Source organism: Xanthobacter luteus (genome assembly GCF_040049235.1).
GTDB lineage: Bacteria > Pseudomonadota > Alphaproteobacteria > Rhizobiales > Xanthobacteraceae > Xanthobacter.
Window position 1 is genome coordinate 55537 of the sequence record NZ_JBDZDO010000009.1, and the last position, 57671, is coordinate 113207.

Here is a 57671-nt window from a genome sequence, read left to right on the forward strand (position 1 = left end):
CCCGGCGATCTCGTGCGGCTTGCCCCAGCGCCCGAGCGAGGTGCGGCGCGAGAGCCATTCGCCCACCGCCTGGTCGCGGGCGAGCTCCGCATTGGGCTCGGTGAGGAAGTAGCCCGGCGCCACCGCGTTCACGGTGATGCCGTGCGGGCCGAGATCGGCCGCGAGCGCCCGCGTCAGCGCCTCGAGCCCGCCTTTGGCCGTGGTGTAGGCGGCGTCCCCCGCCCGCGAGAGCGGTCCGGCGATGGAGGTGATGTTGATGATGCGCCCGCCATGGCCCCGCTTGGCCATGGCGCGCGCCACCTCGCGCGTGAGGTGCGCGGGAGCGATCAGATCGAGCTCGATCAAGGCGCGGAAATCGTCCGTCTCCATGTCGAGGAAGCCGCGCCGGTCGCGCGCCCCCGCATTGTTCACGAGGATATGGATCGCCGGCGCCTGCGCCATGCGGGCCGTCACCGCCGCGCCATCGAACACGTCGAGGAGGAAGGGCTCGGCATGGCCGCCCTTGCGGATGATGGCGGTGACCGCGGTATCGAGCCGGCTTTGATCACGCCCGTTGACCAGCACGTGGGCGCCGGCGAGCGCCAGAGCGGTGGCGATCTCGAAGCCGAGCCCCGCCGCCGAGCCGGTGACGAGGGCGGTCTGCCCCGCCAGGGAAAAAGGATTGGACATGGCGCGCCTTTATCCGGACGGCGGCGTGAGCCGCCGGGAATCGCCTGCACCATAAAGCCGGAACCGCCGCCGGTGAATCGCCGCCCCTAGCGTGCGCGCTCCCCCGGCCCGTCCCGGCCGGCCGCCTCAGGCCAGGACGGCGCCGGCGAGCGCGCCGAGAATGGCCGCCAGGAACAGCCCGCCGTCGTGCAGCGCCAAAGCGAGGCGGCTCGGCGGCCCGGCGCTGTAGATGGCGGACGTCGCCCCCACCGTCGCCACCGACCAGCCGGCCCCTACCAGAAGCAGCGCGGCGGTGATCGCCTCCGGCGTCCTCAGGAGATCGAGCGGCACGGCGAGCCCCACCAGCGCCACGCCGAGGCCGGCGAGCGCGAACGGCGGCACCTTGTCGCCGATCAGCGCCAGCGGCACGGCGGGCGCATACATGGCGGCCACGTGCAGCGCGATGAAGCCGAATACCGCCGCCTCGCCGATGCCGCAGCCGACAAGGCCGAGCGGGGCGCCGGACATCACCGCGTTCATGCCGAACCAGGCGAGGGCGCCGAGCGCGGTCGGCAGGACGATGGCCGAGAGCGGCGCGGCCTGCTTGACGCGGAACACCGGCAGCGGATCGGGCGCGAGGCTGACCGCGACGCCGAGCGAGGCGGTGTGGGCGAGCGCCGCGAGCCCCGCCGCGCCGACCAGGAAGAAGGGGGCGACGAGATCCTCGGCGAGCCCGGCGAGCGTCGGCCCGGCGAGGGCGGCGAGCAGCCCGCCCGCCAGCACCCCGGCGGTGGCGGCGGCCGGCCGGCCGGACGCGGCGGCCGCCTCGTGCCGGTAGAAGAAGGAGAAGCCCTGCGCCATGCCGAGCCACAGCGCGCCGAGGCAGGCCCAGGCGAACTGGCGCTGCATCAGCGCCACCGCCAGGAGCACGCCGCCGGCGATGCCGAGCGAGGCGCCGAGCGCGAAGCCGGTGCGCCGGCCGAACGCGTCGCGCAGGAACGAGGCGGGAAACGAGGCCAGCGCGGCGCCGAGCAGCATGGCGGCGAACGGCAGCGTCGCCAGCGCCGCGCGCGGCGCCAGCTGGGCGCCGGCGAGCGGCAGCGCGGCGGAGGCCACGGTCTGCGCCAGCACCGCGAAGGCGAAGCCGAGCGCCAGCGGCAGGGTGCCCGCCGGGCCGCGGGCATTGTCGTTGGCCGGCGCGTCGAGCAGCGGGTCGCACACGCAGACCAGCATGCCCGCGCGGGGCTCGGCGGCGCCGGCGGCCGGTCTCATTGGGCGAGATCGTCGTCGGACAGCACGCGGACCGCCGCCCCGTCCAGGTCCTCGTACTGGCCGCTCTTCAGGCTCCACAGGAAGGCCAGGAGGCCGCCGAGGCCGAGCAGCAGCGCGAGCGGGACGAGATAGACGAGCACGTTCAAGCGGGCACCTCCTCGAGGGCGGTGGTTGCGGCGGCCTCATCCTTGCGGGACGGACGCGCGGCGCGCAAGGCGTTCAGCGTGACGAGGATGGACGAGCCGGACATGGCGAGCGCCGCGATCAGCGGCGTCACGAAGCCGGCGATGGCGAGCGGCACCGCGATCACGTTGTAGAGAACGGCGAGCGCGAGGTTCTGGCGCATGAGCCGCGAGGCGACGCGCGCCCCGTCCAGCGCCGTGAGCACCGGGGAGAGGCGCCGGCCGAGGAACACCGCGTCCGCGTGCGCCTGCGTCACCGCCGCGCCGGTGACGGGCGAGAGCGAAACCGCGGCGGCGGCGAGCGCCGGGGCATCGTTGAGGCCGTCGCCCACCATCAGCACGCTGCGGCCCTCGGCCTTGAGCGCGTCGAGGGCGGCGATCTTGTCGGCGGGCTTCATGCCCGCCACCCAGTGCGCGATGCCGAGCGCGATGGCCACCGGCGCCACCGCCGCCGGCCGGTCGCCGGAAAAGATCCGCACGTCGAGCCCGCGCGCCACCAGCGCCGCCACCACCGGGCCAGCGTCGGGGCGCAGCTCCTGCTCGACGCCCATGACCATGACACGCCCCCCATGCCGCACGGCGATGAGCGAACAGGTGGGCGGCAGATCGTCGGGCGCCGTGGCGCGGCAGAAAGCCAGGCTGCCGAGCCGCGCCTCCACGCCGTCCACCATGGCGCTCACGCCCTCCCCGCTGTCCTCGCGCACCTCGGCCAGAGGCGGGCCGTCCGCGTGGGCCGCCACCACCCGGGCGAGCGGATGGCGGCTCGCGCTCGCGAGCCGGCCGGCGAGGCCCAGCAGCGCCACGTCCGCGCCGGCGGGAAGGCGCAAAGCGGGATCGGGCAAGGTCAGCGTGCCGGTCTTGTCGAACACCACGGTGTCGACCCCGGCGAGGCGCTCCAGCATGTCGCCGGCATTCACCAGCAGGCCGGCGCGGAACAGGCGCCCCGTGGCGGTCACCTGCACCGCGGGCACGGCGAGCGCGAGCGCGCAGGGGCAGGTGATGATGAGCACCGCCACCGCGATCAGCACCGCCTGGTGCGCCCCGGCGCCGAACGCCAGCCAGCCGAGCGCCGCGAGAAGCGCGGTGAGGTGGACCACCGGCGCATAGAGGCGCGAGACCCGGTCGGCGAGGCGCACATAGCGGTTCCTGGCGGCGAGCGCGCCGTCGAGCAGGCGCTGCACGTCGTCCACCAGCGTGTTCTCGCCGCCGGCGGTGACCCGCACGGTGACGGCGCCGGCGCCGTTGAGGCTGCCGGCATAGACCTGATCGCCGTAGGCGAGCGCCCGCGGCAGCGTCTCGCCCGTCACCAGCGCCTCGTCGACGGCGGACCGGCCGGCCACCACCGCGCCGTCGGCGCCGACCCGCTCGCCGGGGGCGACGAGGATCAGGTCGCCCGGCTGGAGCGCCTGGACCGGCACCAGAACCTGGCTGCCGTCGGCCTCCAGGCGGTGGGCCATGTCGCCGCGCAGCGCCGCCACGTTGCCCGCCACCGCGCGGGTGCGCCGGCGCGCCTCGTGGTCGAGATAGCGGCCCGCCAGCAGGAAGAACAGCAGCATGATGGCGCTGTCGAAATAGGCGTGCTCCTGGCTGAGCGCGGTCTCCACCACGCTCATGCCGAGCGCCAGGACGACGCCGATGGAGATCGGCACGTCCATGTTGAGCGTGCGCGTGCGCAGCGCCCTGAGCGCGCTCTGGAAGAAGGGCTGGCCGGCATAGGCCGCGGCCGGCAGCGCGATGAGCGCCGAGAGCCAGTGGAAGAAGTCGCGCGTCTCGGGGGTGATGTCGGTGACGTTGCCCGACCACACCGAGACCGAGAGCAGCATGATGTTCATGGCCGCGAAGCCCGCCACGCCGAGGCAGCGCAGCAGCCATTGGGCGTGGCGCGCCTCGCTCTCCTCGGCGCGGCCGGCGAACGGATGGGCGCGGTAGCCGAGCGCCTCGAGCCGGCCCACCACCGCTGCGGGGGAGGCGCCCTCCTCGAAGGCGACGGTGAGGCGGTGGGTGGAATAATTGAGGCGGGCGCGCAGCACGCCGGGCAAGGCCGTGACGCCCTTCTCGATGTCGCCGATGCAGGCGGCGCAGTCGATACCGTCGACGGCAAGGCTCATCTGGGGAAGGCCATCCTCCCCTTTGGCCACGAACATCGAATAATCGACGGCCTGCGCCATGCCTGCTCCGGCTGTCCCACCCCGCGCGGCGGGCGGACGTCTCAGGGGGCCGGTCGCGCGCCGGCCGCCCTGGAAATAGAGGAGGAGTACGATAGCGGGCCGGCGCGACGAACCGTCCGTTCTATCGTACTCCAAGGCTCAGGCGGCCGGTGACTGGACGAACCGCCCGACAGTCTCGACGCCCCTTCGGGATCCCGGCGCGAGGCCGGCTCGCCTTCAAGGGCTTACGGAAGCTGCACCCGATTCTTGGACCGGAACACGCGGGCGCCGCCTTGCGAGAAATCAATCACGAGATCCCACTGGCCGGCGCCCGCCTCGGCCTCGGCGCGGTAGCGCCCGCCGCCCAGCGGCTCGAGGTCGAGCGCCACGTCGCGGCGCGAGTCGGTGGGATGGGCGAGGCGCCCGTCGGCCACGAGGCCGGTCAGCGGGCGGCCGGCGGCATCGGTGGCGCGCACCAGGACGATGCGGTCCGCGCCGGACGATTCGAGGCCGACATCCACCGCCCAGTGCCGCGCCTCCTGCTGCGCCGCGGCCGCCAGCTCGCCCTTGAAGGCGAGGCCGGCCTTGTAGGAGCTTTCGGTCTCGACGCCGCCGAAGGTGGAGACCGCGAACCGGGCCATCACCACGTTCACGCCGACCACCACGCCGAAGAAGGCGAGAAGGGCGAACAGGACCATCCGCCCGGTGATTTCGCGGGGGCGCCCGCCGTCTGCCGCCATGGCATGCTCCTTCACCAGCGCCCCCTCAAGGTCCCATGAAATGGTCGGCCACCCGGGCGGTCAAGCCTCCATCGCGGTCGCGCAGAACGAACGTCACGGGCAGCGAGGCGCCGGCCGGCAGCTTGTCGTGGGTGGTCACGAGCACCCGCAGTTCGCGCGTCTGGTCGGGTCCCACCACCAGCGCGTCCGCCTCGTCGCCGACCACTTCGAGCCTGGCGCCCGGCACGCCGTCCACCGTGAGCGCGAAGGTGCGCTCGGCGAGCTGCTTGTTGGTGAGGCGCACCGTGTAGGCATTGCGGATCGCGCCGTCGGAGAGGCGCACGAACAGCGGGTTGCGGTCGTGGATCGCGGCCACGCCCTCGGTGGAGCGGCCGAGGAGCGAGACCAGCATCAGCCCGCACACCACGGCGATGAGCGCCGCATAAAGCAGCGTGCGGGGCCGGAGAATGCGCTGGACGAACGGCTTGCCGGCGATGCGCGCCTCGAGGTTCGCCTCGCTCTCATAGGTGATGAGGTTGCCGGGGCGGCCGACCTTCGCCATCACATTGTTGCAGGCGTCGATGCACAGGCCGCACTGGATGCAGGCAAGCTGCATGCCGCCCCGGATGTCGACGCCGGTGGGGCAGACCGCCACGCACTGGTCGCAGTCGATGCAGTCGCCCGCCTTCTCGCCATGGGCGCGCGCCGCCGCCGCCTTCTTCACCGACGCGCGCGGCTCGCCGCGGTCGTAGAGATAGGTGACGTTGAGCGCGTATTCGTCCGTCAACGCCGCCTGGATGCGCGGCCAGGGGCACATATAGGTGCACACCTGCTCGCGCATGTGGCCGGCAAGCGCGTAGGTGGTGAAGGTAAGCACGGCGATGGACATGTAGGCCACGGCCGGCGCCTGGAAGGTGGCGAGCTGGACCACCAGGGTCGGCGCATCGGCGAAATAGAGCACCCACGCGCCGCCGGTCCACCAGGCGATGAGCAGCCAGACCGAGTGCTTCAGCGTCTTGTGGGCCACCTTGTCCAGGGTCCAGGGCGCGGCGTCGGCGCGGATGCGCTCGCGCCGGTCGCCCTCGATCAGGCGCTCCACCGCCATGAACAGGTCGGTCCACACCGTCTGCGGGCACATATAGCCGCACCACACCCGCCCGGCGACCGCGTTCATCAGGAACAAAATCAAGGCAGCGAGGATGAGCAGGCCGGCGACGTAATAGAATTCCTGCGGCCAGATCTCGAGGAAGAAGAAGTAGAAACGCCGGCTGGGGAAGTCGATCAGCACCGCCTGGCTGGGCGCGTCCGGCCCGCGGTCCCAGCGCACGAAGGGCAGCAGATAATAGATCGCCAGGGTGACGACGAGGACGATCCACTTGATGGTGCGGAACCGCCCGTGCACGCTCTGGGGATAGATCTGCTTGCGCGCCTCATAGAGTGGGATGTCGTCCGGGTCGGTGGCGGCATGCGGCTTGAGCACGGCGGCGTCGGCCGCGCTCGTGTGCTGGGGCTTCGTGGACAAGGCCGTCATTTCATCGATCGCCGCGTTGGCCCCGGCCGCCCAACGGCAGGAGCAGTGCCATGGTCTGAAGCCCCCCTCCCGCGGGAGCGCCCGGGAATCCAGCCCGCCCCGCCGGTTCCTTCGGGCACCGGCGGCCCCTGATCGGAACCGGCCGGGAGAGCCTGGAGGCCTTCGAACATTCATGAACCAGAATGTTCTCTTGGTCAGGCCGCCATGTGGTCGCGCCGCGATTGGTCGCGCGACCTTTTGACAGTGCGGGCAAGGCGGCCGCGCGGCGCGCAAAGCGCCGCGCCGCCCCGTCCCGAAAGCGCCTGCCGGGCTCCGCGGCCCGGCCCGGCACCCATCCGTCCGCTCAGCGGCCGCCGCCCAGCGAATGGACGTAGACCGTAAGCGCCTTGATGGTGGTCGAATCGAGGCGCGCATGCCAAGCCGGCATCACGTTGCCCCGCCCGTTGATGATCCCCGCCTCGATGGTGGCCTTGTCCGAGCCGTAGAGCCAGATGCCGTCGGTGAGGTTGGGGGCGCCCAGCTCCTGGTTGCCCTTGCCGTCCTCGCCATGGCAGGCGGCGCAGTTTGCCTCGAACACCTCCTTGCCCTTGGCCTGGTCGGCGCCGGGCTGCTGGAGGCCGGCGAGCACGCGCACATAGTTCGCCACCGCCGAGATCTCCGGCTTCTGGAGGATGCCGTCGCGGCCGAACGCGGGCATGTTGCCCTGGTGCGCGTCCGGATCGCCGGAGCGGATGCCATGCTCGATGGTCTGTTGGATCTGCGGCAGCGAGCCGCCCCACAGCCAGTCGTCGTCGTTGAGGTTGGGATAGCCGGTGGTGCCGCCGCCGCCCGCCCCGTGGCAGGGCGCGCAATTGTCGGCGAAGGCGACACGGCCCTGCGCCCGGGCCAGGTTCAAGAGCGCCGGGGTCTGCTCGATCTGTTCGAGCGAGGCATTGGCCAGCTTGGCGGCGCTCTCGGCGCGCAGCGCATTGAGGTCGGCGATCTGCATCGCCACCGAGTTGCGCGAGTTCCAGCCGAGCAGACCGGGGGTCGCACCGGAGATCAGCGGCCAGGCCGGGAACAGCAGCCAATAGCCGATCGACCAGACGATGGTCGCGTACCAGACCCACAGCCACCAGCGCGGCAGCGGATTGTTCAGTTCGGAGATGCCGTCCCACTCGTGGCCGGTGGTGGAAATGCCCGTGGCGGGGTCGACCGAGCCGTGGTGATCGTGTGTCGTGCTCACCGGATCAATCCTCCTTGAGAGGAATTTGGGCGGCCTCGTCGAAGTCCTTCTTCTTGGACGGCCAGAAGACGTAGGCCACCACCGCCACGAAGGCGGCGACGAACAGGACGAGGCCCCAGGTCTGGGCGAAGGTGGCGAGTGAATTATAGGTATCGCTCATGGCTCACCTCACGTTCGCCTTGTTGTCGTAGAGCTTGAAGTCCACGAGCGTGCCGAGCATCTGCAGGTAGGCGATCAGCGCGTCCGCCTCCGTCAGGGTGTCGGGGTTGCCATCGAAATCGCGCACCTGCGCCTTGGGGTAGCGCTTGTCGAGGCCGTCGGCGTCGTCGGCATCGGTGGTGCCCTGGGTCTTGAGGTCCTGCGGGGCCTTCTCGATCATCTCGTCGGTGTAGGGCACGCCGAGGATCTGCTGGACCCGCATCTCGTCGGCGATGTGCTTGCCGTTCAGCCGGGTCTGCGCGAGCCAGGGGTAGGACGGCATGATGGAGGCCGGCACCACGGCGCGCGGATTGTCGAGATGCTCCCGGTGCCAGAGGTCGGAATACTTGCCGCCGACGCGGGCGAGGTCCGGACCCGTGCGCTTGGAGCCCCACTGGAACGGGCGGTCGTACATGCTCTCGGCCGCCAGCGAGTAATGGCCGTACCGCTCCACCTCGTCGCGCAGCGGGCGGATCATCTGCGAGTGGCAGTTGTAGCAGCCCTCCCGCACGTAGATGTTGCGCCCCGCGAGCTCCAGCGGGGAGTAGGGCCGCATGCCCTCCACCTTCTCGATGGTGCTCTTCAGGTAGAACAGCGGCGCGATCTCGACCAGGCCGCCGACGGAGATCATCACCAGGATGCCGAGCATCAGCCAGTAGGAGTGCTTCTCGAAGATCTGATGCTTGGTCCAGATCGACGTGCTGGTGGAGGTTCCTTGGGACGCCATTTTCCCCTCCCTCATTCCGCGGGCGCGAGCGCGAGCTTGGGCTCGGCGGCGGCCTCGGGCATGGTGATGGTCTTCCAGACGTTCCAGGCCATGATGAGCGCCCCCGCGAGGAACAGGATGCCGCCCACCGCCCGGATCACGTACAGCGGATGCATCGCCTCCACGGTCTCGATGAACGAGTATTCGAGGAAGCCGAGCTGGGTATAGGCGCGCCACATGAGGCCCTGCAGGATGCCCGCCACCCACATGGAGGAGATGTAGAGCACGATGCCGAGGGTGGAGACCCAGAAGTGCCAGGAGACGGCCTTCATGGAATACATCTCCTTCTTTTGCCAGAGCCACGGCACCAGGCAGTAGATGGCGCCGAACGAGATGTAGGCGACCCAGCCGAGCGCGCCCGAATGCACGTGGCCGATGGTCCACTCAGTGTAGTGGCTGAGCGAGTTGACGGCCTTCACCGACATCATCGGCCCCTCGAAGGTGGACATGCCGTAGAACGCCACCGAGACCACCATCATGCGGATGACCGGGTCGGTCCTCAGCTTGTCCCAGGCGCCCGAGAGCGTCATGAGGCCGTTGATCATGCCGCCCCAGGAGGGCATCCACAGCATGATCGAGAAGGTCATGCCCAGCGTCTGCGCCCAGTCCGGCAGCGCCGTGTAGTGCAGATGGTGCGGGCCGGCCCAGATGTAGATGAAGATCAGCGCCCAGAAGTGGACGATGGAGAGCCGGTAGGAATAGACCGGCCGGTCCGCCCGCTTGGGGATGAAGTAGTACATCAAGGCGAGGAAGCCGGCGGTGAGGAAGAAGCCCACCGCGTTGTGCCCATACCACCACTGGAACATGGCGTCCTGCACGCCGGACCACAGGATGTAGGACTTGGACGAGAACAGAGAGATCGGGATGGTCGCGTTGTTGCCCAGATGCAGGACCGCGATGGTGATGATGAAGGCGAGGTAGAACCAGTTCGCCACATAGATGTGCGGCTCGGTCCGCTTCAGCACCGTCACCAGGAACACCAGCAGGTAGGTGACCCAGATCACCGTCAGAAACAGGTCGGAGTACCATTCCGGCTCGGCGTACTCCTTGCCCTGGGTCACGCCGAGAAGGTAGCCCGTACCGGCGATGACGATGAAGAAGTTGTAGCCGAGGATCACGAACCACGGCGCGAGATCGCCGGCGAGCCGGGCGCGCGAGGTGCGCTGCACCACGTAGAATGAGGTGGCCAGCAGCACGTTGCCGCCGAACGCGAAGATCACCGCCGAGGTGTGCAGCGGCCTGAGCCGGCCGAACGAAATCCAGGGCAAATCGAAGTTGAACATCGGGAAGGCGAGCTGCAGCGCGGCGATCACGCCCACCAGGAAGCCGGCGATGCCCCACACCACGGCAAAGATGGTGCCCACCTTCACCACGTCGAAATTGTAGTTCGGCTTGCCGTCGATGAATTGCGGCACCGGACCCGCGGGCCGGCTCATGTAGCGGTTGCCCACGGCGAACACGCTGGCGATGCTCGCCGCCGCGAACAGGTAGGCGTGGAAGGCGTATTCCGGCGTGTACGCCTTGGCCGCGATGATGATCGCGAGGAAGGCGAAGGCGGAGAACCCCACCAGCGCGGCGATCTCGCCGAACCTCATCGACTTGGCCGGGGCCTGGATTGGATCTTGTATCGTCGACATTTGCAGAACCCCTCGCTCCGCAGCAATGGAATCTCGGCCGCTGGACCCTGCGCGCACCATGGGCGGCGGCCCTGCTTTCACCTTGATACAGGTCAAAGGTACGCGAGGCCGCGCGGCGCTTGCGCGCTGCGGCGGCGCGTCGCGCTTTCGCGCCGATTTCGGGAATGTTGTTCTTGGGCGATACTTTCTGGATCGCCGGTCCGCCATCCGTCTGATCAGGAAAGTCGTTCCCGCGGCCGGGTGTTGCATCGTCCCGTGCGGAGATTTCGAGGGGTCAGCTTGGCGGCATCTTGTCGCGCGGCAAATGTGCGCCGGCCGGCGTCAATCCAGGGTCTGGCGGAAGCGGGCGACGGCAATGGCCATGGCGAGCAGCATGAGCGCGAACAGCGCCGCCCCGTCGCGCGCCAGATCGGAGACCCCCGAGCCCTTCAGCAGGATGCCCCGCACCATGCGCAGATAATGGGTGAGGGGCAGCCCCTCGCCGATCCACTGCGCCCAGGTCGGCATGCCCGAGAACGGAAACATGAAGCCGGACAGCAGGATCGAGGGCAGGAAGAACATGAACGACATCTGCACCGCCTGGAGCTGGTTCTGCGCCAGGGTGGAGAAGGTGTAGCCGATGGCGAGATTGGCGGTGATGAACAGCAGCGTCGCCAGGGCGAGCAGCGCGGCGCTGCCCTCCACCGGGACACCGAACAGGATGATCCCCGCCCCGAGAATCAGCACCGCCTGGAAGATGCCCACCATCACGTAGGGGATGATCTTGCCCAGCATGATCTCCACCGGATGGATGGGCATGGCGAGCAGGCTCTCCATGGTGCCACGCTCGATCTCGCGCGTCACCGAGAGCGCGGTGAAGATCAGCATGGTCATGGTGAGAATGGTGCCGAGCAGGCCCGGCACGATGTTGAGCTGGCTGGTGCCGGCGGGATTGTAGCGCCGGTGCTGGACGATCTCGAACGCGTCCTGGCTCGTGGCGTCCCGCCCCTGCGCCTCCTGCGGGCTGGCGCCGACGAAGCGCTCGCGCACCAGCGCCGAGGCCACCACGCCCGACAGCGCGGCAAGCGCGTTGGCCGAGCCCACCGGGTCGGTGGCGTCCGCCGCCACCAGAAGCTGCGGCCGGTCGCCGCGCCTGAGGCTGCGCTCGAAGCCGGCCGGGATCTCGACGAAGAACAGCACCTCGCCCGCGCGCACCATGTGCTCGGCGTCTTCGGCGCTCCTCGCCTCGCGCACGAAGGCGAAGAAGGCGGTGTTCCTGAGCGCCGCGAGGATCGCGCGCGAAACGTCGGTGTTCTCGTGGGCGAACACCGCGGTGGGCAGATGGCGCGGGGTGGTGTTGATGGCGTAGCCGAACAGGACCAGCTGCAGCAGCGGGATCATGATCATGGTGGCGAACGTCACCCGGTCCCGGGTGAGCTGGATGTATTCCTTCACGATCATGGCCGTGACCCGGCCGAAGAAGCCGGCGAGCCCCGCGCGCGCCGTCATCGCCGCCCGTCCTTGCCGCGCATGAGGTCGATGAACACGTCCTCGAGCGTCGGCTGATCCTTGCGCCACACCAGATGCGGCTCGGCCCGGAACGGCGCGATGGCGGCATCGAGCGCCGCTTCGTCGCGGCCGGAAATGTGCAGCGCGGTGCCGAACGGCGCCACCATGTCGACGCCGAGCGCCGCCGTGAGCTTGTGCGACAGATCGGTGATGCGCCGGCTCGCCTCGCGCGTATCGGCGCCGCTCACGTCCACCGTATAGGTGTGGAGGCCCGAGGCGGCGATGACGCTCTGCACCGTGCCCTGGGCCAGAAGCCTGCCATAAGCGAGGTAGGCGATCTCGTGGCAGCGCTCCGCCTCGTCCATATAGTGGGTGGACACCAGCACCGTCAGGCCGTCGGCGGCGAGCGCGTGGATCTGCGCCCAGAACTCCCGCCGCGCCTGGGGGTCGACGCCGGCGGTCGGCTCGTCGAGCAGCAGCAGATCGGGCTCGGGCAGGATGCAGGCGCCGAGCGCGAGGCGCTGTTTCCAGCCCCCCGAGAGCTCGCCGGCGAGCTGGTGCCCGCGCCCTTTGAGGCCGAGCCGCTCCAGCGCCGCCTGGGCCGCCGCTTCCGGCTTCGGCACGCCGTAGAGGCGGGCGACGAATTCCAGGTTCTCGCGCACCGAGAGATCCTGGTAGAGCGAGAAGCGCTGCGTCATGTAGCCCACATGGGCGCGGATCTCGCGGCCCTGGGTCAGGATGTCGAGCCCGAGGCAGGTGCCGCGCCCGGCGTCGGGGGTCAGCAGGCCGCACAGCATGCGGATGGTGGTGGTCTTGCCCGAGCCGTTGGGGCCCAGGAAGCCGTAGATCTGCCCCCGCATCACCCGCATGGAGAGGTTGTCCACCACCAGCGTGGACCCGAACCGCTTGCTGAGGCCCTCCACCTCGATGGCGACGTCGGACGTCGGCGCGTCCCCCTCCCCCGACGGCGCCGCGGCCGGCGCGCTCACGGCTTCGGCCCCAGCGTCACCGTGACCGGCTGGCCCGGCCGCGTGGCAGCGGGATCGGTGGGCCGCGCCTCCACCAGATAGACCAGCTTGGCGCGCTCCTCGCGGCTGTAGATGACCGGCGGGGTGTATTCCGCCGCGTCCGAGATGAAGGACACCTTGGCCGTAAGCTGCGGACAGCCGTCGCAGGAAACGGCGATCTCCTGGCCGAGCGCCACCCGGGGCAGCGCCGCCTCGGGCACGAAGAAGCGCACCTTCACCAGCCCCGGCGGCAGCACCGAGACCACCGGCCGCCCCGCGGGCACCAGCTCGCCGACGCGGAAATAGAGCGTCTGCACGGTACCGGCGCGGGGCGCCTTCAATGCGCGCCGGGCGAGACGGATCCGGGCCGCCTCCACTTGCGCCCGGGCGGCCGCGGCGGCCTGCGCGGCGGCGTCGATCTCCTGCGCGCGGGCCGCGATCCGGGCGGCGGAGATGCGCCGGCGCGCCTCGTCGAGCGCGGCCTGCTTGGCGTCGTAGTCGTGCTGGGCGGCATCGAGATTGGCCTGGGACGAGGCGCCCTTGGGCACCAGCTGCTTCTGCCGGCCGAGCTCGATGCGCGAGAGGTCGAGCTGCGCGGCGGCGCGCGTCTCGGCGGCCTCCAGGATGGCGATCTCCTCGGGCCGCTGGAGCGGCGAGCGGGCGTTCTCCAGCTGGGCCTGCGCCTGCTTCAGCTGCGCCTCGGCGGCGCGCAGATCGGCCTCCTGGAGATCGTCCTCCACCCGGGCGATCTCCTGGCCGGCCGCCACCTTGTCGCCCTCGGCGACGGCGAGCGCGGTGACGCGGCCGGCCTCTTCCGGGCCGATGAAGAGCAGGTCGCCTTCCAGGTAGCCGGAGAAGCTCTGCGCGCCGTCCTGGCCGCAGCCGACGAGCGCCAGCGGCGCCGCCGCCACGAGGGCGCCGAAGAGGAGGCGAAGCGGGCGGCAGGACCGGCTCATGGGCGCGCCTCGCAGGGGTCCTTCCAGCCGAGGCCGGCGAGCAGCAGGTCCCGGTGGGCGCGCAGCAGGGCGCGCGGATCGAGCGGATCGATGGCGCCGAACAAGGCGTTCCACACCACGGCGAGAATCGCCGGCGCGATGATCAGCTGGGGAAAGCGCTCCGCCGCGTCGCTGGTGATCTCGCCGCGTTCGCGGGCCCGGCGCGCCACCTGGCGCAGCAGAGCGATGGCCCGGGCCACCACCTCGCGGTGATAGTAAGCTGCAAGCTCTGGAAAGCGCGGGCCCTCCGAAATCATCAGGCGGATGATGGCCTGCGCCGGTCGGTCGAGGATGCGCTCGATCAGCATCTCGAGGAGCGCGTCCAGAAGCTCCCGCGTGGTGCCGGCGAACAGCGGGACAAAGGCGTCGGCGTCCAAGAGGACCGGCGTGATCATCTCCTCCACCAGCCCGCGGAACAGCGCCTCCTTGTCCGCGAAGTAGAGATAGAGCGTGCCCTTGGCGACACCCGCGCCCCGCGCCACGTCGTCGAGCCGCGCGGCGGCGAAGCCCTGGGCCGAGAAGGCGGCCAGCGCGGCATCGAGAATCGCCCGGCGCCGCGCTTCCTTGTCCATGGCCCTCGTGCGGCGGGGCGGAGGTGCGGTCCGCAGCGATTCGGGGCGCGCGCCGACGACGACGGCGCCCGCGCGGCCGCCGGGCGAGGCCGGCGGCACGGGAGGGTCCTGCGGACCGGCTGCGGCGCGGCGCCCGGCGGCGCGGCCCGGCACCGCAGCGGGTGCGGCCGCAGCGGGCGGCTTGCCCGCGGCGTTGGCTCCCTTGCCGCCGTTGCGTCCGCCCATCGCTTGGCCCCGGTGATATGACTGACCGGTCAGTCATATCACCGGTCACGCAACCGGTCCACCCCCGCCCGGGGCAGCGATCGAGGCATGGCCGGTGGTCCGCGCGGGCGCCCCTTTGAGCCGCATGGGCCGCGATTGGCGCGCCTCGGGCGATCCGTCCGCCAAGCGGGGAACCGCAGGCGCGCGAGCGCCCGAGGCGGGCCGGAGACGGGCGAGGCGCCGCCTCGCCCGCGCCGGCTCAGGGCTTCTGCTTGGCGCTCTTGAAGTAAGTGGCGATGGCGAGCAGCTCGCCGACCACGCCGCGCCGGAACAGCGAGACCGCGGCGACGAAGATGATGCCCTGGATCACCAGCACCCATTCGCCGAGCCCGGCCAGATAGTTCTGCATGGTGACAATGACGGCGGCGCCGACGATCGGGCCGAGCATGGTGCCCATGCCGCCCACCAGTGTCATCAGGATCACCTCGCCCGACATCTGCCAGGCCACGTCGGTGAGAGAGGCGAGCTGGAACACCAGCACCTTGGTGGAGCCGGCGAGGCCCGTCAGGGCGGCCGACAGCACGAAGGCGAGCAGCTTGTACTGGTTCGCCCGGTAGCCGAGCGAGATGGCGCGCGGCTCGTTCTCCCGGATCGCCTTGAGCACCTGCCCGAACGGCGAGTGGACGGTGCGGTAGATCACCAGGAAGCCGAACACGAAGATTGCCAGCACCACGTAATAGAGGGTGAGGTCGTTGCTGATGTCGATGAAACCGAACAGCGCCCGGCGCGGCACCCCCTGCAGGCCGTCCTCGCCCCCGGTGAAGGGCGCCTGGAGGCAGAAGAAGAAGAACATCTGCGCCAGCGCCAGCGTCACCATGGCGAAGTAGATGCCCTGGCGGCGGATGGCGAGCAGGCCGGCGAGCAGGCCGAGGAACGCGGCGAAGAGGACGCCGGCGAGGATGCCGATCTCCGGCGGGAAGCCGAGCACCTTGATGGTGTGGGCGCAGATATAGGCCGAGCCCCCGAAGAACATGGCGTGGCCGAAGGACAGCAGGCCGGTATAGCCGAGCAGCAGGTTGAAGGCGCACGCGAACAGCGCGAAACACATGACCTTCATCAGGAACACGGGATAGACGCCGAACGGCGCCACCAGCATCACCGCGACGGCGGCGACGCCGAACAGCGCGAGCAACGGGGCGCGGGTCGCCCCCGAGGCTCCCGCGGGCGCGGCGGTGGTGGGGGATGTGCTCATCTGCGCGCCCTCACTTGTCTGTTCACGTGTCTGGTCATTTGGCCGTGCCGAACAGCCCGGCGGGCTTCACCATGAGCACGATGGCCATGATGACGAAGATCACCGTGGAGGAGGCCTCGGGGTAGAACACCTTGGTCAGGCCCTCGACGATGCCGAGGCCGAAACCGGTGACGATGGCGCCCAAGATCGAGCCCATGCCGCCGATCACCACCACCGCGAACACCACGATGATGAGGTTCGACCCCATGGTGGGGCTCACCTGATAAGCGGGCGCGGCCAGAACGCCGGCGAGCGCCGCGAGGCCGACGCCAAAGCCGTAGGTGAGCGTGATCATGCGCGGCACGTCGATGCCGAAGGCCTGCACCAGGTCCGGGCGCTCGGTGGCGGCGCGCAGATAGGAGCCGAGCTTGGTGCGCTCGATCACGTACCAGGTGGCAAGGCACACCACCAGCGAGGCCACCACCACGAAGCCGCGATAGTTCGGCAGGAACATGAAGCCGAGATTGGTGCCGCCCGGCAGCGGGTTGTCGTAGGGAAGGCCGGACGAGCCGTACTGCCGCCGGAACAGGCCCTCGATGATGAGCGCAAGACCGAAGGTGAGCAGCAGGCCGTAGAGATGGTCGAGATGATAGAGGCGCCGCAGCAGCGTGCGTTCTATCGCCATGCCGACGATCGCCACCGCGATCGGCGAGAGCACCAGTGCCCCCCAGAACGGGATGCCGAGATAGTTCAGGAGCATCCACGCCCCGAACGCGCCCATCATATATTGCGCGCCGTGGGTGAAATTGATGACGTTGAGCAGGCCGAAGATCACCGCCAGCCCGAGACTCAGCATGGCGTAGAACGCGCCGTTGATGAGGCCCAGCAGAAGCTGGCCGAACAGCGCCTGAGGCGGAATGCCGAGGAGTTCGAACATCGCGAGCGTCTCTTCAGGAGGGACGGGCCGGCCCCGGAAGGCCGGCCCGGAACACGGGGATCAGCCCTTCTTGACGAGCGGGCAGTCGCCCTCGCCAATGGGGCGGAAGGCCTCGTTGGCGGGAATGGTCGCCTTGAGCATGTAATAGTCGTAGGGGCCCTTGGACTCCGACGGCTTCTTCACCTCGAACAGGTACATGGGGTGAATGTTGCGGCCGTCGGCGCGCACCTCGCTCTTGCCGAACAGCGGGTCCTCAGCCGGCAGTTCCTTCATCTTGGCCACCACGGCGGCGCCGTCCTTGGCGCTCTTCAGCGCCGCGACGGCCTTCAGATAATGCGTCACGCCGGAATAGACGCCGGCTTGAACCATGGTCGGATACTTGCCGCCGTTGGCCGCCGCAAATTCCTTCGCGAACTTGCGGTTGGCATCGGTCATGTCCCAGTACCAGGCGGCGGTCAGGTTCAGGCCCTGGGCCACCTTGAGGCCGAGCGAGTGCACGTCGGTGAGGAAGATGAGCAGACCGGCGAGCTTCTGGCCGCCGTCGACGATGCCGTATTCGGCCGCCTGCTTGATGGAGTTGATGGTGTCGCCGCCGGCATTGGCGAGGCCGATGATCTTCGCCTTCGAGGACTGCGCCTGCAGCAGGAACGAGGAGAAGTCGGAATTGTTGAGCGGCACGCGCACCTTGCCGAGCACCTTGCCGCCATTGGCGAGGACGACCGCCTCGGTGTCGCGCTCGAGCGCATGGCCGAAGGCGTAGTCGGCGGTGAGGAAGAACCAGGTGTTGCCGCCGGTCTTCACGATCGCCTTGCCGGTGCCGTTGGCGAGCGCCCAGGTGTCGTAGGTCCAGTGGACCGTGTTGGGCGAGCAGGACTTGCCGGTGAGGTCGGAGGTCGCCGCGCCGGAATTGATGAAGACCTTGTTCTTCTCCCGGGTCACGCCGTTGACCGCGAGCGCGACGCCGGAGTTCGGGGTGTCAAGAATGGCATCGACACCGTCCACGTCGTACCACTGGCGGGCGACCGAGGTGCCCACGTCCGCCTTGTTCTGGTGGTCGGCGAAGATCACATCGACCTTCAGGCCCTTGGCGGCGGCGCCGAAGTCCTCGACCGCCTTCTTGGCGGCCCAGACCGAGCCCTGGCCGCCGAGGTCGGCGTAAAGGCTCGACTGGTCGTTGAGAACGCCGATCTTCACCGGGATCGGATCGGCGGCGTAGGCGACGCCGGCGCCCGCAAGGCAGCTGGCCGCCAGGAAAATGGCTGCTAGACGCATCTTATCTCCTCCCGCCGGCTCTCACCGGCATGATTGTGCAAGGAAGCTCGGCTCAGACGCCGAGGAATGCTTCGAGACGCGCCGCGTTCTCCGCGATCTTGTCGTTTTCCACCATGTCCACCACCCGCCCGTGCTCGACCACGTAATGGCGGTCGGCGACGGTCGAGGCGAAATGGAAGTTCTGCTCGACGAGCAGCACGGTGAAACCCTTTTGCTTCAAGGTGCGGATGATGTCGCCGATATGCTGGACGATCACCGGCGCGAGCCCTTCGGTGGGCTCATCGAGCAGCAGCAGCTTGGCGCCCGTGCGCAGGATGCGCGCGATCGCCAGCATCTGCTGCTCGCCGCCCGAGAGCTTGGTGCCCTGGCTGTTGCGCCGCTCCTCGAGGCGCGGGAAGAGATCATGGATCTCCTCGACGCTGAGCCCGCCGGGCAGCACCACCGGAGGCAGCAGCAGGTTCTCGCGCACCGAAAGGGAGGCGAAGATGCCTCGCTCCTCGGGACAGATGGCGATGCCGAGGCGGGCGATCTTGTTGGGCAGCAGCCCGACCGTCTCGGTTCCTTCGTAGCGGATGGATCCTGAGCGCTTGCGCAGGAGCCCCATGATGGCCCGCATGGTGGTCGTCTTGCCCGCGCCGTTGCGGCCGAGCAGCGTCACCACCTCGCCGGGCTGGACCTCGAAGGTCATGCCGTGCAGCACGTGGCTCTCGCCATAGTGGCCGTGCAGATCCTTCACGTCGAGGAGGGGAGTTCCGTTCGCGGCGGCCATGTCAGTGCGCTCCGTGCCCGGTGCCCATGTAGGCCTCGATCACCTGCGGGTTCCTGGAGACCTCCGCATAGGGCCCCTCGGTGAGGATCTCGCCGCGGGCCAGGACGGTGATCGTGTCGGACAGGTCCGCCACCACCGAGAGGTTGTGCTCCACCATCAGGATGGTGCGGTTCTTGGAGACCCGCTTGATGAGGTCCGCGGTGCGCGCGATGTCCTCGCGGCCCATGCCCGAGGTCGGCTCGTCGAGCAGCAGCATCTCCGGGTCGAGCGCCAGCGTGGTGGCGATCTCCAGCGCCCGCTTGCGACCATAGGGCAGCTCCACTGCCATATGGTCGGCGTAGGACGTGAGGTCGACGTCCGCGAGCAGCGCCAGGGCGCGCTCGTTCAGCCCGTCCAGCGTGCTTTCAGACTTCCAGAAATGGAACGAGTTGCCCATGGGCCGCTGCAGGGCGATGCGCACGTTGTCGAGCACCGTCAGATGCGGGAAGGTGGCCGAGATCTGGAACGAGCGCACCATGCCGAGCCGCGCCACGTCCGCCGGCGACGTGCGCGTGATGTCGCGGCCGTTCAGGCGGATGGTCCCGCGCGTCGGCTCCAGGAACTTGGTGATGAGGTTGAAGCACGTGGTCTTGCCGGCTCCGTTCGGCCCGATCAGGGCGTGAACGGTGTGCCGGCGAATCCGAAGGTCGACGTTCTTGACCGCCGCGAATCCTTTGAATTCTTTGGTGAGACCAGTTGCTTCAACGATATAGGGCACGTCTGAGACGGTGTCCATGATCGCGGTGCGCCCTCGCTGTTCAGGCCGACGGCGCCCCGGCGCGTCAGCACTCTTCCCTGGATCGGCGCCTTGAGCGGCGCGCTTCGTATTGCGGGCACCGTAGCACGGTGCGCCGTGGCGCCGTCAATAGGCGGTACGCGCGGCGAAATCAATTCAGGAAATCGTGCTGCCTTAGTCTAAAGTCCCATGGCCGAGCGGGGGCATTCCATGACTCCCGCGCGGCTTTATCTTGGGAGCCAAGGTATAGCCGTCCTCAATTCCTCTTCGTCACTGCCGCCGGGCGCCGGCGCCGGAGCCTCGCGCGCCCCTTGCGGCGCGCGAGGCTCCCCTCACGCCGCCGGGGTGCGGGCCTGGGCGTGATAGGCCTCGTTCGGCCGCATGTCGGTGGCCGCGGCGATGCGGTTCGACATGTTGAAGAACGCGGTCACCGCCGCGACGTCCCAGATGTCGCGCTCGGAAAGGCCGACGCGCCGGAGCGCCGCGCGGTCCTCCTCCTCCACCTCGTGCGGGCGCTCGGTGAGCTTGACCGCGAAGTCGAGCATCGCCCGCTGGCGCGCGTCGAGCCGCGCCGCGCGGTAATTCATGACCATCTGCTCGCCCAGCACCGGGTCGCCGGAGAGCTGACGCACCGCCGCGCCGTGGGCGGTGAGGCAGTAATAGCAGCGGTTCACGCTCGAGACCGCCACCGCGATCATCTCGCGCTCGAGCTTGGAGAGGCCCGAGGGCGCGAGCATCAGGTCGTTGTACATGGCGGTGAACGCGCCGAGCTTCGCCATGTCGAACGCGTAGGCGGCCAGCACGTTCGGCACGAAGCCGATCTTCTCCAGGCACTTGTCGAAATAGGCCTGGGTCGGGGCATCGAGCGGGGCGGGCGACAGGCCGAGCGCGATGGCCGGCAGGTCGTCGCGCCCGCGCGCCGGAGCAGCTGCAACCGTCGCCTTGGGGGCGGACGCCTTCGCGGACGGCGCCCGGGAAGCCCCGCCCCGGGACGCAGGGGCCTTGGGCTTGGCGGCGGCCTTCCCCGCCGCGGCGGCTGAGGCCTTCGCCGGCGCCGCGCGCGGCGCCTTGTTTTCGGGCGTGCGCGTTTTTTCGGCGCTGCGCTTGTTTCCCTGGCCCTTGCCCTCGGATGCACGCATTTTCGTAGCCATTCGCCTTACCTCGTCATCTTCGCGTCGCGGTGGCGCACCACATGCTGAACGCCTTCGGCACGTCCGAAGGATGGTCGACCACGCCGCCCCTCCCCAAGGGCGGCGACAGCCTGGGGGGAATGGCCATGAACATCCGTGAATTTCAAGCCGCAGATGCCGGCCTCGAGGCCGCCGCGCGCAACGCGCGGGTGCAGGAGCTGCTCGGCGGCGCCGAGCCGGCGGTGCCGGATGCCTTCGCGACACTGTTCCTCGGCGCCCCCGCGCCGGAGGACATCGCCCTCATTCCCGCCTCCGCCCTCGCCGCCCTCGCGCGGGACGCCTGGGCCCATGTATTGGACCATGTCGCCGCCGCCCCCGGGACGCAGGACGTGCGGGTGTTCAACCCGGAGGCCCTGGGCGGCGCCGTCACGGTGATCGAAACCGTGAACGACGACATGGCCTTCCTGTTCGATTCGGTCGCCGGCGAACTGGCCGACCGGGGCCTGGAGCTGAAGCTGGTCGCCCATCCCATCCTGCATCTGGAACGCGGCAAGAATGGCGCCGTCACCCTCCCAACCGGCAAGAGCCGCAAGGACGAGGAGGCGCGTCACGAGAGCCTGATCCATCTGCACGTGACCGCCATCGGCGAGGCCGCGCGGGCGGAGCTGAAGGGCGCCCTCGAGCAGACGCTGGCGGACGTGCGCGCCATCAACGAGGACTTCCAGCCGATGCGCAAGCAGGTGCGCGCGCTCGGCAAGAGCCTCAAGAAGGAGAAGCGCAGCTACGACGAGGACGAGCGGGACGAGGCCGCCGATCTGGTGGATTGGCTGACCGAGGACAATTTCATCTTCCTCGGCGTGCGCCAATACGACCTCACCGAGGACGGCGGGCTGGTGGCGCGCCCGGAGAGCGGGCTCGGCGTGCTGCGCGACCCCTCGGTCCACGAGCTGCGCCTCGGCGCCGACCCGGTGGTGACCACGCCCGAGGTGCGCACCTTCCTGGAAGGACCGCGGCCGCTGCTGTTCACCAAAGCGAGCCTGCGCTCGCGCGTGCACCGCCGCGCCTTCATGGATTATGTGGGCATCAAGATCCTCGACGAGAAAGGCCGCCTCACCGGCGAGCTGCGCGTCATCGGCCTGCTCACCTCCACCGCCTACACCCATTCGGTGCGCGAGATCCCCTATCTGCGCCTGAAGGCCGATGCGGTGCTCAAGCGCGCCGGGCTCGACCCGCAGAGCCATTCCGGCAAGTCGCTCTCCACGGTGCTCGAGACCTATCCGCGCGACGATCTGTTCCAGATCGACGCCGACACGCTGCTGACCTACGCCAGCGACATCCTCTCGCTCTACGACCGTCCCCGGGTGCGCGTGCTGCCGCGCCTCGACCCGTTCGACCGCTTCGTCTCCGCGCTCGTCTTCCTGCCGCGCGACCGCTACGATTCCGGCGTGCGCGAGGCGGTGGGCGCCCTGCTCGCGGCGTCCTATGACGGCCACGTCTCCACCTTCACTCCGGTGTTCCTGCCGGACGTGCCGCTGACCCGCGTGCACTTCATCATCGGCCGGCGCGGCGGACGCATCCCGCAGGCCGACCGCGGCGAGCTGGAGGCACAGGTCTCCGCTCTCGTCATGTCCTGGGGCGAGAAGCTCGGCGCGGCGCTCACCGCGCGCCACCCGCCGGAGATCGCCGGCGCGCTCACCGCGCGCTATGCCGACGCCTTCGGCCCCGGCTATGTGGCGGCCTACGACATCGACACGGCGCTCTCCCACATCGAGCTCTTGGAGCGGATGTCGCACGAGCGGCCCATCGCCATCGACTTCTACCGCCGCCCCGAAGATGCCGACACCCGCATCTCGCTGCGCCTGCTCTCGTTCGGGCAGCCGCTGCCGCTGTCCACCCGGGTGCCGATGCTGGAGAACATGGGCCTCAAGGCCATCAACGAGCGCACCTACCGCATCGAGCCCGCCGGCGAGGGCATGACGCGCTCCTGGCTCCACGACATGTCGCTGGAGCGCGCCGACGGCGGCGCCATCTCCATGGCCGCCTCGCCCGCCCGGCTCGAGGACTGCCTCAACGCGGTGCTGCGCGGCGCGGCGGAGAATGACGGCTTCAACGCTCTGGTGCTCGACGCCGAGCTCGACTGGCGCGAGGCGGCGCTGGTGCGCACCCTCGGGCGCTATCTGCGCCAGGCCGGCATCCCGTTCTCCCAGGACTATCTGTGGACCGCGCTCGCCGCGCACGAGCAGCTCGCCCGGCACATCGTGGCGCTGTTCCACGCCCGCTTCGACCCGGCGCTCGACCCGGCCGCCGAGGCCCGGACGGCGCGCGAGGCGCCGCTGCGCGCGGCCATCGACGCCGAGCTCGCCAAGGTCTCCAGCCTCGACGACGACCGCATCCTGCGCCGCTTCGTGAACCTCGTGGACGCGGCGATCCGCACCACCTTCTACCAGCGCGACGCCGAAGGCCGGGAGAAGGAGGCGATCGCCATCAAGTTCCGCAGCGCCGCCGTGGAGGGGCTGCCGCTGCCGCGTCCGCTGTTCGAGGTGTTCGTCTACGCCCCCCGCGTCGAGGGCGTGCATCTGCGCTTCGGGCCGGTGGCGCGCGGCGGGCTCAGATGGTCCGACCGCCCGCAGGACTTCCGCACCGAGGTGCTGGGCCTCGTGAAGGCGCAGCAGGTGAAGAACGCCGTCATCGTGCCGGTGGGCGCCAAAGGCGGCTTCGTGCCGAAGCGCCTGCCCTCCGGCCCGCGCGACGCGGTGCTCGCCGAAGGCACGGCGGCCTACGAGGTGTTCGTCTCCAGCCTGCTCGACATCACCGACAACCTGAAGGGCGGCGAAGTGGTCCATCCGCGCAGCGTGGTGCGGCTCGACGGCGACGACCCCTATCTCGTGGTGGCCGCCGACAAGGGCACGGCCACCTTCTCCGACACCGCCAACGCGATCTCGGCGCGCCACGGCTTCTGGCTCGACGACGCCTTCGCCTCCGGCGGCTCGGTGGGCTACGACCACAAGGCGATGGGGATCACCGCCCGCGGCGCCTGGGAGGCGGTGAAGCGCCATTTCCGCGAGATGGACATCGACATCCAGACCACCCCGGTCACGGTGGCCGGTGTCGGTGACATGTCGGGCGACGTGTTCGGCAACGGCATGCTTTTGTCTTCCGCGCTCAAGCTCGTGGCGGCCTTCGACCATCGCCACATCTTCCTCGACCCGGACCCGCAGGACCCGGCCCGCTGCCACGCCGAGCGCCAGCGGCTGTTCAACCTGCCCCGCTCCTCCTGGGCCGATTACGACGCCAGCCTGATCTCCCCCGGCGGCGGCGTGTTCGCCCGCTCCGCCAAGAGCATCCCGCTCTCGCCCGAGGTCCGCGCGCTGCTGCGCACCGAGCGGGCGGACATGGCGCCGGCCGAGCTCATCAACGCCATCCTGAAGGCGAAGGTGGACCTGCTGTTCTTCGGCGGCATCGGCACCTATGTGCGCGCCTCCACCGAGACCGACGCCCAGGCGGGCGACCGCGCCAACGACCCGGTGCGCATCGCCGCCGCCGACCTCGGCGCCCGCGTGATCGGCGAGGGCGCCAATCTCGGCATGACCCAGCGCGCGCGCATCGAGGCGGCGCGGCGCGGCGTCAAGCTCAACACCGACGCGATCGACAATTCGGCGGGCGTGAACACCTCGGACGTGGAGGTGAACATCAAGATCGCGCTCGCTCTGCCGCTGGAGCAAGGCGTCCTCACCCGGCCCGACCGCGCCGCGCTGCTGAAGGAGATGACCGACGACGTCGCCCGCCTGGTCCTGGTCAACAACTACCAGCAGACGCTGGCGCTCTCCCTCGCCGAGCGCCGCGGCGTCGGCGAGCTCGCCTTCGACCAGCGCCTGATGCAGATGCTGGAGCTGCGCGGCGACCTCGACCGGGCGGTGGAGTTCCTGCCGTCCGACATGGAGATGTCGGACCGCCGCTCGCGCGGCGAGAGCCTGACCCGGCCGGAACTCGCGGTGCTGCTGGCCTATGCCAAGCTCACGCTGCACGAGGACCTGCTCGCCTGTCCGGCGCTGGACGATCCCTATTTCGCCCGCGAGCTCTCCGCCTATTTTCCGGACGCGGTCGAGGCGCGGTTCCCCGAGGCCGTCGCCTCCCACCGACTGCGGCGGGACATCATCGCCACGCGCCTCGCCAACGGGCTGATCAACGAGGGCGGCCCCACCGTGTTCGCGCGCATCGCCGACCAGACCGGCGCCGACGCCGGCGCGGTGGCGCGGGCCTATGTGACCGTGCGCGACGTCTACCGCCTGCCGGACCTCGTCGCCGCCATCGACGCGCTCGACAACAGAATGGACGGCGAGGGCCAGCTCGCGCTCTATGCCGCGGTGCAGGACCTGCTCGTGGGCCGCATCGTCTGGTTCCTGCGCAACACCTCCTTCGCCGACGGCGCCGAGGCGGTGGTGGCGCGCTTCGCGAGCGGCATCGCCACGGTGACCGACACGATCCAGGACAGCCTGCCGGAGGCCTGGCGCGAGCGCAGCGCGGTCCGCTCGGGCGAGCTCGAGGCCAAGCGCGTGCCGGCCGAGCTGGCGCAGCGTCTCTCGGTCCTGCCGGCGCTGGCCGCCGCCACCGACATCGCGCTGGTGGCGGAGACCACCGGCCGGTCGATCGCCGACGCCGCGTCGACCTTCTTCGCGGCGGGGCGCTATTTCGCCGTGGACGACCTCGTCACCCAGGCGCGCATCATCTCCACCACCGATTATTACGACCGCCTCGCCCTCGACCGCGCCTTGGGCGAGATCGAGACCTTCCTGCGCCGGGCGACCGTGGAGATGCTCGCCACCGGCGCGGTCGGCGAAGCCGCGGTGGAGGCCTATGTGGCGGCCCGCCGCACCGAGGTGGAGCGCATGCGGGCGACGGTGAAGGACATCGCCGCCACCGGCCTCAGCCTCTCCAAGCTCACCTTGGCGGCGAGCCTGCTCTCCGACCTCGCGCGGTAGGGCTTGCGGGCCCCGAGGCGGAAACGCGGGCCTCGCGGCAGCGGCTCGGGGCTCAGGCCCGGGGCGGCGGCCGGGGCCACAGCAGCGCAGCGGCGGGCGCCAGCGCCGCCGCGGCGAAGGGGACGAAGGCCTGCGCCGTGCCGAGCGTCCACAGGGTCGCGGCGGAAAACAGGCACCACAGCACCGGGATCGGCCACAGCGCGATCCCGGCGCCGGCCATGACGAGCACCCCCAGCGTGCCGATGGCGGTCGGGTCCGGCGCCAGGCCGAACACCTCCGCCGAAGCGAGCGGGCGCCCCGACAGCGGCGCGAGCAGCGGATAGGCGAAGGCGACGGCGAGCAGGGCCGCGCCCGCGATCATCCGCCGTGCCGGCGGACGCCCGGCGGCCGCGCCGTCCGCCGCCGCGAGCGCCAGCAGCATCGCCTGGAGCGCGAACAACGGCGCCACATAAGACATCGCCCAATTGACGACGCCGTAGCGATTCCACAGGAACGCCCATCCCACGAACGCCCACAGCACGGCGAGGATGGCCGTCGCGATCCGGGCGCCCGTGCGCAGGCACGCCAGACCGGCGGCGACCGCGAGCACCTGCCCCGCGAGCGGCAGCGGCCAGAGCGCGCCATTGCCGAGCTCGAACATGCGCCAATAGACCCGCGGCGAGAACATCAGGAAGTCCTCGGGGGAGTAGGTCCACCACTCCGGCATCACACAGCCCGCACGTCCGCGGCCATGCGCTCGCGCAGCGCCCGGTCCGGAAGCGGCGGCGCGGCGGCGGCCAGATTCTCCCGCACATGATCCGCGCGCGTGGTTGCCGGGATGGCGGCGGTCACCGCCGGGTGGGAGAGGATGAACTTCAGGATCGCCTGCGCCCAGCTTGTCGCGCCGATCTCCCCGGCCCAGCCCGGCAGGGGCGCCTGGGCGAGGCGTCTCGTGAGCGCGCCTTGCCGGAACGGCCGGTTGACGAGCACCGCGATCCCCCGGTCGGCGGCGAGCGGCAGGAGCCGGGCTTCCGCCTCCCGGTCGAGGATGTTGTAGGTGAGCTGCACGAAGTCCAGCCGCTCATCGCGCATGACGCGCTCGAACTCCGCCTGGCGCCGGCCCTCGGAGGTGGTGATCCCCACATAGCGCACCTGCCCCGCCGCCTTCATGGCCGTAAGCCGCGGCAGGTGGGCCTTCCAGTCCAGCAGATTGTGCACCTGGAGCAGGTCGAAGCGCGGCACGCCCCAGAATTCGCGCGAGCGCTCGATCTGCGCCGCACCGGCCGCACCCTGCGCGGTCCAGACCTTCTCGGCCGAGAACAGACGCTGCGGCTTCACTTGGGCAAGGCCATGGCCGACCACCGCCCGGGACGAGCCGTACATGGGCGAGGAATCGATCACGCTGCCGCCCGCGGCGAAGAACGCCGCCATCACCGCCGCGCACTCCGCGCGCAGGGCCGGGTCATCGCCGACATTGAAGGTGATCCAGGTGCCGAGGCCGACCGCGGGGATCGCCTCCCCGCTGGAGGGGATCACCCGGGCGAGCACGGATGGCGGCCCGGCGGCGGCGCGCTTTGGCTGGGCGGCGAGCGCCGCGAGCGGGGCGAGCTCGAGAAGGCGGCGGCGGGTGATCGGCATGGCGGCGGCTGGGGTCCTTTCGCGCACGGGAAGTAAACCCCGCCAGCCGTCCCAAGGTCACCCGCACGCATGTCACGCTTTGGTGTGGCCCGCCGCGGCGCCGTCGACCGGCCCGGCAGCCGGCGGCCCCCGGCGCGGCCGGCACCGGCGCAGTTCGTGGCTGGCCGGCGCCCGCGCATTTCGGCTGGTCCCCGAGGCCCCGGGGCCGGCCCGCTGCGGCCCCGGCCGCGCCTCAGAGCCCTTCGAACAGGGCCGTCGAGAGATAGCGTTCGGCGAAGGACGGCACGATGGCGACGATGGTCTTGCCCGCCATGTCGTCGCGCACCGCCACCTCCAGCGCCGCGGCGATGGCCGCGCCGGAGGAGATGCCGCCGGGAATGCCCTCGTAGCGGGCGAGCGCGCGGGCAGTGTCGAACGCGGTCTGGTTGCCGACCGTGACCACCTCGTCGATCACCGCGCGGTCCAGCACCTCGGGCACGAAGCCGGCGCCGATGCCCTGGATCTTGTGCGGGCCGGGCTGGCCGCCGGAGAGCACCGGGCTGTCCTCCGGCTCCACCGCGATCATGCGCAGCGACGGCTTGCGGGCCTTCAGCACCTGGCCGATGCCGGTGATGGTGCCGCCGGTGCCGACGCCGGCCACCACCGCGTCCACCTTGCCGTCGGTGTCGTTCCAGATCTCCTCCGCCGTGGTGCGGCGGTGAACCTCCGGATTGGCCTTGTTCTTGAACTGCTGCGGCATCGCCGCCTTGGGCAGCTCGCGCAGCATCTGCTCGGCGCGCGAGACCGCGCCCTTCATGCCGAGGCTCGCCGGCGTCAGCACCAGCTCGGCGCCGAGCAGCGCCAGCATCTTGCGCCGCTCCACCGACATGCTCTCCGGCATCACCAGGATCAGCCGATAGCCGCGCGCGGCGGCGACGAAGGCGAGCGCGATGCCGGTATTGCCCGAGGTGGGCTCCACCAGCACCGTGTCCTGATCGATCGCGCCGGCTGCCTCCATGGCGTCGATCATGGCGACGCCGATGCGGTCCTTGACCGAGGCGATGGGGTTGAAGAACTCGAGCTTGGCGAGGATGTCCGCCTTGGCGCCGCGCAGCTGCGGCAGGCGCTTCAGGCGCACCAGGGGGGTGTTGCCGATGGTCTCGGTGATGGATTCATAGACCCGGCCCCGCCCGGGGCGCGGCCCCGCATGGGGGACGACTTTCACGGCGGCATCAGCCATGGCGATCTCCTGCTTCTTGTTGGTTCGGACGCCCGTTCGCGCCCGTCCTCAGATGGCGAAGTCTATGCGCTCGTTCTCGGATCCGTGGCCGTTGCGGTCGGCGGCGCGGCAGAGGTCCTCGAGCGTCACCCCGTCGAGCGCGGTGTCGAAGGTCTCCTCGGCGGCGGCGACCGCCGGCTGCACCACCTCGGTGACGAGGGGCGGCAGCACGATCTCGCGCTCCTCCTCGGCGCCCTCCACCACCCGCACGATCTCGGCCACCGAGACGCGCCGGCGCTCGCGGGCGAGCTCGTAGCCGCCGCGCGGTCCGCGCACGCCCTTCAGGACGCCGGCATGGACCAAAGCCTGGAGCACCGGCTCCAGCCGGCGGGGCGGCAGGCCGTGGCGGGCGGCCAGCGCCTTGGCCGCCACAGGCGTTCCGCGCGCATGGACGGCGACGTCCACCACGGCGGCGATGGCGAGAAGGCTCTTGTCGGATAAACGCGGCATGGGACTGTGGCTTGTTTCGAATTCAGGCGCCGCCGAGTCCTGTCGAACCAAAACCACCGACGCCGCGTGCAGTTTGCCCCAAATCCCCGGTTTCCTCCAGCATTATTTGCGAGACCGGCGCCACCACCAACTGGGCGATGCGCATGCCGCGCGTGATGACGAACGGCGCGGGGCCGTGATTGATGAGGATCGCCATCACCTCGCCGCGATAGTCCGCATCCACCGTGCCGGGGGCGTTGAGCACCGTGACGCCGAACTTCAGCGCCAGCCCGGAGCGCGGCCGCACCTGGCCCTCGAAGCCGGAGGGCAGCGCCATGGCGAGGCCCGTGGGCACCGCCGCGAAGGCGCCGGGCGCGAGCACCATCGGCGCCTCCGCCGGAACGGCGGCGACGAGGTCGAGCCCGGCGGCATCGGCGCTGGCATAATGGGGCAAGGGCAGGTCCGCCCCGTGCGGCAGGCGCAGGAGGCGCAGGACGGGCACGCTCCCCCGGCCGCTCATCGGCCCGCCTCGCCGAGCGCCGCGGCGATGCGCGCCACGAGGCGCCGGGCCACCTCGGCCTTGGAGGCGGACGGCCAGTCCTCCACCCCCTCGGCGCTGACCAGATGCACGGTGTTGAGGTCGCCGCCCATGATGCCGGTGGCGGGCGAGACGTCGTTGGCGACGATCCAGTCGCAGCCCTTCTTCTCGCGCTTGGCCTTGGCGTGGGCGACCACCTGCTCGGTCTCGGCGGCAAAGCCCACCACCAGACGCGGGCGCAGCGTGTGGTGCCCGGCGATGGCGGCGAGGATGTCGGGGTTCTCCACCAGATGCAGCGTCGGCGCGCCGCCCACCGTCTTCTTGATCTTCTGGTCGGAGGCGTCCGCCACCCGCCAGTCGGCCACTGCCGCGGCGAACACCGCGCAGTCCACCGGCAGGTTCTCCTCCACCGCCGCCATCATCTGCCGGGCGCTCTCCACATGCACCGTGCGCACCCCCTGGGGATCGGCGACCTCCGCCGGCCCCGAGACCAGCACCACCTCCGCCCCGGCCGCGCGGGCGGCGGCGGCGATGGCGTGGCCCTGCTTGCCCGAGGAGCGGTTGGCGATGAAGCGCACCGGGTCGATCGGCTCATGGGTCGGCCCGGAGGTGACGAGCACCCGCCGGCCCTTCAGGATCTGCTGCTGCGGGCTCAGCGTCTCCTCGATGGCGCCGAGGATCTCCATCGGCTCGGCCATGCGGCCGGCGCCGAACTCGTCGCGCTCGGCCATGGCGCCGGCGTTCGGGCCGATGGAGAGCACGCCGTCTTCCTTCAGCCGCGCGAAATTGCGCCGCGTCGCCGGGTGGCCCCACATGCGCGGGTTCATGGCGGGGGCGATCAGCACCGGCTTGTCGGTGGCGATCAGGGCGGTCGAAGCGAGGTCGTCGGCAAAGCCGTTCGCCATCTTGGCGATCAAATCGGCCGTGGCGGGCGCCACCACCACCACATCCGCTTCGCGTGACAGGCGGATGTGGCCGATGTCGTGCTCCGAGGTGAGGTCGAACAGATCGGTGAACACCCGCTCGCCGGTGATGGCGCCCACCGAGAGCGGCGTCACGAACTCCTGCGCCGCCTTGGTGAGGATCGCGCGCACCGAGGCGCCGCGCTCCTTCAGCCGGCGGATCAGCTCCAGGCACTTATAGGCGGCGATGCCGCCGCCGATGACGAGGAGGATGCGTTTTTCGGCGAGCATCAGAGCGTGTCCTGCCAGGGGTCGACGGGGGCGAGGCCGCTCCCTCCCCCCTTTGCCTTGCGCGCAATCTAGCCCGGCATGCGCGAGCGGGCGAGCCTCACCTGAGCCAGTTCAGCAGCAGCCCGGCGGCGATGGCCCAGAGCGCGAGGTTGCCCCAGAAGGCGCGCTTGGCCTCGGCGCGGCCGATGCCGTCGAGGGTCTGCGGCGACAATTGCAGCCCGTCGCGGGTGGCCTCGTCCAGCTGCTCCATGACGCGGGCGGTGCGCGAGAGCAGCGCCGGCACGTCGGCGGCGAAGCGGCCGACCTCGCCGATCCCCGCCCCCGCCTGCTGCAGCCGCCCGACCGGGCCGAGATTGCGGGCGATCCAGTCCTCCACCACGGGGGCGGCGGTGCTCCACATGTCGAGCTTGGGGTCGAGCGAGCGGGCGACGCCCTCCACCACCACCATGGTCTTTTGGAGAAGGATCAGCTCGGGGCGCGTGCGCATGTCGAAAAGCGCAGTGACTTCAAGCAGAAGCGCGAGCAGGCGCGCCATCGAGATCTGGTCCGCCCGGCGCGAGTGGATGGGCTCGCCGATGGCACGGATGGCGAGCGCGAAGTCGTCCACCGAATGGTGCGCCGGCACGTAGCCGGCCTCGAAATGGACCTCGGCGGTGCGGCGCCAGTTGCGGGTGATGAAGCCGTAGAGGATCTCGGCCAGAAAGCGCCGCTCCTTGAGCCCGAGGCGGCCCATGATGCCGCAGTCCACGACCACCAGACGCCCTTGGGAATCAACGAACAAATTGCCCGGATGCATGTCGGCGTGGAAGAAGCCGTCGCGCATCGCCTGGCGCAGGAAGGACTGCATGACGATGCGGGCGATGGCCTTGAGATCGTGCCCCGCCGCGACCAGCGCCGCCCGGTCGGAGAGCTTGATGCCGTCGATCCACTCGGTGGTGAGCACCTCGCGCCCGGAGCGGTTCCAGTCCACCTGCGGCACGTGAAGTTCCGTGTCTTCGCGCGTATTCTCCGCGAGTTCCGCATAGGCCGCCGCCTCGAGCCGCAGGTCCATCTCCATTGTGACCGAGCGGGCGAGGGTCTCCACCACCGCCTCGAGCCGCAGGCGCCGGGCCTCCGGGAAATGCTCCTCGGCGAAATGGGCGAGGCGGCGGAAGCTCGCCATGTCGGCGCCGAAGCGCCGCTCGATGCCCGGGCGCAGGATCTTCACCGCCACGTCGCGGCGCGTGCCGTCCTCCTCGAGCGCCACCGCCTTGTGCACCTCGGCGATGGAGGCGGCGGCCACCGCCGGGCCGAACACCTCGAACATCTCGCCAAGCGGCCGCTCGAAGGCCGCGGCCACCGTCGCCTCGGCGACGTCCTGTCCGAAATCGGGCATGCGGTCCTGGAGCACCTCCAGGTCGCGGGCGACCGAGGCGCCCACCACGTCGGGCCGGGTGGCGAGGAACTGGCCGAGCTTCACGTAAGACGGCCCGAGCCGCGAGAGCGCGGCGGAGAAGCGGGCGGCGCGGGTGCCGGCATCGCGCCGGGCGATCAGGCGGGCGAGGCGCAGGAACGGGCGCGCCAGCGGCGGCGCCGGCGCGACCGGCATGAGCGAGAGCACGCCCTCGCGTGCGAGCACATAGCCCGCGCGGGCAAGGCGCGCGGCGTCGGCGAGGACGAAGATCACGGGGCGGACCCTTCGCGGCGGCTTGCGGCGCCCATCAGATGCGGAAGCCCCAGTGGAGCGCCACCACGCCGCCGGTCATGCGCATGACGTCGACGCGGGCGAAGCCGGCATCGCGCATCAATTGCGCGAACGCCTCGGCGGTCGGGAAGCGGCGGATGGATTCCACCAGATACCGGTAGGGCTCGCCATCCCCCGCCACCATGCGCCCCAGCGCCGGGATGACGCGAAACGAATAGGCGTCGTAGACCGCGTCGAGGCCGGGCACGTCCACCTTGGAGAATTCCAGCACGAAGGCGCACCCGCCCGGCTTCAGCACGCGCCGCATCTCGGCGAGCGCGGCGGGGATGCGCGGCACGTTGCGGATGCCGAAGGCGATGGTCACCGCGTCGAAGCTGCGGTCGGGGAAGGGCAGCGCCTCGGCGTTGGCCTCGGCGAACTCCACCCGTCCGCCGAGCCCGCGCTTTTCGGCGCGTTCGCGGCCCACCGCGAGCATCTCGGCGTTGATGTCCGCGACCACCGCGCTGGTGCCCGGCCCGCCGGCCTCCACCACGCGGAAGGCGACGTCCCCGGTGCCGCCGGCGAGGTCCAGCAGGCGGAACGCCCGCTCGCTTCTGGGCGGGCGCACCTTGGACACCAGAGCGTCCTTCCACACCCGGTGGAGGCCGCCGGACATGAGGTCGTTCATGATGTCGTAGCGGCGCGCCACCTTGTGGAACACCTCGTCCACCAGCGACTGCTTGGCGTCGAGCGGCACGGTGCGGTAGCCGAAATGGGTTTCGGCCGCCCCGCCGTCGGACGGCTCGTCGCGGAAGGTGTCGGTGGGGTCCGTCATGGTCTCGCGCCGCGATCTCTGTTCGTGCTGGCGGCGGACCTTATCGGATGACGGCGCGCGGCGCCACAAAGCCGCCCGGCGGGCGGCGGCACGCCGCATGCGGCGCGCCCGCGCAGGGCGGCGCGCTCAGCGGGCCGAGCGCGGGCCCTGCGGGAGATGCACCATGCCGGCGATGTCGAACTCGAAGGCTTCGAGGGAATAGCGTGTCTCGCGGCGCGCGCCATCGCGCCCGCCGGCCGGCGGCGCGTCGGTCCGGCTGCGTGCCAGGCGCCGCCGGAGGGCGGCGATCTCCCGACGCAGGGGAAAGATCGGCAGGTTGATGGTGATCGTCATAACTACGCTCCACCAATATTCACAGCTCATTTCGAGCAGAAACCGCTACAGAATTTTACAGACCCGCAACAAATCCTACTCCGTAAGCGTGCATCTGCGGCACGGGTCTAGGAAGCCCGGCGAACGGGGCGTGAATTTGACCACCATGGGATCATGTGGAGACCAATTGCGGCATCCCCCGCCGCGGAAAACCTTGGTTAAAAAGGTGTTAGCCCCCGCCCGCCGCCACCCGGCCGGACCCGATGGCCCAGCCACCGGGCGCGGCAAGGGAATCGTCCGGCCGCGCCGGCGCGCGGCGCCGGCGGCAATGGGCATGGGGCGGGCGTCTATTCCGCGGCGGTGCGGGCGAGGCGGCCCTGGGCCAGCACCGCGCGCAGGGCGGCGGGCTTCAGCGGCTTGTTCAGCACCGTGATCTCCGCCGCCTTCGCCGCCTCCCGCACCTTGCGGGAGCGGTCGGCGGTGATCAGCACCGCCGGCAGCTTGCCGAGCTTCCAGCGCAACGCCATCACCGCGTCGATGCCGTTGCCGTCATCGAGGTGATAGTCCACCAGCGCGAAATCGGGGCTTTTGCGCAGGTCGCGCACCCGCTCCAGCGCCTCCACCGCGTCGGCCGCCTTGATCACCTCGCAGCCCCAGCCGCTGAGCAGCATCTCCATGCCCTCGAGGATGGCCGGCTCGTTGTCGATGGCGAGGATGGTCAGGCCGTCGAGGCGCACCCCGCCGCGCGCCGGCTCGGCGGGGGCCGGCGCCTCCTCGGGCACCTGGACCGCGATCGGCAGCTCCACGCTGAACACCGAGCCCTTTCCCGGGGCCGAGCGCATCGCCACCGGATGGTCGAGCACGCGGGCGATGCGCTCGACGATCGACAGACCAAGCCCCAGCCCGCGCGCCTCCCGCGCGCCCCGGTCGAGCCGCTGGAACTCCTGGAACACCAGCTTGTGCTTGGATTTGGGGATGCCGACGCCGGTGTCGAACACCTCGATGCGCAGCCGGCCCTTGCGGCGCCGGCAGCCCACCAGCACCCGCCCCTTGGGCGTGTACTTGATGGCGTTGGAGATGAAGTTCTGCAGCAGCCGCCGCAGCAGCCGGCGGTCCGAGCGCACGGCGAGCGAGCAGGGCACGAAGGCGAGGGCGATGCCCTTCTCCTGCGCCAGCGGAACGAACTCCATCTCCAGCTGCTTCAGCACGTCGGCGATGCGGAATGGCGCGATCTCCGGCCGCATGGCCCCGGAATCGAGCCGCGAGATGTCGAGCAGCGCGCCGAGAATCTCCTCCACCGCCTCGAGCGAGGCGTCCACATTGCCGGCGAGGCGCTGGTCCTCCGCGCCCTTGGAGCGCTCCACCAGGCTCGTCACATAGAGCCGCGCGGCATTGAGAGGCTGCAGGATGTCGTGGCTCGCGGCGGCGAGGAAGCGCGTCTTGGAGATGTTGGCCTCGTCGGCCTCGGCCTTGGCCTTCTCCAGCGCGTGGTTGAGGCGCTCGAGCTCCTTGGTGCGCTCGCGCACGCGCCGCTCCAGGGTCTCGTTGGCGCGCTCCAAGGCAAGCGCCGCCTCCACCGAGGCGGTGATGTCGGTGTAGGTCACGGCGATGCCGCCGTCGGGCATGGGGTCGGAGCGGGCCTCGATCACGGTGCCGCGCTGGTGCAGGCGCTCGAAGAAGGAGGTGCTGGCATGGGCGTAGCGCGCCACGCGCTCCTCCGGCCGCAGCGCCGCCCCCTCGCGCTCGGCCGGGGCGCTGGCGAGGATGTCGTGGAGCGGCACGCCCACCGCGTAGCAGTCCCCCGGCAGATCCAGCATGTCGCCGAAGCGCCGGTTCCAGCACACGAGGCGCAGCTCCCTGTCGAACACGGCGATGCCCTGGCCCACATGGTCGATGGCGTTCTGGAGCAGCTCGCGGTTGTACTGGATCGCGGCGGAGGCGTCGTCGAGCAGCTTCAGGGCCGCCTTGGTGGAGACCGCGCGCTTGCGCAGCAGCAGCGACAGCACGAGGCGCGAGGAGGCGGCGCCGACCGCGGAGGCGAGCAGGTGCTCGGCATAGCGCACCGTGCCGGCGTCCGCCTCGCGGTCGAGATCGAGCGGCACGCCCTGCATGCGGGCGAAGCTCTCGAACGCCGCGCGCGCCCGCGCCTCGCCCAGATAGCGCTCGACGGTGGCGATCACCTCGCCCACCGTCACGGACGAGCGCCAGCGCCGGAACGCCGGGCGCAGCGGCGCCTTGTCGGCGTTCTGGATCATGAACAGGCCGGCCTGCACCCGCTCGATCTGGCTCGGCCGGGTGAGGAAGGAGACGACGATCAGCACCAGAGCATTCACGCCGAGGCTCCAGGTCACCCCGTGCGCGAGCGCGCCGGCATGGATGCCGAGCAGCGCCGTGGGGCGCAGCAGGCCGATGCCGAACGGCCCCGCCTCCACGAAGGCCCGGGAGATCAGGCCGGCGTCCGCGAGGCTCGGCAACAGCAGCGTGTAGGCCCAGATGACGATGCCGGCGACGATGGCCGCCATGGCGCCTTTGGCGGTGGCGCGCTGCCACACCAGGCCGGCGGCGAAGGCCGGCCCCACCTGGGCGATGGCGGCGAAGGAGAGCAGGCCGATCTGCGCCAGCTGCACCTCGCCCGTGGTGCGGTAATAAAGATAAGCCAGCAGCAGGGTGAGGAAGATGGAGGTGCGCCGCACCAGCAGCACGATGCCCATCATGTCCTGCGGCTGGCCGGCCTCCTCGGCGCGCTCGGCGCGGCGCCGCAGCAGCAGCGGCATCACCAGATCGTTGGAGATCATGATCGAGAGCGCCACGCTCTCGACGATCACCATGGCGGTGGCGGCCGACAGCCCGCCGACGAAGGCGAACAGAGCGAGCCCCTCCATGCCGGCCGAGAGCGGCACGGCGAGCACGTAGACGTCGCTGTCGACGATCGAGGAGGGAAACAGCGTCATGCCGCCGAGCGCCAGCGGCACCACGAACAGGTTGATCAGCACGAGGTAGAGCGGAAACAGCCAGCGCGCGCGCCGGATCTCCTCCTCGCCCTTGTTCTCCACCACCGCCACGTGGAACTGGCGCGGCAAAAGCACGAACGCCCCCGCCGAGAGGATCGTCATGGTGGCCCAGTTCTCGAGCGCCAGGCCCTGGGTGAAGGGGGCGACCACCTGGGCGTTGCGCGCCGCGTCCCACAGGTCCACCGGGCCGTCGAACAGGATGAAGGTGACGAGGATGCCGACCGCCAGGAAGGCGGCGAGCTTGACCAGCGATTCGGTGGCGATGGCGAGCATCAGCCCGTCCTGGTGCTCGGTGGCGTCGGCGTGGCGGGTGCCGAACAGCACCGCGAACGCCGCCATGGCGCAGGCCACGAACAGCGCGAGGTCGCCCACCACCGAGAAGTGCGAGGCATCGCCCGCGAAATGGCCGAGCACCGCCAGGAGCGAGGCGGACACCGCCTTCAGCTGCAGCGAGATGTAGGGGATGGCGCCGACGATGGCGACCAGCGCCACCAGCGCCGCGATGCCCTGGTTCTTGCCGTAGCGCGCGGCGATGAAGTCGGCCACCGAGGTGATGTTGTGGGCCTTGGCGAGCCGCACGATGCGCAGGAACACCGGCGCGCCCACGGTCATGACGATGACCGGGCCGAGATAGATGGTGAGGAAGTCGAAGCCGTGGGTGGTGGCGAACCCCACCGAGCCGAAGAAGGTCCAGGAGGTGCAGTAGACCGCCAGCGACAGCGAATAGATCAGCGGGCGCGGGGCGCGCCGCGCCGATGCGGGCCGGATGCGGTCTCCGAAGCTCGCGATGGCGAACAGCAGCCCGATATAGCCGAGGGCCGCGAAGATGACGACGGAGGCCTGGACCATCTCTGCCTTCCCGCGGCGCCTGTGCCGGCGCCGTCCGGAAGCGGAAGCTGATCATTTGCCGGATTGCTTGTCCAGCGCGCAGCCCCGGGCGCGCGCCCGCGGCGCTCGGCTCCCCGCGCCCGCCAAGCCGGACCGAGGCCGGCTGCGGCCGGGCCGCGCCGCGGCGTCAGCCGAGCACGATCACCCGGGTGCCGAGCGGCACGCGCTCGTAGAGGTCGATGATGTCCTGGTTGAGCAGGCGGATGCAGCCCGAGGAGACCTGCTTGCCGATGCTCCAGGGCTCGATGGTGCCGTGGATGCGGAACAGCGTGTCCCGGTCGCCCTCGTAGAGATAAAGCGCGCGCGGGCCGAGCGGGTTGTCCTCGCCGCCGGGCAGGCCGTTGGCGTAGGGCCCGTAGCGGGCCGGCTGCAGGCGGATCATGTTCGCGGTCGGCGTCCAGCCCGGCCACTTCTCCTTGCGGCGGATGGTGGCCCAGCCCTTGAAGGAATAGCCCTGCTTGCCGACGCCCACGCCGTAGCGGATGGCGCGGTTGTTCTTCTGGACCAGATAGAGGTAGCGCCGGTCGATGTCGATGACGATGGTGCCGGGCGCGTAGGAGCCGTCGTAATCCACCTCCTGGCGCAGGAATTCGGGGTCCACCTCTTCGAGGTCCACCGCGTCCACCGGATGCGGCTCGCCGTCGATCGGCCCGTACATGCGCACCAGGTGCGCCGGGTAGACCGGAACCCGCGCCGCCGGCTGCGTGGTCTGGCAGGCGGCGAGGGCAAGGGGGGCGCCGAGCAGGAACAGCCGGCGGGAAAGGACGGGGGAAGTCACGGGATCATCACTGGCCATGGTCTGCCCAACGCTACTCCGGGTTTGCCATCGCGCGGCACGGCGCGCGCGGGCGGCGAACCGCCCGTGTCGTCGCTCATTGAAGCGTGTTCGGGTGGCGTTAAGGTTAACGCCCGGCGCGGCGAACGGTGCCGCTTCGCATCTGCGAACGGTGGTAGCACCCGCGGACCGCGCGCGGGTGGCGCCGGCGCCACAGCATTTCACGAAACAACATCGCGGGATTGTGATTGAGGGGCTTGCGCCGCGCCGGCGCGCGCCAACCGCGGGCGCGCCTTACAGGACCGGCGCGATCCGCCCCGGGCTGACGGCGAACCGCTCGGCCTCTTCCAGCGCGTCGAAGGCGGAGGGGTCGGCGCCGGTCATCCAGACCTGGGCGCCGAGCCAGCTGAGCGCCTCGAACAGGCCGGCGCGCCGCGCGGCGTCGAGATAGGCCGCCACGTCGTCCAGCAGCAGCACCGGCGCGAGGCCGCCCATGGCGGCGACGAGGCGGGCGTGGGAAAGCGTGAGGCCGATCATCAGCGACTTCTGCTCGCCGGTGGAGCAGCGCGCGGCCGGCAGGCGCTTCGCGCCGTGGCTCACCAGGAGGTCGGTGAGGTGCGGGCCCTCCAGCGTGCGTCCGGCGGCCCGGTCGCGCGGGCGGTTGTCGGCCAGCAAGGCGCGGTAGCGGTCCTCCGCCTCCGCCGCGCGGTGCGCGGCGACGAGCCGCTCCACCGCCCCGTCGAGGGCGATCTCGGCAAAGGGAAAGGGCGAGGCCTCCGCGGCGTGGGCGGCGATCTCGGCGGCGAGCCGCTCCACGGTCTCGAGGCGCGCGGCGGCGACCGCAACAGCGAGCTCCGCCGTCTCGTGCTCCACCGCGTCGAGGAAACGCGGCGCGCCGTTGTCCTCCAGCAGGCGGTTGCGCGCCCGCAGCGCCCGCTCGAGCGCGTTGACCCGGCTGCCATGGGCGCTGTCCACGGCGAGCACCAGCCGGTCCAGATAGCGCCGGCGGTCGGAGGGCGGGCCGAGAAACAGCCCGTCCATCTCCGGCGTCAGCCACACCACCTTCAGATGGTCGAGGAACTGGGCGGCGGACGCGGTCTCCCCCTCGATGCGGAAGCGCCGCTGGGCGCCGTCCGGCCCGCCGTCGATGCCGGTGCCGAGCCGCGCCGGGCCGAGCGCGCCCTCCACCAAGGCCGAGACCGCCCAGCCGCCGGCCGCGGCGTGCCCCTCCCCTTCCCCCGCCTCGGCATGGGCGACGTCGGCGAGCTGCGCGCGCCGCAGGCCCCGGCCGGGCGAGAGGAAGGAGATCGCCTCCAGCAGGTTGGTCTTGCCGGCGCCGTTCGGGCCGGTGAGCACCACGGGGCCCGCGCCCACGCTCACCTGCGCCGTCGCGTAGGAGCGGAAGCGGGTGAGCTGGAGCTTCAGGATTCGCGCGGCGGGGGGCATTGGTTGCCAGAATTAGGACGCCGCGCCCCAGTGGCGCAACCGGCGGGCGCCGACGCCGCCTTAACGCCGGCAGGTCTCGCACCGGCAGGCCGCGCACCCGCGTGTCTCACACCCGCATGGGCATGAGCACGTAGAGCGCGTCGGTCTTGGTGGAATCGCGCACCAAGGTGGGCGAGCCGGGATCGGCGAGCTTCAGCTCCGCCGTGTCGCCTTCCAGCTGCGAGGTGATGTCCAGCAGATAGCGCGAATTGAAGCCGATATCGAGCGGCTCGGATGCATAGTCCACCTCCAGCTCCTCGGTGGCGCTGCCGGAATCGGGATTGGTCACCGACAAGGTGAGCTTGCCGTCGGCCAGCGAGAGCTTCACCGCGCGCCCGCGCTCCGAGGACACGGTGGAGACGCGGTCCACCGCGGCGGCGAAGTCGCCCTTGTCCACAAACAGGGTCTTGTCGTTGCCCTGGGGGATCACCCGGCCATAGTCCGGGAACGTGCCGTCGATGAGCTTGGAGGTGAGCACCACCTGGCCGACCGCGACGCGGATCTTGCTGGCGGAGAGCGAGACCGACACCTCCGCGTCCTTGTCCTCCAGCAGCTTCTGCACCTCGGCCACGGTCTTGCGCGGCACGATCACGCCGGGGATGCCGGCCGCGCCATCGGGCGCCGGCAGCTCCGCCTGGGCGAGGCGGTGGCCGTCGGTGGCGACCGCGCGCAGCATCGGCTTGCCCTTGGTGGGCTCGGCCACGTGCAGATAGATGCCGTTGAGATAATAGCGCGTCTCCTCGGTGGAGATCGCGAACTGGGTCTTGTCCACCAGGCGCCGGAAGTCGGCGGCCTTCAGCTTGAAGCTGTGGGAGAAATCGCCCGCGGCAAGGTCCGGGAAATCGGTCTCCGGCAGGGTCTGGAGCTGGAAGCGGGCGCGCGAGGCGCGCACCGTCAGGGTGCCGCGCTCGCCGCCGGCATCGAGCTGCACCTGCGCGCCCTCGGGCAGCTTGCGCACGATGTCATAAAGCACGTGGGCGGGAACCGTGGTGGCGCCCTCCTGGCCGATCTCGGCCGGCATCGTCTCCACCACTTCGAGGTCGAGGTCGGTGGCCTTCAGCTCGAGGCCCGACTTGCCGGCACGGATGAGGACGTTGGCGAGGATCGGAATGGTGTTGCGCCGCTCGACGACGCGGTGGACATGGCTGAGCGACTTGAGAAGCTCGGCGCGCTCGACGGTCACCTTCATGGCCCTGGCCCGTTCACTCTTCGCTCTGGAAATTTGGCGCTCGCGGCGATGGACCTCGCCGCGGACGGGCACCCTGGGGTGGGCGCCGGGCCGCCGACATTGCCGCCCGCGCCGGCTCAAAGCAAGGGCAGGAGCAAAAAATGTGCGCCAAAACAGCCTCTGGCGCCTTCATCCACAAGGGTTCGGGCCGCCGCGCCGAAACCATCCACAAGCACGCGGGGCCCCGAGGGGCGTCATCCACAGGATGGGGCGGGCGCGGGGGCGTGGTCCTCCACAGGGGCCGGGACCGCGCGATCGAAGCGGATCAAGGCGTGCGGGGACACGCGCGCGTCCTCCACAGGGCTGTGGACGCCGCCGTCCACAAGGGCGGGACAGCGCGGCGGCTGGCCGTCCCCGCAATCCGCCGGAGCGGCGTCCACCCGTGCCGGACCACCTCGGGGGCTTGCCTGCGGGACTGACCGGCCCGTCTCGATCGGCCACGCGAGGCGGCCATTGCCGCATCATGGGAGCTGCCGGGCGGTGTCCAGAACGGACCGCGCGCCCCCGCGCCTCAGGCCTCCAGGACCAGGCGCTTGAGCGTCTCGATCTCGTCCGCCAGCGCGCGGTCGGTCGCAACCAGGCCATCAATCTTGCGCACCGCGTGGAGCACCGTGGTGTGGTCGCGGCCGCCGAAGCGCCGGCCGATCTCCGGCAGCGAGCGCAAAGTGAGCACCTTGGCGAGGTACATGGCGATCTGGCGCGGCTTCACCACATTGGCGGTGCGCCTCTGGGACAGCAGGTCGGCGCGCGAGACGTTGTAGTGCTTGGCCACCACGCGCAGGATGTCGTCGATGCGCACGCGCTTGGGATCGGACGGGCGCACCAGATCCTTCACCGCGTTCTCGGCCATCTCCAGGGTCACCGGCTCGCCGGTGAGCTGGTTGAAGGCGAGCAGCTTGTTGAGCGCGCCGTCGAGGTCGCGCCCGCTCTGGCCCACCGAGCGGGCGAGGAATTCGAGCACCGGCGCCGGCACCGAGAAGCCGCGGTGCTGCTCGGCGAGCGTCAGGTAGCGCGCCTTCAGGATCTGGTGGCGCAGCTCCTCCTCCAGCGGGGCGAGCTCCACCACGAGCCCGCCGGCGAGGCGCGAGCGCACGCGCTCGTCGAGATGCTCCAATTCCCCGGGGGGGCAGTCGGCCGCCACCATCACCTGCCGCCCGCCGTCCAGCAGCGCGTTGAGGGTGTGGCAGAACTCCTGCTGGAGGTTGTTGCCCTTCAGAAACTGCAGGTCGTCGATGACCAGCGTGTCGATGGTGCGCAGCGTGTCCTTGAAGGCGATCGCCGAGTGCGCCTTCAGCGCCGCCACGAAGCCGTACATGAAGCGCTCGGCGGTGAGATAGGTGGTGCGGCGGCCGTTGAGCGCGCCGGCCCAGGCCACCGCCTGCAGCAGGTGGGTCTTGCCGAGGCCGACCGCGGCATGGAGATAGAGCGGGTTGAACACCGGGCTCACGCCGCTGGCGGCGTCCGCCACCTGGCGCGCGGCCGCGTGGGCGAGCGAATTGGACTTGCCCACCACGAAGGTCTCGAAGGTCAGGCGCGGATCGAGCGGCGAGCCCGTGGCCACGTCGCGCGCGGCGAGGTTCGCGGCGCCGGAGGCCGAAGTCACGACCTGCGCCGGGGCCGCGGCGCGCGGCTCGGCCGTGCGCTCGCTCACCGCCTCGCGCGGTTCGCTGGCCTTGAGCGGAATGGTGCGGTTGACGGCACTGCGCACGGCGAGGTCGACGCGGCGCGTGATGCCGCTCTCCTCCGCCCACAGCTCGGTGATGCGCGGCAGGTAGTTCTCCTGGATCCACGACTTCAGGAAGCGCGTGGGCACGGACAGCTGCACCTGTTCGCTCGCGAGCGTCTCCAACTCCATGCGCACGAACCAGCTGGTGAACTTCTCCTCGCCATACTCCTCGCGGACGCGCTGGCGCACCCGCTCCCACTGGCTCGCGCCCGCATCCATGCCGACCGCGTCGGCGAGGCCCGGTCGGAAGGGTCGTTTGCTGGGCTCGGATCCGTCGGAATTCAGCGATTTGAACATAGGGGTCCCGGCCGCGGCAGCGCGGCTCCCTGGTTGTCCCGCGACGACCCATCGCGCCCGTTCCCGGGCTGCGCGGTCGTCGCGCGAAGGTGGTTGTGGAAGCTGGCGCCGGGCGGCGCCGACGGTGTCAGCGCGGCGTCATGCGCCCACCGGCGAGCCCGACGGAGGGCCGGCATTGAGCGCGGCCGAGGGACGGGATCGCAGGGCGGGAGGGACCTGGCACGCAAAGGGCTCGAGGGGAGCAAAGGGTGCCGCGCCTTGTGCCGTTTCGGTGCCTGAAGTCATAGCCGCCCCATTCGCCGCAGACCTGACGGTCATGCGGACTATTTGAATTTAAAGAATATTTTGTGTTTTTCACCTGCTCAGGAAGAACTTTATCAGTCCATTCTGAGCAGAAATTTGACCAAAGGAAGGATACGCGCATGGAAGGGTACGCCGCACGTCGAGGTGTTATCGATGTAATAGAACATGATACACCCCTCCTCTTCCACGAAGAGCGTGAGAACCTTCGGCCTGTCGGTGAAGACCCGGTGTCGCTCCGGGAGTGAGGTCGAACATACACAGGCCCTCCGGGGGGTGCAACGCCTTTCCCGGCGGCTTGGGATAACGGGCACAAGCGCCGCAGGGCCGCCCGCGCCGCACAGCTTTCCGTCAGCCGGCAAACCTCTGTCGCAGCAATGAGATTCGAAGTGGATGCGCGCAGGTCACGCGATGGCGTCCAATTGGTCCCGGCGGCAGCATCATACTGCCCTGGAAAGGCGGTCGGAGGCGTTCCCCGCGCTTGGCCCATAAGTCATTCAAAGGCCAATTCTTTTCCTGATCGGTCTGCGACGGGTCGCGCAATGCCGAAGATTGACCGAACGCACAACGGGGTTGACGCCGCCGCGCCCCCGGCCTAGGCGCCCGGATCGACTCGCTTCGCCTCAAGCTTGGCAAGCCCTTGGCTGGCGCAAAGAAAAAGGCCCGATCGCTCGGGCCTTGATCCAAAAGACAGAAATATTGTCTTATCTTTTTACTTCCCGCTCAGGCGGAAAGCTTGCGCACCCGGGCCGCAAGGCGCGAGACCTTGCGCGAGGCGGTGTTCTTGTGGAGCACGCCCTTGGTCACGGCGCGCATCAGCTCCGGCTCGGCGGCCTGGAACGCGGCCTGGGCCTGCGTGGCGTCGCCGGCGGCGATGGCATCCTCCAGCTTGCGCAGGAAGGTGCGCACGCGGGAGCGGCGCGAGCGGTTCACTTCGGTGCGGCGCTCGATCTTGCGGGCCGCTTTCTTGGCGGAAGGCGTATTGGCCATCGGCCATCCTTGTCGTTTCGCGCAAACGGCCGGGCGAGCCCTGCGGCTCAATTGCCCTGCGCTGGAATGGGTGAACACGCGGGCAGCGTTGGCCACCTGCGAAGTGCCGGGCTTATAGGGGGGAAGGGACGCGCCGTCAATGGGCGCATGCGCATCGGCGCCGCTTCCCGCGCCGGCCACTCCTTAATATCGGTGTCCGCTGCATGTATATAGAGTGCGCTTCGGGTCGCCGCCGCGCGACCACGAGGACGCTTTACGGCCGCGGGCGCCTTCGCGTATGTGCAGGGCCTGAAAGCAAGGCGCGGGCGGCCGCCCGCGCGAGCAAGGGTGATGGCATGAGCGACGTGGCGGTGACCGATCGTCCGGTGAGCGACAGCCTCGTGACGGTGTTCGGCGGCTCGGGCTTCCTCGGGCGCCATGTGGTGCGCGCGTTGGTCAAGCGCGGCTTCCGGGTGCGCGTGGCGGTGCGCCGTCCCGACCTCGCCGGCTTCCTCCAGCCGCTCGGCTTCGTCGGCCAGATCCAGGTCAGCCAGGCCAATGTGCGCTTCCCCGACAGCGTGGCGCGCGCGGCGGAGGGCTCGGAGGCCATCGTCAACCTCGTCGGCGTGCTGGCCGAGAGCGGCCGCCAGAGCTTCGACGCGGTCCACGTGTTCGGCGCCCGCACCATCGCCGCCGCGGCGAAGGCCGTGGGCGCGCCGCTGGTGCACCTGTCCGCCATCGGCGCCGATCCCAATTCCCGCTCCGGCTACGGCCGCAGCAAGGCCGAAGGCGAGGTTGCGGCGCGCGAGCTGGTGCCCGGCGCGGTGATCCTGCGGCCCTCCGTGGTGTTCGGCCAGGAGGACGAATTCTTCAACCGCTTCGCCGCCATGGCCCAGTACTCGCCGGTGCTGCCGCTGATCGGCGGCGGCACGACCCGGTTCCAGCCGGTGTTCGTGGGCGACATCGCCCAGGCGGTGCTCGCCGCCGTGGACGGCAAGGCCAAGGCCGGCGCCACCTACGAGCTGGGCGGGCCCGAGGTGCGCACCTTCCGCGAGCTCATGGAGCTGATGCTGCACGAGATCGCCGCCAAGCGGCTGCTGATCGACCTGCCCTTCGGCCTCGCCCACCTCATGGCCTACCTCACCGACTGGGCGCCCGGCGCCCCGCTCACCCGCGACCAGGTGGCGATGCTGCGCACCGACAACGTGGTGAGCGCGGCCGCGGCCGAGGCCGGCCTCACTCTGGAGGGCCTCGGCATCGCGCCGTCGGCCCTCGCCACCATCCTGCCCACCTATCTCTGGCGCTTCCGCAAGGGGGGACAATTCACCCGCCTCGCCACCTGAGGGGGCGCCGGCGCGCGGCCGGCTCGGCGCGCCACAACGCTTGGACGACCATGGGCATCGAGATCAAGATCTGCGGCCTCAAGACTGCCTCGACGCTCGAGGCGGCGCTGGAGGCGGGCGCCGATCTCGTGGGCTTCGTGCATTTCCCGAAGAGCCCGCGCCACCTGGCGCTCGCCGATCTGCCGGCGCTCGCCGCGCAGGTGCGCCATCGCGCGCTCACGGTGGCGCTCACGGTGGATGCGGACGATGCGGCGCTCGCCGCCGTGATCGCCGCGCTCGACCCCGACATCCTCCAGCTCCACGGCCGCGAGAGCCCGCAGCGCGTCGCCGCCATCCGCGCCGCCTTCGGCCGGCCGGTGATGAAGGCGCTGCCGGTGGCGCGCCGCTCCGACCTCGCCGCGGTGCCGGCCTTCGCCGCCGTGGCCGACCGCCTGCTGTTCGACGCCAAGCCCGCGCCCGACGACCTTTTGCCCGGCGGCAACGGGCGGCCGTTCGACTGGACGCTGCTCGCCGGCCTTGACGCCTCCTGCCCGGTCATGCTTTCCGGAGGGCTCGACGCGGACAATGTGGCGCAGGCCCTCGCGGTGGCGCGGGTCGACGGCGTGGACGTCTCCTCGGGCGTCGAGGATGCGCCGGGCGTCAAGTCGCCGGACAAGATCCGCGCCTTCATCGCGGCGGCGCGCAGCGCGGCCGCGATGAAGGCCGCCCCTCCGTCAACCGCATTCTCCTGAGAAAGCCGAGGCCTCGTGACCGCCCCCAACTCCTACCGCACCGGCCCCGACGAGCGCGGCCATTTCGGCATCCACGGCGGACGCTTCGTCGCCGAGACGCTGATGCCGCTGATCCTGGAGCTGGAACAGGCCTATGAGGCGGCCAGGGCCGACCCCGCTTATCAGGCCGAGATGGACGGCTACCTCACCCATTATGTGGGCCGCCCCTCGCCGCTCTATTACGCCGAGCGCCTCACCGAATATCTGCGCGAGATCGCGGTCAAGGCCGGCAAGGACGGCGGCGCCAAGATCTATTTCAAGCGCGAGGAGCTGAACCACACCGGCTCCCACAAGGTGAACAACGTGCTCGGCCAGATCATGCTGGCGCGCCGCATGGGCAAGCACCGCATCATCGCCGAGACCGGCGCCGGCCAGCACGGCGTGGCCACCGCCACGCTCTGCGCCCGCTTCGGCCTGAAGTGCGTGGTCTATATGGGCGCGGTGGACGTCGAGCGGCAGATGCCCAACGTGTTCCGCATGAAGATGCTGGGCGCCGAGGTGGTGCCGGTGCAGTCCGGCTCCCGGACCCTCAAGGACGCCATGAACGAGGCGCTGCGCGACTGGGTCACCAACGTGCACGACACCTTCTACTGCATCGGCACGGTGGCGGGGCCGCACCCCTATCCCGGCATGGTGCGCGACTTCCAGTCCATCATCGGCCGCGAGACCCGCACCCAGATCCTGGAGATGGAGGGCCGCCTGCCGGACAGCCTGATCGCGGCGGTGGGCGGCGGCTCCAACGCGCTCGGCCTGTTCCACCCGTTCCTGGACGAGCCGTCGATCGAGATCTTCGGCGTCGAGGCGGCGGGCCACGGCCTCAGTTCGGGCCAGCACGCGGCCTCCATCACCGGCGGCAGGCCGGGCGTGCTCCACGGCAACCGCACCTATCTGCTGATGGACGGCGACGGGCAGATCGCCGAGGCGCACTCGATCTCGGCCGGCCTCGATTATCCCGGCATCGGCCCCGAGCACGCCTGGCTCAACGACATCGGCCGGGTGAAATACATCACCTGCACCGACGCCGAGGCGCTGGCGGCGTTCCAGGTCTGCTCCAAGCTCGAGGGCATCATCCCGGCGCTCGAATGCGCCCACGCCCTCGGCAAGGTGCTGGAGCTCGCCACCGAGCGGCCGAAGGACCATCTGATGGTGCTCAATCTCTCGGGCCGGGGGGACAAGGACATCTTCACGGTGGCCGAGCATCTGGGGGAAAAGCTATGAGGCAGAGGCTGCGCGTTCCGTCCGCCGTCTTGACGCTCGCGATCCCGGCTCTGGCCGGCAGCGCCGCCGCCGATCCGGGCGGCCTCATCCTCGCCGCCGACAAGGTGCGCTCCGACGGCGGCGGTGCCTTCGTGTCGGTCTCGGTGAAGAACACCACCACCCAGGTGATCGACCAGATCGTCGTCACCTGCACCTTCAAGAGCGGCGGCAAGGCGGTGGGCACCGCCTCCACCATCCTGTTTTCGACCGTGCCCGGCGCCACCGGCCAGGATCAGGTGCGCCTGCTGGGGGCGAGCGCCACCTCGGCCGACTGCGCCATCACCAGCCCCACCCCGTGATCGCGTCCTGACCGCGCGCCGCCGCAGCAGCGCGCTCCTCCCTTTCCCCGCGCCCGAAGGCGCGCGCCCGCACGAGCGGCGGGCCCATGAGAGCCGGCGACTTCCATGACCAGCCAGACTGCCAGCGCGAACCGCATCGACGACCGCTTCAAAGCCCTCGCCAAAGAGGGACGCCCGGGCCTTGTCACCTTCATCACCGCCGGCGACCCGGACGGGGAGACCTCGCTCGCCATCCTCAAGGCGCTGCCCGGCGCGGGGGCGGACGTGATCGAGCTCGGCGTGCCCTTCACCGATCCCATGGCGGACGGCCCGGCGATCCAGGCCGCCGGGCTGCGCGCGCTGCGCGGCGGCCAGACCCTGGCCAAGACGCTGGCCATGGTGAAGGCCTTCCGGGAAGGGGACGCGGCCACGCCGATCGTGCTGATGGGCTATTTCAACCCGATCTACGTCTATGGCGTCCCGCGCTTCCTTGCCGACGCCAAGGCGGCCGGCGTGGACGGGCTCATCGTCGTCGACCTGCCGCCGGAGGAGGATGACGAGCTGTGCCTGCCGGCGCTCGCCGCGGGCATCGACTTCATCCGCCTCGCCACCCCCACCACCGACGACAAGCGCCTGCCCGCGGTGCTGAAGAACACGGCGGGCTTCGTCTATTACGTCTCCATCACCGGCATCACCGGCTCGGCGACCCCGGACGCCGACGCGGTGGGCGCGGCGGTGGCGCGCATCAAGGGCCACACCGCGCTGCCGGTGGCGGTGGGCTTCGGCGTGAAGACCCCCGAACAGGCCGCCGCCATCGCCAAGGGCGCCGACGCGGTGGTGGTGGGCTCGGCCCTGGTGGAGGCGGTGCGCGCGAGCCTCGATGCCCACGGCAAGGCGACGGCGCAGACCGTGCCGGCGGTCGAGCAGCTCGCCGCCGCGCTCGCCGGGGCGGTGCGCGGCGTTGCCCGCTGACGCCGCGCTCGGCTTGCGCGGTCCACATGGTGGGACGCGTTCGACGGCTCGCCTGTTTCCGACCGACGCCCTGAGCGGGCCGCGGCGGTGCAACGCCGCACTTTCGCCGCGCTCGGCTTGCCTTTAGAGGAATAGCGTGGCGCGCCGCGGTGCAGCACGCCGCCCGCTCTGCCGCCGGAGACACCGCCCGTGAACTGGATTTCCAACGTCGTCCGCCCGAAGATCCGCGATTTCCTGGCGCGCCGCGAGGTTCCGGAGAACCTTTGGGTGAAATGCCCGGAGACCGGGCAGATGGTGTTCCACAAGGACCTGGAGACGAACCAGTTCGTCATTCCCGGCTCCGGCTATCACATGCGCATGGACGCGGTGACGCGCCTGAAGGCGACGTTCGACGATGCCGCCTACGAGGAGGTGAGCCTTCCCGAGGTGGCGATCGACCCGCTGAAGTTCCGCGACGAGCGCCGCTATGTGGACCGCCTGAAGGATGCGCGCGCCAAGACCTCCTACCAGGACGCGGTGAAGGTCGCGACCGGCCTGCTCGAGGAGCTTCCCGTGACCATCGCGGTGCAGGATTTCGGCTTCATGGGTGGCTCGCTCGGCATGGCGGCCGGCGAGGCGGTGGTGACCGGGCTCCAGACCGCGGCGCAGAAGGGCACCCCCTTCATCATGTTCGCCGCCTCGGGTGGGGCGCGCATGCAGGAGGGCATCCTCTCCCTCATGCAGCTGCCGCGCACCACGGTGGCGATCCAGGAATTGCGCGAGGCGAAGAAGCCCTACATCGTCGTGCTCACCAATCCCACCACCGGCGGCGTGACCGCCTCCTACGCCATGCTGGGCGACGTGCAGATCGCCGAGCCGGGCGCCCTGGTCGGCTTCGCCGGCCCGCGCGTGATCGAGCAGACCATCCGCGAGAAGCTGCCCGAGGGCTTCCAGCGGGCGGAGTATCTGCGCGACCACGGCATGATCGACATGGTGGTGCACCGCCACCAGATGCGCGAGACGCTCGGCCGCCTCTGCCGGCTGCTCATGCGCGCGCCCGCTTTGCCCCCCAGGGCGCGCCTGCCGCGCCCGACCGCGCCGGAGGCCGCGCCCGCCCCTGCGGCCTGAGCGCCCCGCGCGCCGCGGGGCCCTGAAAGAAGACGAACATGGCCCTTGCCCAGCCCATGCGGGCGCCGGATTCGATCCTCGACCGGCTGTCCGCGCTGCATCCCAAGAAGATCGACCTGTCGCTCGCGCGCATGGAGCGGCTGATGGCGGCGCTCGGCCATCCGGAGCGGCGCCTGCCGCCGGTGATCCACGTCGCCGGCACCAACGGCAAGGGCTCCACCATCGCCTTCATGCGCGCCATCCTGGAGGCGGCGGGACGGCGCGTGCACGTCTACACCTCGCCGCATCTGGTGCGCTTCAACGAGCGCATCCGCCTCGCCGGACGGCTGGTGGACGACGCCCCGCTGGCCCAGGCGCTGGAGCGCGCCGAGACCGCCAATGCCGGCGCCCCCATCACTTTGTTCGAGATCACCACCGCCGCGGCGCTGATCCTGTTCTCCGAGACCCCGGCGGACGTGCTGCTGCTGGAGGTGGGCCTTGGCGGGCGGCTCGACGCCACCAACGTGGTGGCGCAGCCGGCGCTCAGCGTCATCACCCCGGTCTCCATCGACCATGTGGACTTCCTCGGCGCGACCCTCGCCGCCATCGCCGGCGAGAAGGCGGGCATCATCAAGCGCGCGGTGCCCGTGGTCGCCGGCGCCCAGGCGGGCGAGGCCGAGGCGGTGATCACCCGCGCCGCGGCGCGCGCGCGTGCGCCATTGTTCATGGGCGGCCAGCACTGGACCATCGGCGACGATGCCGGCCGGCTGGCCTATTCGGACGATGCCGGCCTGCTCGATCTGCCGCGCCCGCGGCTGGTCGGCCAGCACCAGATCGCCAATGCCGGGCTCGCGGTGGCGGCGCTGCGCACCATGCCGGGGCTCGCTTTGCCCGGCGCGGCCTTCGAGGAGGGCATCCTCAGGGCCGACTGGCCGGCGCGGCTGCAGCGCCTCGGCGCGGGACCGCTGGTGGCGCGCGCGCCGGCGGGCGCCGAGATCTGGCTCGACGGCGGACACAATGCCGCCGGCGGCGAGGCGCTCGCCCATGCGGTGTGCGAGCTGGAAGAGCGCTATTCGCGCCCGCTGGTGCTCATCGTCGGCATGCTCGGGACCAAGGACGTGAGCGGCTTCCTCGCCCCGTTCGCCGGCCTCGCCCGGGCGGCGGTGGCGGTGCCGGTGCCCGGCGACCATCAGGGTCTCTCGCCGCAGGAGGTGGCCGCGAGCGCGCAGGCCGCCGGCATCTGCGCCTCGGTGGCGGACGACGTGGGCGCGGCGCTCGACGGCCTCGCCTTTCACCCCCAGCTGCCGCCGCCGCGGGTGCTGATCGCCGGCTCGCTCTATCTCGCCGGCGCGGTGCTGGCGCAGAACGGCATGGTGCCGGAATAGCCGCAGCGCGCACCCGGCCGGACGGGTCGGCCGGTCCGGAGATCCGTCATCGTCTCGGTGGGGCGGAGCGCGGCCCGCGCGCGAGCCAGCCGGGGCCGATCCGGCCCTAGGCGAGCTGGGCGCGGGCGAAGCGGTCCGCCGCCCAGTCGACGAACACCCGCACCCGGTTCGAGAGGTGGCGGTTCGGCGCATAGACCACATGGATGGGCAAAGGCTCGCTGTCCCAGCCCGCGAGCACCGGCACCAGCGCGCCTTCGGCGACGTGCCGCGCCGCCATGAAGGCCGGGACCTGGAGAATGCCGAGCCCGGCGAGGCCGGCGGCGAGATAGGCGAGGCCGTCATTGCAGGCGACCCGGTAGCGGCCCGCCACCTCGACCACCTCGCCGCTCCGGCGGAACGCGTGGTCGTAATAGCGCCCGGTCGCCTCGCTGAAATAGCGCACGATGTGGTGGTCCACGTCGAGGTCGCGCGGGTGGCGCGGGATGCCGCGGGCGGCGACGTAGGACGGCGCCGCGCAGGTGAGGAACGGCATCTGGCCGATGCGGCGGGCGATCAGCGAGGGGTCGCGGATCTCGCCGACGCGGATCACGCAATCGACATTCTCGCCCAGGAGGTCCACCGGCCGGTCGGTGCAGCCCACGTCCACCTGGATGTCGGGATAGCGGGCGGCGAAGTCCGGCAGGGCCGGGATCAGCACCTCGACCGCCAGCGAGGGCGGCAGGTCGATGCGCAGCCGCCCGCGCGGGTTGGCCTGGGCGGCCGACATGGAGCTGTCCAGTTCCGCCAGGTCGTTGAGGAGGGCGAGGGCGCGCTCGTAATAGGCGGCGCCGTCCGGGGTCACGGTGACGCGGCGGGTGGTGCGGTTGAGCAGGCGGGTGGAGAGGTGGGCTTCCAACTGCTGGACGTGCTTGGTCAGCGTTGCCTTGGGCATGTCGAGGGCGTCGGCGGCGCGGGTGAAGCTGCCGGTCTCCACCACGCGCATGAAGGCCCGCATCGCGGCCAGCTGGTCCATCTTCCGCGTCGCCCCTGTGAATTTCCGCTGATTATTCACAACAGGGAATAATCCTATCGCAGATGGGCGGTTTATCCAGCCGATTCCCTCCTCTAATTTTGCCGCATCGCACAACCCCCGGCTCCTCGGGGCGCGAGGCCCAAGATCCATGACCACCCACCCCGTCCCCCTCTCCGGTCTGGCCTGGACCGAGCGACACATCGCCACCCCCTCGGGCGAGGTGGCGGCGCGCGTCTATGGCCGTCCGGCGGCGGGTGCCCCGCTGGTGCTCAACCTGCACGGCGGCGCCTTCACCGAGGGTTCCTGCCAGTGCGGCGACCTGGTCGCCCGCCTGCTGGCGGCGGCCGGCGCGGTGGTGGTCTCGGCGGAATATCCGCTTGCCTGCGAGCATCCGTTTCCGTTCGCGCTCACCGCCATGGCCGGCGTGCTGGCGGCGCTCCACGCCCGGCGCGGCGAGATCGCCCGCAAGTCCTCCAAGCTGTTCGTCGCCGGGGTGGAGGCGGGCGGCAACCTCGCCGCCGGGCTCGCCATGATGGCGCGCGACCAGCAGCAGCCGCCGCTCGCCGGGCAGATCCTCATCTCGCCCATGCTGGACCCCACCCTCGCCACCGCCTCCTGGCGCGACGCCGAGATCGGCGCCTCCGGCTGCAAATGGGCGGACGGCTGGCAGAAATACCTCGGCACCGCCGACAAGGCGTCCCATCCCTACGCCGCGCCGCTCGCCTCCTCCCGGCTCGTCGGCCTCCCGCCGGCGCTGATCGTCAGCGCCGCCGACGACCCGCTGCGCGACGAGAGCGTCGCTTATGCCCGCGCGCTCGCCAAGGCCGGCGTGCCCACCACCCTTGAGGTGCTCGAGGCCCCCACCGAATGGCCCGAAGGCCTCGACCGGGAGACCGGCGCGCCCTCGGCCTGCGAGGCGCGCCTCGTCGAACTGTTCGCCGCCTTCTTTAAATCCGCGACCGGGCGTCGGATCGCCGCCGCCCCGTCCGTCCTCTGAACGACCGCATCCAGGAAGCCCCCATGCCCCGCACCCTGTTTCTAAAGCGCCTCCTGTTCCTCGGCATCGCCGCCGGCGCCCTCGGCGGCGCGAGCTTCGCCCTGCTTCCCGAAGGCGGCGCCAAGGCGGACCCCGCCACCGCGTCGGCCGCCGCCCCGCCACCGCCGCAGGTCTCGGTGGCAACCATCGAGCCGCGCGAGACCCGTCTCTATGACGAATTCTCCGGCCGCCTTGAGGCGGTGGAGCGGGTCGAGGTGCGCTCGCGCGTCGCCGGGCAGGTGAAGGCGGTGCACTTCCGCGAGGGCGCGCTGGTGAAGGCCGGCGACCTGCTCGTCACCATCGATCCCGAGCCGCTCCAGGCCGAGGCGGACGAGGCGGCCGCCCAGGTGGCCGCCGCCGAGGCCCGGGTCGAGCTCGCCAAGAACGAGCTGGAGCGCGGCGAGCGCCTGCTGAACTCCCGCACCATCTCCCAGCGCGACATCGACGAGCGGGTGAATGCCGAGCGCGCCGCCCGCGCCGCCTTGCGCGCCGCGGAGGCCAAGCTGCGCTCGGCCCAGCTCAATCTGTCCTACACCGCGGTGCGCGCGCCGGTCGCCGGCCGGGTCGGGCGCCTGGAGATCACGGTGGGCAATCTGGTCGCCGCCGGCCCCGGCGCGCCGGTGCTCACCTCGCTGGTCTCGGTGGATCCCATCTATGCCAGCTTCTCGGCCGACGAGGGCGTGGTGCTGCGGGCGCTTGCCGCGCTCGGCGGGGCGGACGGCGGCATCGAGCGCATCCCGGTGCTCATGAGCGCCGGCACCGACCGCCTGATCGAAGGCCGCATGCAGCTGATCGACAACCAGGTGGACGCGCGCACCGGCACGGTGCGGGTGCGCGCCCAGTTCGCCAACGCGGACGGCACCCTGATCCCCGGCCAGTTCGTGCGCCTCAAGATGGGCCAGGTGAAGAGCGAGCCGGCGCTGCTGGTGAGCGAGCGCGCGGTCGGCACCGACCAGGACAAGAAGTTCGTGTTCGTGGTGGGCGCCGACAACAAGGCGGTGTGGCGCGAGGTCACGCTCGGCCCGGCGGCCGACGGCCTGCGCGTCGTCACCGCCGGCCTCAGCGCCGGCGAGCGGGTGGTGGTGAACGGCCTCCACCGGGTGCGTCCCGGCGTCCAGGTGACGCCGGAGCCGGTGCCCATGCGGGTGACGCAGGCCGCGACCGCGACAGTCAAGTAACCGCCGTCATGCCCCGGCTCGTCCGGGGCATCCACCGGGCCGATCGCCCGGCGTCGACAAGGACCGCCGTCATGCTCCGGCTTGACCGGAGCATCCATCCCCGAGGCCGGGGCACCGGCCTGCGGCGTCTGCCCTCCGGTCAAGCCGGAGGGCAGACGCCGGAAGGAAGGGCGACGGCGGGAAGAACCTGAGTTTCCAATCCCTCTCCTCCCCCAGGGAGAGGGTCGGGTGAGGGCTGGCCGATGGCCACCGCCCCCGGCCGGAGGCCGGCCCTCGCCCACCTCGTTTCGCGACTCCCGCCCGATAGGCGGAGCCTTCGCGTTCCGCGTTCCAGCCAACGTCCAGCCGCCTCCGCCGGAGGAAGGTGCCATGAACCTGTCCAAGTTCTTCATCGACCGGCCCATCTTCGCGGGCGTGCTCTCGGTCCTGATCTTCCTCGCCGGCCTGATCGCCATGCGGGCCATGCCGATCTCGGAATATCCCGAGGTCTCGCCGCCCCAGGTGGTGGTGCGCGCCACCTATCCGGGCGCCAACCCCATCGTCATCGCCGAGACCGTCTCGACGCCGCTGGAGGAGGCCATCAACGGCGTCGAGGACATGCTCTACATGTCCAGCCAGGCCACCACTGACGGCATCATGACGCTCACCGTGACGTTCCGCCTCGGCACCGACCCGGACAAGGCGCAGCAGCTGGTGCAGAACCGCATCTCCCAGGCCGAGCCGCGGCTGCCGGAGGAGGTGCGCCGGCTCGGCGTGACCACCGTGAAGTCCTCGCCCGACCTCACCATGGTGGTGCACCTCCTCTCGCCCAACAACCGCTACGACACCACCTATCTGCGCAACTACGCGGTCTTGAACGTGAAGGACCGGCTCGCCCGCATCGAGGGCGTCGGCCAGGTGCAGATCTTCGGCGCCGGCGACTATTCCATGCGCGTATGGCTCGACCCGCAGAAGGTGGCCGAGCACGGCCTCTCCGCCACCGACGTGGTGAACGAGATCCGCGCCCAGAACGTGCAGGCGGCGGCCGGCGTGGTCGGGGCCTCGCCCGCCGCACCGGGGGTGGACCTCCAGCTCTCCATCAACGCCCAGGGCCGGCTCGCTAGCGTCGAGGAATTCGGCGAGATCGTCGTCAAGAGCGGGGCCGGCGGCGAGATCGTGCGGCTGCGCGACATCGCCCGCATCGAGCTCGGCGCCGCCGACTACGCGCTGCGCTCGCTGCTCGACAACAAGCAGGCGGTGGCCGTGCCGCTGTTCCAGGCGCCCGGCTCCAATGCCATCCGCATCGCCGACGAGGTGCAGCGGGTGATGGCCGAGATCAAGCAGAACATGCCCGAGGGCGTGGACTATTCCATCGTCTACGACACCACCCAGTTCGTGCGCGCCTCCATCGACGCGGTGGTGCACACGCTGCTGGAGGCGGTGCTGCTGGTGGTGCTGGTGGTGATCGTGTTCCTCCAGACCTGGCGCGCCTCCATCATCCCGCTGCTCGCCGTGCCGGTGTCCATCGTCGGCACCTTCGCGGTGATGTACGTGATGGGCTTCTCGGTGAACGCCCTCACTTTGTTCGGCCTCGTGCTCGCCATCGGCATCGTGGTGGATGACGCCATCGTCGTGGTGGAGAATGTCGAGCGCAACATCGAGGAGGGGCTCTCCCCCAGGCAGGCCACCTACAAGGCCATGCAGGAGGTCTCGGGGCCCATCATCGCCATCGCTCTGGTGCTGGTGGCGGTGTTCGTGCCGCTCGCCTTCATCACCGGCCTGACCGGGCAGTTCTACCGGCAGTTCGCGCTCACCATCGCCATCTCGACGGTGATCTCGGCCATCAACTCGCTCACCCTCTCGCCGGCGCTGGCGGCGCTGCTGCTGAAGGCCCACGACGCGCCGAAGGATCGCCTGACCCGGGTCATGGACGCCTTGTTCGGCTGGTTCTTCCGCGGCTTCAACCGTGTCTTCTCGTTCGGCTCGCGCGCCTATGGCGGCATCGTCGGGCGCATCGTCACGCGCCGGGTGATCATGATGGGCCTCTATCTGGTCCTGGTGGCGCTCACCGTGCAGGTGTTCCGCGCGGTGCCGTCCGGCTTCGTGCCGGGCCAGGACAAGCAGTATCTGGTCGGCTTTGCCCAATTGCCCGACGGCGCCACCCTCGACCGCACCGAGGAGGTGATCCGCAAGATGAGCGACGTCGCCCTGAAGGAGCCGGGGGTGAAGTCGGCCATCGCCTTCCCCGGCCTGTCCATCAACGGCTTCACCAACTCGTCCAACTCCGGCATCGTCTTCGTCGGCCTCGACGAATTCGAGAACCGCCGCGACCCGTCGCTGAACGGCAATGCCATCGCCATGAAGCTCAACGGCAAGTTCGCGGCCATCCCCGATGCCATGATCGCCATGTTCCCGCCGCCGCCGGTGTCGGGGCTCGGCACCATCGGCGGCTTCAAGCTGCAGATCGAGGACCGCGCCGGCTTCGGCTACAAGGCGCTCGACGACGCCACCAAGGCGTTCCTCGCCAAGGCCATGCAGGCGCCCGAGATCGCCGGGCTGTTCTCCTCCTACCAGGTGAACGTGCCCCAGCTCTATGCCGACATCGACCGCGTCAAGGCGCGCCAGCTCGGCGTCGCGGTGACCGACGTGTTCGAGACCATGCAGATCTATCTGGGCTCGACCTACGTCAACGACTTCAACAAGTTCGGCCGCACCTACACGGTGCGGGTCCAGGCCGACGCGCCGTTCCGCGCCCGCGCCGAGGACGTGGGGCACCTGAAGGTGCGATCGGCCAGCGGCGAGATGATCCCGCTCTCGGCGCTGCTCAAGGTGCGCGCGGCGGCCGGACCGGAGCGGGCCATGCGCTATAACGGCTTCCTCACCGCCGACGTGAATGGCGGCGCGGCGCCCGGCTTCTCCACCGGCCAAGCCCAGGCGGCGGTGGAGCGCATCGCCCGCGAGACCCTGCCCAAGGGCTTCGACTTCGAATGGACCGAGCTCACCTACCAGGAGATCCTCGCCGGCAATTCGGCCATCTACGTGTTCCCGCTCGCCATCTTCCTCGTGTTCCTGGTGCTCGCCGCCCAGTATGAGAGCCTCATGCTGCCGCTGGCGATCATCATGATCGTGCCCACCGGCCTGTTCGCCGCCTTGACCGGGGTCTGGCT

47 protein-coding genes (2 of these 47 only partly in view) are annotated in these 57671 nt (G+C 70.6%); 11 read left to right on the forward strand and 36 right to left on the reverse strand.

The genetic code is table 11. From position 1 onward, the window contains the following. The 20 genes from ABLE88_RS22405 to ABLE88_RS22500 all read right to left on the reverse strand — a co-directional run. Nucleotides 1-669, reverse strand: the 5' portion of a protein-coding gene (locus ABLE88_RS22405; protein WP_348834045.1) for an SDR family oxidoreductase. 87 nt of this gene lie to the left of the window's left edge; only the first 669 of its 756 coding nucleotides appear in the window; its start codon is at nt 667-669; the stop codon falls past the left edge of the window. 126 nt (nt 670-795) lie between these two features. After that, nucleotides 796-1920, reverse strand: coding sequence for an MFS transporter (locus ABLE88_RS22410; RefSeq protein WP_348834047.1), 1125 nt, complete (start codon nt 1918-1920; stop codon nt 796-798). Further along, entirely contained in the window at nt 1917-2066 is a 150-nt protein-coding gene (ccoS, locus tag ABLE88_RS22415) for a cbb3-type cytochrome oxidase assembly protein CcoS (protein WP_348834048.1), read from the reverse strand. Before ccoS ends, ABLE88_RS22410 begins: the two co-directional genes overlap by 4 nt. Then, nucleotides 2063-4270 (reverse strand): heavy metal translocating P-type ATPase, encoded by a 2208-nt coding sequence (locus tag ABLE88_RS22420; RefSeq protein ID WP_348834049.1) that lies wholly within the window; start codon nt 4268-4270, stop codon nt 2063-2065. Before ABLE88_RS22420 ends, ccoS begins: the two co-directional genes overlap by 4 nt. A gap of 224 nt (nt 4271-4494) precedes the next feature. Then, nucleotides 4495-4989: a FixH family protein gene (locus tag ABLE88_RS22425; RefSeq protein WP_348834050.1), complete on the reverse strand. Its 495-nt coding sequence runs from the start codon at nt 4987-4989 to the stop codon at nt 4495-4497. A gap of 25 nt (nt 4990-5014) precedes the next feature. Continuing rightward, complete coding sequence (ccoG, locus tag ABLE88_RS22430) at nt 5015-6499, reverse strand: cytochrome c oxidase accessory protein CcoG (protein ID WP_510182935.1); 1485 nt, start codon at nt 6497-6499, stop codon at nt 5015-5017. 343 nt (nt 6500-6842) lie between these two features. Next, on the reverse strand, nt 6843-7724 hold the full coding sequence (gene ccoP, locus ABLE88_RS22435) for a cytochrome-c oxidase, cbb3-type subunit III (protein ID WP_348834051.1): 882 nt from the start codon (nt 7722-7724) through the stop codon (nt 6843-6845). A 4-nt stretch (nt 7725-7728) separates the two neighbouring features. After that, nucleotides 7729-7884: a cbb3-type cytochrome c oxidase subunit 3 gene (locus tag ABLE88_RS22440; RefSeq protein WP_348834052.1), complete on the reverse strand. Its 156-nt coding sequence runs from the start codon at nt 7882-7884 to the stop codon at nt 7729-7731. 3 nt (nt 7885-7887) lie between these two features. Next, nucleotides 7888-8649: a cytochrome-c oxidase, cbb3-type subunit II gene (gene ccoO / locus ABLE88_RS22445; protein WP_348834053.1), complete on the reverse strand. Its 762-nt coding sequence runs from the start codon at nt 8647-8649 to the stop codon at nt 7888-7890. 11 nt (nt 8650-8660) lie between these two features. Then, nucleotides 8661-10325 carry a cytochrome-c oxidase, cbb3-type subunit I gene (gene ccoN, locus ABLE88_RS22450; protein WP_510182936.1) on the reverse strand — a complete coding sequence of 555 codons (1665 nt, stop codon included), beginning with the start codon at nt 10323-10325 and terminating at the stop codon, nt 8661-8663. Nucleotides 10326-10646: 321 nt separating this feature from the next. Next, on the reverse strand, nt 10647-11813 hold the full coding sequence (locus ABLE88_RS22455; protein ID WP_348834054.1) for an ABC transporter permease: 1167 nt from the start codon (nt 11811-11813) through the stop codon (nt 10647-10649). After that, nucleotides 11810-12802 (reverse strand): ABC transporter ATP-binding protein, encoded by a 993-nt coding sequence (locus ABLE88_RS22460; protein WP_348834056.1) that lies wholly within the window; start codon nt 12800-12802, stop codon nt 11810-11812. Before ABLE88_RS22460 ends, ABLE88_RS22455 begins: the two co-directional genes overlap by 4 nt. Then, the gene (locus ABLE88_RS22465) at nt 12799-13776 is read right to left on the reverse strand and encodes an HlyD family secretion protein (RefSeq protein ID WP_348834058.1); all 978 of its coding nucleotides are present in this window, start codon (nt 13774-13776) and stop codon (nt 12799-12801) included. Before ABLE88_RS22465 ends, ABLE88_RS22460 begins: the two co-directional genes overlap by 4 nt. Further along, nucleotides 13773-14387 carry a TetR/AcrR family transcriptional regulator gene (locus ABLE88_RS22470; RefSeq protein ID WP_348834059.1) on the reverse strand — a complete coding sequence of 205 codons (615 nt, stop codon included), beginning with the start codon at nt 14385-14387 and terminating at the stop codon, nt 13773-13775. Before ABLE88_RS22470 ends, ABLE88_RS22465 begins: the two co-directional genes overlap by 4 nt. Before the next feature lie 463 nt (nt 14388-14850). Continuing rightward, nucleotides 14851-15843: a branched-chain amino acid ABC transporter permease gene (locus ABLE88_RS22475; RefSeq protein WP_348834060.1), complete on the reverse strand. Its 993-nt coding sequence runs from the start codon at nt 15841-15843 to the stop codon at nt 14851-14853. 34 nt (nt 15844-15877) lie between these two features. Continuing rightward, a complete protein-coding gene (locus tag ABLE88_RS22480; RefSeq protein ID WP_348834062.1) occupies nt 15878-16759 on the reverse strand; it encodes a branched-chain amino acid ABC transporter permease in 882 nt (293 codons plus the stop codon). A gap of 60 nt (nt 16760-16819) precedes the next feature. Continuing rightward, nucleotides 16820-18031 carry an ABC transporter substrate-binding protein gene (locus ABLE88_RS22485; protein ID WP_348834063.1) on the reverse strand — a complete coding sequence of 404 codons (1212 nt, stop codon included), beginning with the start codon at nt 18029-18031 and terminating at the stop codon, nt 16820-16822. Nucleotides 18032-18083: 52 nt separating this feature from the next. Beyond that, nucleotides 18084-18800 (reverse strand): ABC transporter ATP-binding protein, encoded by a 717-nt coding sequence (locus ABLE88_RS22490; protein ID WP_348834064.1) that lies wholly within the window; start codon nt 18798-18800, stop codon nt 18084-18086. A 1-nt stretch (nt 18801) separates the two neighbouring features. Continuing rightward, nucleotides 18802-19575, reverse strand: a complete 774-nt coding sequence (locus ABLE88_RS22495; RefSeq protein ID WP_348834066.1) for an ABC transporter ATP-binding protein — start codon at nt 19573-19575, stop codon at nt 18802-18804. 332 nt (nt 19576-19907) lie between these two features. Then, nucleotides 19908-20477: a peroxidase-related enzyme gene (locus ABLE88_RS22500; RefSeq protein ID WP_348834286.1), complete on the reverse strand. Its 570-nt coding sequence runs from the start codon at nt 20475-20477 to the stop codon at nt 19908-19910. Between the two features lie 374 nt (nt 20478-20851). Here ABLE88_RS22500 and ABLE88_RS22505 point away from each other — a divergent pair, with 374 nt between their 5' ends. Continuing rightward, nucleotides 20852-25684, forward strand: a complete 4833-nt coding sequence (locus ABLE88_RS22505) for an NAD-glutamate dehydrogenase (protein ID WP_348834067.1) — start codon at nt 20852-20854, stop codon at nt 25682-25684. Between the two features lie 52 nt (nt 25685-25736). Here the strand turns inward: ABLE88_RS22505 and ABLE88_RS22510 are convergent, their stop codons facing one another. From ABLE88_RS22510 to rpsT, 15 genes are all read right to left on the reverse strand, one after another. Next, entirely contained in the window at nt 25737-26390 is a 654-nt protein-coding gene (locus ABLE88_RS22510; RefSeq protein WP_348834068.1) for a hypothetical protein, read from the reverse strand. After that, nucleotides 26390-27301: an aldo/keto reductase gene (locus ABLE88_RS22515; protein ID WP_348834069.1), complete on the reverse strand. Its 912-nt coding sequence runs from the start codon at nt 27299-27301 to the stop codon at nt 26390-26392. Before ABLE88_RS22515 ends, ABLE88_RS22510 begins: the two co-directional genes overlap by 1 nt. Before the next feature lie 232 nt (nt 27302-27533). Continuing rightward, on the reverse strand, nt 27534-28520 hold the full coding sequence (cysK, locus tag ABLE88_RS22520; protein ID WP_348834071.1) for a cysteine synthase A: 987 nt from the start codon (nt 28518-28520) through the stop codon (nt 27534-27536). A gap of 48 nt (nt 28521-28568) precedes the next feature. Further along, nucleotides 28569-29009, reverse strand: a complete 441-nt coding sequence (locus ABLE88_RS22525) for an RrF2 family transcriptional regulator (protein WP_348834073.1) — start codon at nt 29007-29009, stop codon at nt 28569-28571. A 22-nt stretch (nt 29010-29031) separates the two neighbouring features. After that, nucleotides 29032-29508: a dUTP diphosphatase gene (gene dut, locus ABLE88_RS22530; protein ID WP_348834075.1), complete on the reverse strand. Its 477-nt coding sequence runs from the start codon at nt 29506-29508 to the stop codon at nt 29032-29034. Next, on the reverse strand, nt 29505-30719 hold the full coding sequence (gene coaBC, locus ABLE88_RS22535) for a bifunctional phosphopantothenoylcysteine decarboxylase/phosphopantothenate--cysteine ligase CoaBC (protein WP_348834076.1): 1215 nt from the start codon (nt 30717-30719) through the stop codon (nt 29505-29507). The genes dut and coaBC overlap by 4 nt, the downstream gene beginning before the upstream one ends. Nucleotides 30720-30816: 97 nt before the next feature. Beyond that, on the reverse strand, nt 30817-32385 hold the full coding sequence (ubiB, locus tag ABLE88_RS22540) for a 2-polyprenylphenol 6-hydroxylase (protein WP_348834077.1): 1569 nt from the start codon (nt 32383-32385) through the stop codon (nt 30817-30819). A 34-nt stretch (nt 32386-32419) separates the two neighbouring features. Then, nucleotides 32420-33217 (reverse strand): bifunctional demethylmenaquinone methyltransferase/2-methoxy-6-polyprenyl-1,4-benzoquinol methylase UbiE, encoded by a 798-nt coding sequence (gene ubiE / locus ABLE88_RS22545; RefSeq protein WP_348834078.1) that lies wholly within the window; start codon nt 33215-33217, stop codon nt 32420-32422. A 126-nt stretch (nt 33218-33343) separates the two neighbouring features. Then, nucleotides 33344-33550 carry a hypothetical protein gene (locus ABLE88_RS22550; RefSeq protein ID WP_348834080.1) on the reverse strand — a complete coding sequence of 69 codons (207 nt, stop codon included), beginning with the start codon at nt 33548-33550 and terminating at the stop codon, nt 33344-33346. Nucleotides 33551-33876: 326 nt separating this feature from the next. Then, nucleotides 33877-37389, reverse strand: a complete 3513-nt coding sequence (locus ABLE88_RS22555) for a PAS domain-containing hybrid sensor histidine kinase/response regulator (RefSeq protein ID WP_348834082.1) — start codon at nt 37387-37389, stop codon at nt 33877-33879. A 166-nt stretch (nt 37390-37555) separates the two neighbouring features. Next, nucleotides 37556-38206, reverse strand: coding sequence for a L,D-transpeptidase (locus tag ABLE88_RS22560; protein WP_348834083.1), 651 nt, complete (start codon nt 38204-38206; stop codon nt 37556-37558). 291 nt (nt 38207-38497) lie between these two features. Further along, nucleotides 38498-39649, reverse strand: coding sequence for a DNA replication/repair protein RecF (recF, locus tag ABLE88_RS22565; RefSeq protein ID WP_348834085.1), 1152 nt, complete (start codon nt 39647-39649; stop codon nt 38498-38500). A 106-nt stretch (nt 39650-39755) separates the two neighbouring features. Continuing rightward, on the reverse strand, nt 39756-40877 hold the full coding sequence (gene dnaN, locus ABLE88_RS22570; RefSeq protein ID WP_348834087.1) for a DNA polymerase III subunit beta: 1122 nt from the start codon (nt 40875-40877) through the stop codon (nt 39756-39758). A 550-nt stretch (nt 40878-41427) separates the two neighbouring features. Next, nucleotides 41428-42861, reverse strand: coding sequence for a chromosomal replication initiator protein DnaA (dnaA, locus tag ABLE88_RS22575; RefSeq protein ID WP_348834288.1), 1434 nt, complete (start codon nt 42859-42861; stop codon nt 41428-41430). Between the two features lie 1101 nt (nt 42862-43962). Continuing rightward, on the reverse strand, nt 43963-44229 hold the full coding sequence (gene rpsT / locus ABLE88_RS22580; protein ID WP_348834088.1) for a 30S ribosomal protein S20: 267 nt from the start codon (nt 44227-44229) through the stop codon (nt 43963-43965). A 335-nt stretch (nt 44230-44564) separates the two neighbouring features. Between rpsT and ABLE88_RS22585 the strand changes: the two genes are divergently transcribed. The 7 genes from ABLE88_RS22585 to ABLE88_RS22615 all read left to right on the forward strand — a co-directional run bounded on the left by ABLE88_RS22585 (nt 44565) and on the right by ABLE88_RS22615 (nt 51299). Next, nucleotides 44565-45551 (forward strand): complex I NDUFA9 subunit family protein, encoded by a 987-nt coding sequence (locus ABLE88_RS22585; protein WP_348834089.1) that lies wholly within the window; start codon nt 44565-44567, stop codon nt 45549-45551. 50 nt (nt 45552-45601) lie between these two features. Next, on the forward strand, nt 45602-46282 hold the full coding sequence (locus tag ABLE88_RS22590) for a phosphoribosylanthranilate isomerase (RefSeq protein ID WP_348834090.1): 681 nt from the start codon (nt 45602-45604) through the stop codon (nt 46280-46282). A gap of 15 nt (nt 46283-46297) precedes the next feature. Then, nucleotides 46298-47539 (forward strand): tryptophan synthase subunit beta, encoded by a 1242-nt coding sequence (gene trpB, locus ABLE88_RS22595; protein ID WP_348834091.1) that lies wholly within the window; start codon nt 46298-46300, stop codon nt 47537-47539. Further along, on the forward strand, nt 47536-47877 hold the full coding sequence (locus ABLE88_RS22600) for a hypothetical protein (RefSeq protein WP_348834092.1): 342 nt from the start codon (nt 47536-47538) through the stop codon (nt 47875-47877). The genes trpB and ABLE88_RS22600 overlap by 4 nt, the downstream gene beginning before the upstream one ends. Nucleotides 47878-47982: 105 nt before the next feature. After that, entirely contained in the window at nt 47983-48828 is an 846-nt protein-coding gene (gene trpA / locus ABLE88_RS22605) for a tryptophan synthase subunit alpha (RefSeq protein ID WP_348834093.1), read from the forward strand. A gap of 189 nt (nt 48829-49017) precedes the next feature. After that, on the forward strand, nt 49018-49935 hold the full coding sequence (gene accD, locus ABLE88_RS22610; protein ID WP_348834094.1) for an acetyl-CoA carboxylase, carboxyltransferase subunit beta: 918 nt from the start codon (nt 49018-49020) through the stop codon (nt 49933-49935). Nucleotides 49936-49973: 38 nt separating this feature from the next. Continuing rightward, nucleotides 49974-51299, forward strand: coding sequence for a bifunctional folylpolyglutamate synthase/dihydrofolate synthase (locus ABLE88_RS22615; RefSeq protein ID WP_348834096.1), 1326 nt, complete (start codon nt 49974-49976; stop codon nt 51297-51299). 106 nt (nt 51300-51405) lie between these two features. Here the strand turns inward: ABLE88_RS22615 and ABLE88_RS22620 are convergent, their stop codons facing one another. Next, a complete protein-coding gene (locus ABLE88_RS22620; protein ID WP_348834097.1) occupies nt 51406-52311 on the reverse strand; it encodes a LysR family transcriptional regulator in 906 nt (301 codons plus the stop codon). Between the two features lie 148 nt (nt 52312-52459). Between ABLE88_RS22620 and ABLE88_RS22625 the strand changes: the two genes are divergently transcribed. The 3 genes from ABLE88_RS22625 to ABLE88_RS22635 all read left to right on the forward strand — a co-directional run. Further along, nucleotides 52460-53308: an alpha/beta hydrolase gene (locus ABLE88_RS22625; protein ID WP_348834098.1), complete on the forward strand. Its 849-nt coding sequence runs from the start codon at nt 52460-52462 to the stop codon at nt 53306-53308. A gap of 23 nt (nt 53309-53331) precedes the next feature. Further along, the gene (locus ABLE88_RS22630; protein WP_348834099.1) at nt 53332-54525 is read left to right on the forward strand and encodes an efflux RND transporter periplasmic adaptor subunit; all 1194 of its coding nucleotides are present in this window, start codon (nt 53332-53334) and stop codon (nt 54523-54525) included. A 369-nt stretch (nt 54526-54894) separates the two neighbouring features. Further along, nucleotides 54895-57671, forward strand: partial view of an efflux RND transporter permease subunit gene (locus tag ABLE88_RS22635; protein WP_348834100.1) — the 5' portion only. It continues 451 nt past the right edge of the window; only the first 2777 of its 3228 coding nucleotides appear in the window; the start codon lies at nt 54895-54897; the stop codon falls past the right edge of the window.

Excerpts from the sequence above, each read along its gene's own strand:
- ABLE88_RS22620 (WP_348834097.1), bottom strand. The coding sequence starts at position 52,311 with ATGGACCAGCTGGCCGCGATGCGGGCCTTCATGCGCGTGGTGGAGACC.
- ABLE88_RS22505 (WP_348834067.1), top strand. The coding sequence starts at position 20,852 with ATGAACATCCGTGAATTTCAAGCCGCAGATGCCGGCCTCGAGGCCGCC.
- ABLE88_RS22495 (WP_348834066.1), bottom strand. The coding sequence starts at position 19,575 with ATGGACACCGTCTCAGACGTGCCCTATATCGTTGAAGCAACTGGTCTC.
- ABLE88_RS22555 (WP_348834082.1), bottom strand. The coding sequence starts at position 37,389 with ATGGTCCAGGCCTCCGTCGTCATCTTCGCGGCCCTCGGCTATATCGGG.
- ABLE88_RS22465 (WP_348834058.1), bottom strand. The coding sequence starts at position 13,776 with ATGAGCCGGTCCTGCCGCCCGCTTCGCCTCCTCTTCGGCGCCCTCGTG.
- trpA (WP_348834093.1), top strand. The coding sequence starts at position 47,983 with ATGACCAGCCAGACTGCCAGCGCGAACCGCATCGACGACCGCTTCAAA.
- ABLE88_RS22475 (WP_348834060.1), bottom strand. The coding sequence starts at position 15,843 with ATGAGCACATCCCCCACCACCGCCGCGCCCGCGGGAGCCTCGGGGGCG.
- ABLE88_RS22625 (WP_348834098.1), top strand. The coding sequence starts at position 52,460 with ATGACCACCCACCCCGTCCCCCTCTCCGGTCTGGCCTGGACCGAGCGA.
- ABLE88_RS22420 (WP_348834049.1), bottom strand. The coding sequence starts at position 4,270 with ATGGCGCAGGCCGTCGATTATTCGATGTTCGTGGCCAAAGGGGAGGAT.
- ABLE88_RS22425 (WP_348834050.1), bottom strand. The coding sequence starts at position 4,989 with ATGGCGGCAGACGGCGGGCGCCCCCGCGAAATCACCGGGCGGATGGTC.
- ABLE88_RS22440 (WP_348834052.1), bottom strand. The coding sequence starts at position 7,884 with ATGAGCGATACCTATAATTCACTCGCCACCTTCGCCCAGACCTGGGGC.
- ABLE88_RS22615 (WP_348834096.1), top strand. The coding sequence starts at position 49,974 with ATGGCCCTTGCCCAGCCCATGCGGGCGCCGGATTCGATCCTCGACCGG.
- ABLE88_RS22550 (WP_348834080.1), bottom strand. The coding sequence starts at position 33,550 with ATGACGATCACCATCAACCTGCCGATCTTTCCCCTGCGTCGGGAGATC.
- ABLE88_RS22470 (WP_348834059.1), bottom strand. The coding sequence starts at position 14,387 with ATGGACAAGGAAGCGCGGCGCCGGGCGATTCTCGATGCCGCGCTGGCC.
- recF (WP_348834085.1), bottom strand. The coding sequence starts at position 39,649 with ATGCCCCCCGCCGCGCGAATCCTGAAGCTCCAGCTCACCCGCTTCCGC.
- dnaN (WP_348834087.1), bottom strand. The coding sequence starts at position 40,877 with ATGAAGGTGACCGTCGAGCGCGCCGAGCTTCTCAAGTCGCTCAGCCAT.
- coaBC (WP_348834076.1), bottom strand. The coding sequence starts at position 30,719 with ATGCTCGCCGAAAAACGCATCCTCCTCGTCATCGGCGGCGGCATCGCC.
- ABLE88_RS22525 (WP_348834073.1), bottom strand. The coding sequence starts at position 29,009 with ATGCCGCGTTTATCCGACAAGAGCCTTCTCGCCATCGCCGCCGTGGTG.
- ABLE88_RS22600 (WP_348834092.1), top strand. The coding sequence starts at position 47,536 with ATGAGGCAGAGGCTGCGCGTTCCGTCCGCCGTCTTGACGCTCGCGATC.
- ABLE88_RS22585 (WP_348834089.1), top strand. The coding sequence starts at position 44,565 with ATGAGCGACGTGGCGGTGACCGATCGTCCGGTGAGCGACAGCCTCGTG.
- dut (WP_348834075.1), bottom strand. The coding sequence starts at position 29,508 with ATGAGCGGCCGGGGGAGCGTGCCCGTCCTGCGCCTCCTGCGCCTGCCG.
- ABLE88_RS22480 (WP_348834062.1), bottom strand. The coding sequence starts at position 16,759 with ATGTTCGAACTCCTCGGCATTCCGCCTCAGGCGCTGTTCGGCCAGCTT.
- ABLE88_RS22590 (WP_348834090.1), top strand. The coding sequence starts at position 45,602 with ATGGGCATCGAGATCAAGATCTGCGGCCTCAAGACTGCCTCGACGCTC.
- ubiE (WP_348834078.1), bottom strand. The coding sequence starts at position 33,217 with ATGACGGACCCCACCGACACCTTCCGCGACGAGCCGTCCGACGGCGGG.
- ABLE88_RS22410 (WP_348834047.1), bottom strand. The coding sequence starts at position 1,920 with ATGAGACCGGCCGCCGGCGCCGCCGAGCCCCGCGCGGGCATGCTGGTC.
- ABLE88_RS22485 (WP_348834063.1), bottom strand. The coding sequence starts at position 18,031 with ATGCGTCTAGCAGCCATTTTCCTGGCGGCCAGCTGCCTTGCGGGCGCC.
- ABLE88_RS22630 (WP_348834099.1), top strand. The coding sequence starts at position 53,332 with ATGCCCCGCACCCTGTTTCTAAAGCGCCTCCTGTTCCTCGGCATCGCC.
- dnaA (WP_348834288.1), bottom strand. The coding sequence starts at position 42,861 with ATGGATGCGGGCGCGAGCCAGTGGGAGCGGGTGCGCCAGCGCGTCCGC.
- cysK (WP_348834071.1), bottom strand. The coding sequence starts at position 28,520 with ATGGCTGATGCCGCCGTGAAAGTCGTCCCCCATGCGGGGCCGCGCCCC.
- ABLE88_RS22455 (WP_348834054.1), bottom strand. The coding sequence starts at position 11,813 with ATGACGGCGCGCGCGGGGCTCGCCGGCTTCTTCGGCCGGGTCACGGCC.
- ABLE88_RS22515 (WP_348834069.1), bottom strand. The coding sequence starts at position 27,301 with ATGCCGATCACCCGCCGCCGCCTTCTCGAGCTCGCCCCGCTCGCGGCG.
- ABLE88_RS22510 (WP_348834068.1), bottom strand. The coding sequence starts at position 26,390 with ATGCCGGAGTGGTGGACCTACTCCCCCGAGGACTTCCTGATGTTCTCG.
- rpsT (WP_348834088.1), bottom strand. The coding sequence starts at position 44,229 with ATGGCCAATACGCCTTCCGCCAAGAAAGCGGCCCGCAAGATCGAGCGC.
- ccoG (WP_510182935.1), bottom strand. The coding sequence starts at position 6,499 with ATGACGGCCTTGTCCACGAAGCCCCAGCACACGAGCGCGGCCGACGCC.
- ABLE88_RS22490 (WP_348834064.1), bottom strand. The coding sequence starts at position 18,800 with ATGGCCGCCGCGAACGGAACTCCCCTCCTCGACGTGAAGGATCTGCAC.
- ccoN (WP_510182936.1), bottom strand. The coding sequence starts at position 10,325 with ATGTCGACGATACAAGATCCAATCCAGGCCCCGGCCAAGTCGATGAGG.
- ccoO (WP_348834053.1), bottom strand. The coding sequence starts at position 8,649 with ATGGCGTCCCAAGGAACCTCCACCAGCACGTCGATCTGGACCAAGCAT.